This window comes from Streptomyces sp. NPDC101178, assembly GCF_044767965.1.
Classification (GTDB): Bacteria; Actinomycetota; Actinomycetes; order Streptomycetales; family Streptomycetaceae; genus Streptomyces.
In genome coordinates this window covers 325,219-380,090 of sequence record NZ_JBIWOZ010000004.1, presented here as the reverse complement: position 1 = coordinate 380,090, position 54,872 = coordinate 325,219, and the positions used below count along the sequence as shown (strand labels likewise).

General features: G+C 71.3%; 55 protein-coding genes (2 of these 55 only partly in view). 32 read left to right on the top strand and 23 right to left on the bottom strand.

Features of this window, described 5'->3' with window-relative positions:
* A protein-coding gene (locus tag ACIRR8_RS14115; protein ID WP_404063445.1) for a CapA family protein crosses the window boundary here: on the top strand, nt 1-400 show its final stretch. Its footprint begins 812 nt before the window's first position; the window shows 400 of its 1,212 coding nt (coding positions 813-1,212); its start codon lies beyond the left edge, outside the window; its stop codon occupies nt 398-400.
* A gap of 20 nt (nt 401-420) precedes the next feature.
* Here ACIRR8_RS14115 and ACIRR8_RS14110 read toward each other — a convergent pair whose 3' ends face one another.
* Nucleotides 421-882, bottom strand: a complete 462-nt coding sequence (locus ACIRR8_RS14110) for a universal stress protein (protein ID WP_404063442.1) — start codon at nt 880-882, stop codon at nt 421-423.
* A 141-nt stretch (nt 883-1,023) separates the two neighbouring features.
* On the opposite strand from ACIRR8_RS14110, the gene ACIRR8_RS14105 reads away from it, so the two are divergent.
* On the top strand, nt 1,024-1,875 hold the full coding sequence (locus ACIRR8_RS14105) for a polysaccharide deacetylase family protein (RefSeq protein WP_404063439.1): 852 nt from the start codon (nt 1,024-1,026) through the stop codon (nt 1,873-1,875).
* Nucleotides 1,876-2,142: 267 nt separating this feature from the next.
* On the opposite strand, the gene ACIRR8_RS14100 is transcribed toward ACIRR8_RS14105, so the two are convergent.
* Complete coding sequence (locus ACIRR8_RS14100) at nt 2,143-2,805, bottom strand: class F sortase (RefSeq protein ID WP_404063436.1); 663 nt, start codon at nt 2,803-2,805, stop codon at nt 2,143-2,145.
* A gap of 371 nt (nt 2,806-3,176) precedes the next feature.
* Between ACIRR8_RS14100 and ACIRR8_RS14095 the strand changes: the two genes are divergently transcribed.
* Complete coding sequence (locus tag ACIRR8_RS14095; protein WP_404063433.1) at nt 3,177-3,659, top strand: hypothetical protein; 483 nt, start codon at nt 3,177-3,179, stop codon at nt 3,657-3,659.
* A gap of 100 nt (nt 3,660-3,759) precedes the next feature.
* On the opposite strand, the gene ACIRR8_RS14090 is transcribed toward ACIRR8_RS14095, so the two are convergent.
* The 3 genes from ACIRR8_RS14090 to ACIRR8_RS14080 all read right to left on the bottom strand — a co-directional run bounded on the left by ACIRR8_RS14090 (nt 3,760) and on the right by ACIRR8_RS14080 (nt 5,420).
* On the bottom strand, nt 3,760-4,323 hold the full coding sequence (locus tag ACIRR8_RS14090) for a hypothetical protein (protein WP_404063429.1): 564 nt from the start codon (nt 4,321-4,323) through the stop codon (nt 3,760-3,762).
* Between the two features lie 184 nt (nt 4,324-4,507).
* Nucleotides 4,508-5,272: a hypothetical protein gene (locus ACIRR8_RS14085; protein ID WP_404063426.1), complete on the bottom strand. Its 765-nt coding sequence runs from the start codon at nt 5,270-5,272 to the stop codon at nt 4,508-4,510.
* Between the two features lie 13 nt (nt 5,273-5,285).
* Entirely contained in the window at nt 5,286-5,420 is a 135-nt protein-coding gene (locus tag ACIRR8_RS14080) for a hypothetical protein (protein ID WP_404063423.1), read from the bottom strand.
* 17 nt (nt 5,421-5,437) lie between these two features.
* Between ACIRR8_RS14080 and ACIRR8_RS14075 the strand changes: the two genes are divergently transcribed.
* The 4 genes from ACIRR8_RS14075 (at nt 5,438) to ACIRR8_RS14060 (ending at nt 10,365) form a co-directional block, all read left to right on the top strand.
* The gene (locus ACIRR8_RS14075) at nt 5,438-5,740 is read left to right on the top strand and encodes a hypothetical protein (RefSeq protein WP_404063421.1); all 303 of its coding nucleotides are present in this window, start codon (nt 5,438-5,440) and stop codon (nt 5,738-5,740) included.
* 426 nt (nt 5,741-6,166) lie between these two features.
* Nucleotides 6,167-7,138, top strand: coding sequence for an SCO0930 family lipoprotein (locus tag ACIRR8_RS14070; RefSeq protein WP_404063418.1), 972 nt, complete (start codon nt 6,167-6,169; stop codon nt 7,136-7,138).
* A gap of 237 nt (nt 7,139-7,375) precedes the next feature.
* Complete coding sequence (locus tag ACIRR8_RS14065; protein ID WP_404063415.1) at nt 7,376-8,194, top strand: SAM-dependent methyltransferase; 819 nt, start codon at nt 7,376-7,378, stop codon at nt 8,192-8,194.
* Complete coding sequence (locus ACIRR8_RS14060; protein ID WP_404063412.1) at nt 8,191-10,365, top strand: putative bifunctional diguanylate cyclase/phosphodiesterase; 2,175 nt, start codon at nt 8,191-8,193, stop codon at nt 10,363-10,365. The genes ACIRR8_RS14065 and ACIRR8_RS14060 overlap by 4 nt, the downstream gene beginning before the upstream one ends.
* A 27-nt stretch (nt 10,366-10,392) precedes the next feature.
* Here the strand turns inward: ACIRR8_RS14060 and ACIRR8_RS14055 are convergent, their stop codons facing one another.
* Complete coding sequence (locus ACIRR8_RS14055) at nt 10,393-11,286, bottom strand: LysR family transcriptional regulator (protein WP_404063410.1); 894 nt, start codon at nt 11,284-11,286, stop codon at nt 10,393-10,395.
* A gap of 95 nt (nt 11,287-11,381) precedes the next feature.
* Here ACIRR8_RS14055 and ACIRR8_RS14050 point away from each other — a divergent pair, with 95 nt between their 5' ends.
* The 3 genes from ACIRR8_RS14050 to ACIRR8_RS14040 are packed head-to-tail and all read left to right on the top strand — an operon-like array spanning nt 11,382 to nt 14,780.
* Nucleotides 11,382-12,086 (top strand): succinate dehydrogenase, encoded by a 705-nt coding sequence (locus ACIRR8_RS14050; protein ID WP_404063407.1) that lies wholly within the window; start codon nt 11,382-11,384, stop codon nt 12,084-12,086.
* A 1-nt stretch (nt 12,087) separates the two neighbouring features.
* A complete protein-coding gene (locus ACIRR8_RS14045) occupies nt 12,088-14,037 on the top strand; it encodes a fumarate reductase/succinate dehydrogenase flavoprotein subunit (RefSeq protein WP_404063404.1) in 1,950 nt (649 codons plus the stop codon).
* Nucleotides 14,034-14,780 (top strand): succinate dehydrogenase/fumarate reductase iron-sulfur subunit, encoded by a 747-nt coding sequence (locus ACIRR8_RS14040; protein ID WP_404063401.1) that lies wholly within the window; start codon nt 14,034-14,036, stop codon nt 14,778-14,780. The genes ACIRR8_RS14045 and ACIRR8_RS14040 overlap by 4 nt, the downstream gene beginning before the upstream one ends.
* 46 nt (nt 14,781-14,826) lie before the next feature.
* On the opposite strand, the gene uvrA is transcribed toward ACIRR8_RS14040, so the two are convergent.
* Entirely contained in the window at nt 14,827-17,250 is a 2,424-nt protein-coding gene (uvrA, locus tag ACIRR8_RS14035; protein ID WP_404063398.1) for an excinuclease ABC subunit UvrA, read from the bottom strand.
* 41 nt (nt 17,251-17,291) lie between these two features.
* Nucleotides 17,292-18,596, bottom strand: coding sequence for an MFS transporter (locus ACIRR8_RS14030; protein WP_404063395.1), 1,305 nt, complete (start codon nt 18,594-18,596; stop codon nt 17,292-17,294).
* 56 nt (nt 18,597-18,652) lie between these two features.
* On the opposite strand from ACIRR8_RS14030, the gene ACIRR8_RS14025 reads away from it, so the two are divergent.
* A complete protein-coding gene (locus tag ACIRR8_RS14025) occupies nt 18,653-19,219 on the top strand; it encodes a CGNR zinc finger domain-containing protein (RefSeq protein WP_404063392.1) in 567 nt (188 codons plus the stop codon).
* Between the two features lie 10 nt (nt 19,220-19,229).
* Here ACIRR8_RS14025 and ACIRR8_RS14020 read toward each other — a convergent pair whose 3' ends face one another.
* Nucleotides 19,230-20,231 carry an MsnO8 family LLM class oxidoreductase gene (locus tag ACIRR8_RS14020; RefSeq protein WP_404063389.1) on the bottom strand — a complete coding sequence of 334 codons (1,002 nt, stop codon included), beginning with the start codon at nt 20,229-20,231 and terminating at the stop codon, nt 19,230-19,232.
* An 88-nt stretch (nt 20,232-20,319) separates the two neighbouring features.
* On the opposite strand from ACIRR8_RS14020, the gene ACIRR8_RS14015 reads away from it, so the two are divergent.
* Nucleotides 20,320-20,808, top strand: a complete 489-nt coding sequence (locus ACIRR8_RS14015) for a hypothetical protein (protein ID WP_404063385.1) — start codon at nt 20,320-20,322, stop codon at nt 20,806-20,808.
* Here ACIRR8_RS14015 and ACIRR8_RS14010 read toward each other — a convergent pair whose 3' ends face one another.
* Nucleotides 20,809-21,024: a dodecin gene (locus tag ACIRR8_RS14010; RefSeq protein ID WP_356753668.1), complete on the bottom strand. Its 216-nt coding sequence runs from the start codon at nt 21,022-21,024 to the stop codon at nt 20,809-20,811. It abuts the gene before it with no gap.
* A 203-nt stretch (nt 21,025-21,227) separates the two neighbouring features.
* On the opposite strand from ACIRR8_RS14010, the gene ACIRR8_RS14005 reads away from it, so the two are divergent.
* The 3 genes from ACIRR8_RS14005 to ACIRR8_RS13995 all read left to right on the top strand — a co-directional run bounded on the left by ACIRR8_RS14005 (nt 21,228) and on the right by ACIRR8_RS13995 (nt 24,448).
* A complete protein-coding gene (locus ACIRR8_RS14005) occupies nt 21,228-22,481 on the top strand; it encodes an extracellular solute-binding protein (protein ID WP_404063382.1) in 1,254 nt (417 codons plus the stop codon).
* Nucleotides 22,482-22,682: 201 nt separating this feature from the next.
* Nucleotides 22,683-23,504, top strand: a complete 822-nt coding sequence (locus tag ACIRR8_RS14000) for a GNAT family N-acetyltransferase (protein WP_404063380.1) — start codon at nt 22,683-22,685, stop codon at nt 23,502-23,504.
* Nucleotides 23,501-24,448: a lysophospholipid acyltransferase family protein gene (locus tag ACIRR8_RS13995; protein WP_404063378.1), complete on the top strand. Its 948-nt coding sequence runs from the start codon at nt 23,501-23,503 to the stop codon at nt 24,446-24,448. Before ACIRR8_RS14000 ends, ACIRR8_RS13995 begins: the two co-directional genes overlap by 4 nt.
* Here ACIRR8_RS13995 and egtD read toward each other — a convergent pair.
* From egtD to ACIRR8_RS13970, 5 genes are all read right to left on the bottom strand, one after another.
* A complete protein-coding gene (gene egtD / locus ACIRR8_RS13990) occupies nt 24,391-25,353 on the bottom strand; it encodes an L-histidine N(alpha)-methyltransferase (protein WP_404063375.1) in 963 nt (320 codons plus the stop codon). The genes ACIRR8_RS13995 and egtD overlap by 58 nt on opposite strands.
* A complete protein-coding gene (gene egtC / locus ACIRR8_RS13985; RefSeq protein ID WP_404063373.1) occupies nt 25,350-26,105 on the bottom strand; it encodes an ergothioneine biosynthesis protein EgtC in 756 nt (251 codons plus the stop codon). The genes egtD and egtC overlap by 4 nt, the downstream gene beginning before the upstream one ends.
* The gene (gene egtB / locus ACIRR8_RS13980) at nt 26,105-27,472 is read right to left on the bottom strand and encodes an ergothioneine biosynthesis protein EgtB (RefSeq protein ID WP_404063371.1); all 1,368 of its coding nucleotides are present in this window, start codon (nt 27,470-27,472) and stop codon (nt 26,105-26,107) included. Before egtB ends, egtC begins: the two co-directional genes overlap by 1 nt.
* The gene (egtA, locus tag ACIRR8_RS13975; RefSeq protein WP_404063368.1) at nt 27,469-28,815 is read right to left on the bottom strand and encodes an ergothioneine biosynthesis glutamate--cysteine ligase EgtA; all 1,347 of its coding nucleotides are present in this window, start codon (nt 28,813-28,815) and stop codon (nt 27,469-27,471) included. The genes egtB and egtA overlap by 4 nt, the downstream gene beginning before the upstream one ends.
* Before the next feature lie 178 nt (nt 28,816-28,993).
* Nucleotides 28,994-29,461 carry a type II toxin-antitoxin system PemK/MazF family toxin gene (locus ACIRR8_RS13970; RefSeq protein ID WP_404063366.1) on the bottom strand — a complete coding sequence of 156 codons (468 nt, stop codon included), beginning with the start codon at nt 29,459-29,461 and terminating at the stop codon, nt 28,994-28,996.
* A 118-nt stretch (nt 29,462-29,579) separates the two neighbouring features.
* Here ACIRR8_RS13970 and ACIRR8_RS13965 point away from each other — a divergent pair, with 118 nt between their 5' ends.
* Nucleotides 29,580-30,602: a LacI family DNA-binding transcriptional regulator gene (locus ACIRR8_RS13965; protein ID WP_404063363.1), complete on the top strand. Its 1,023-nt coding sequence runs from the start codon at nt 29,580-29,582 to the stop codon at nt 30,600-30,602.
* Nucleotides 30,603-30,696: 94 nt separating this feature from the next.
* The gene (locus ACIRR8_RS13960) at nt 30,697-30,963 is read left to right on the top strand and encodes a hypothetical protein (RefSeq protein ID WP_404063361.1); all 267 of its coding nucleotides are present in this window, start codon (nt 30,697-30,699) and stop codon (nt 30,961-30,963) included.
* Between the two features lie 91 nt (nt 30,964-31,054).
* Here the strand turns inward: ACIRR8_RS13960 and trxA are convergent, their stop codons facing one another.
* A complete protein-coding gene (trxA, locus tag ACIRR8_RS13955; protein WP_073876374.1) occupies nt 31,055-31,453 on the bottom strand; it encodes a thioredoxin in 399 nt (132 codons plus the stop codon).
* Nucleotides 31,454-31,568: 115 nt separating this feature from the next.
* Between trxA and ACIRR8_RS13950 the strand changes: the two genes are divergently transcribed.
* Nucleotides 31,569-33,017: a dihydrolipoyl dehydrogenase family protein gene (locus ACIRR8_RS13950; RefSeq protein WP_404063358.1), complete on the top strand. Its 1,449-nt coding sequence runs from the start codon at nt 31,569-31,571 to the stop codon at nt 33,015-33,017.
* Nucleotides 33,018-33,224: 207 nt separating this feature from the next.
* Here ACIRR8_RS13950 and lysA read toward each other — a convergent pair whose 3' ends face one another.
* Together lysA and ACIRR8_RS13940 are read right to left on the bottom strand one after the other, a co-directional pair.
* Nucleotides 33,225-34,559: a diaminopimelate decarboxylase gene (gene lysA, locus ACIRR8_RS13945; RefSeq protein ID WP_404063355.1), complete on the bottom strand. Its 1,335-nt coding sequence runs from the start codon at nt 34,557-34,559 to the stop codon at nt 33,225-33,227.
* A 38-nt stretch (nt 34,560-34,597) separates the two neighbouring features.
* A complete protein-coding gene (locus ACIRR8_RS13940) occupies nt 34,598-34,930 on the bottom strand; it encodes an SAV_915 family protein (RefSeq protein WP_404063353.1) in 333 nt (110 codons plus the stop codon).
* Between the two features lie 199 nt (nt 34,931-35,129).
* Between ACIRR8_RS13940 and ACIRR8_RS13935 the strand changes: the two genes are divergently transcribed.
* From ACIRR8_RS13935 to glgC, 10 genes are all read left to right on the top strand, one after another.
* On the top strand, nt 35,130-35,630 hold the full coding sequence (locus ACIRR8_RS13935) for a universal stress protein (protein ID WP_404063350.1): 501 nt from the start codon (nt 35,130-35,132) through the stop codon (nt 35,628-35,630).
* Between the two features lie 175 nt (nt 35,631-35,805).
* On the top strand, nt 35,806-36,054 hold the full coding sequence (locus ACIRR8_RS13930) for a hypothetical protein (RefSeq protein WP_404063347.1): 249 nt from the start codon (nt 35,806-35,808) through the stop codon (nt 36,052-36,054).
* Complete coding sequence (gene kdpF / locus ACIRR8_RS13925; protein ID WP_380948735.1) at nt 36,051-36,140, top strand: K(+)-transporting ATPase subunit F; 90 nt, start codon at nt 36,051-36,053, stop codon at nt 36,138-36,140. The genes ACIRR8_RS13930 and kdpF overlap by 4 nt, the downstream gene beginning before the upstream one ends.
* An 8-nt stretch (nt 36,141-36,148) precedes the next feature.
* The gene (gene kdpA, locus ACIRR8_RS13920; RefSeq protein ID WP_404063344.1) at nt 36,149-37,813 is read left to right on the top strand and encodes a potassium-transporting ATPase subunit KdpA; all 1,665 of its coding nucleotides are present in this window, start codon (nt 36,149-36,151) and stop codon (nt 37,811-37,813) included.
* Nucleotides 37,810-39,918, top strand: a complete 2,109-nt coding sequence (gene kdpB / locus ACIRR8_RS13915) for a potassium-transporting ATPase subunit KdpB (RefSeq protein ID WP_404063341.1) — start codon at nt 37,810-37,812, stop codon at nt 39,916-39,918. Before kdpA ends, kdpB begins: the two co-directional genes overlap by 4 nt.
* A gap of 6 nt (nt 39,919-39,924) precedes the next feature.
* Nucleotides 39,925-40,596: a potassium-transporting ATPase subunit C gene (locus tag ACIRR8_RS13910; protein ID WP_404063337.1), complete on the top strand. Its 672-nt coding sequence runs from the start codon at nt 39,925-39,927 to the stop codon at nt 40,594-40,596.
* Between the two features lie 98 nt (nt 40,597-40,694).
* Nucleotides 40,695-41,378: a response regulator gene (locus tag ACIRR8_RS13905; RefSeq protein WP_404063334.1), complete on the top strand. Its 684-nt coding sequence runs from the start codon at nt 40,695-40,697 to the stop codon at nt 41,376-41,378.
* Nucleotides 41,379-41,413: 35 nt separating this feature from the next.
* Nucleotides 41,414-43,945 carry a DUF4118 domain-containing protein gene (locus ACIRR8_RS13900; protein WP_404063331.1) on the top strand — a complete coding sequence of 844 codons (2,532 nt, stop codon included), beginning with the start codon at nt 41,414-41,416 and terminating at the stop codon, nt 43,943-43,945.
* A 334-nt stretch (nt 43,946-44,279) separates the two neighbouring features.
* Nucleotides 44,280-45,443: a glycogen synthase gene (gene glgA, locus ACIRR8_RS13895; protein ID WP_404063328.1), complete on the top strand. Its 1,164-nt coding sequence runs from the start codon at nt 44,280-44,282 to the stop codon at nt 45,441-45,443.
* A gap of 36 nt (nt 45,444-45,479) precedes the next feature.
* Entirely contained in the window at nt 45,480-46,697 is a 1,218-nt protein-coding gene (gene glgC, locus ACIRR8_RS13890; protein WP_404063325.1) for a glucose-1-phosphate adenylyltransferase, read from the top strand.
* On the opposite strand, the gene ACIRR8_RS13885 is transcribed toward glgC, so the two are convergent.
* The gene (locus tag ACIRR8_RS13885) at nt 46,694-48,169 is read right to left on the bottom strand and encodes an MFS transporter (RefSeq protein WP_404063322.1); all 1,476 of its coding nucleotides are present in this window, start codon (nt 48,167-48,169) and stop codon (nt 46,694-46,696) included. The genes glgC and ACIRR8_RS13885 overlap by 4 nt on opposite strands.
* A gap of 159 nt (nt 48,170-48,328) precedes the next feature.
* Between ACIRR8_RS13885 and ACIRR8_RS13880 the strand changes: the two genes are divergently transcribed.
* Entirely contained in the window at nt 48,329-48,976 is a 648-nt protein-coding gene (locus ACIRR8_RS13880; RefSeq protein WP_404064310.1) for a TetR/AcrR family transcriptional regulator, read from the top strand.
* A gap of 33 nt (nt 48,977-49,009) precedes the next feature.
* Here the strand turns inward: ACIRR8_RS13880 and ACIRR8_RS13875 are convergent, their stop codons facing one another.
* Nucleotides 49,010-50,254 (bottom strand): DUF6357 family protein, encoded by a 1,245-nt coding sequence (locus tag ACIRR8_RS13875; RefSeq protein WP_404063319.1) that lies wholly within the window; start codon nt 50,252-50,254, stop codon nt 49,010-49,012.
* 334 nt (nt 50,255-50,588) lie between these two features.
* Here ACIRR8_RS13875 and ACIRR8_RS13870 point away from each other — a divergent pair, with 334 nt between their 5' ends.
* Both ACIRR8_RS13870 and ACIRR8_RS13865 read left to right on the top strand, forming a co-directional pair.
* A complete protein-coding gene (locus ACIRR8_RS13870; RefSeq protein ID WP_404063317.1) occupies nt 50,589-51,161 on the top strand; it encodes a TetR/AcrR family transcriptional regulator in 573 nt (190 codons plus the stop codon).
* Between the two features lie 155 nt (nt 51,162-51,316).
* Nucleotides 51,317-52,204 carry an SDR family NAD(P)-dependent oxidoreductase gene (locus ACIRR8_RS13865; RefSeq protein ID WP_404063313.1) on the top strand — a complete coding sequence of 296 codons (888 nt, stop codon included), beginning with the start codon at nt 51,317-51,319 and terminating at the stop codon, nt 52,202-52,204.
* A 25-nt stretch (nt 52,205-52,229) separates the two neighbouring features.
* Here ACIRR8_RS13865 and ACIRR8_RS13860 read toward each other — a convergent pair whose 3' ends face one another.
* Entirely contained in the window at nt 52,230-53,204 is a 975-nt protein-coding gene (locus ACIRR8_RS13860; protein ID WP_404063311.1) for a helix-turn-helix transcriptional regulator, read from the bottom strand.
* 138 nt (nt 53,205-53,342) lie between these two features.
* Here ACIRR8_RS13860 and ACIRR8_RS13855 point away from each other — a divergent pair, with 138 nt between their 5' ends.
* Nucleotides 53,343-53,741 carry a VOC family protein gene (locus tag ACIRR8_RS13855; protein ID WP_404063308.1) on the top strand — a complete coding sequence of 133 codons (399 nt, stop codon included), beginning with the start codon at nt 53,343-53,345 and terminating at the stop codon, nt 53,739-53,741.
* Nucleotides 53,742-53,807: 66 nt separating this feature from the next.
* Here ACIRR8_RS13855 and ddaH read toward each other — a convergent pair whose 3' ends face one another.
* Together ddaH and ACIRR8_RS13845 are read right to left on the bottom strand one after the other, a co-directional pair.
* Nucleotides 53,808-54,620 (bottom strand): dimethylargininase, encoded by an 813-nt coding sequence (gene ddaH, locus ACIRR8_RS13850; protein WP_404063305.1) that lies wholly within the window; start codon nt 54,618-54,620, stop codon nt 53,808-53,810.
* 18 nt (nt 54,621-54,638) lie between these two features.
* Nucleotides 54,639-54,872 carry the end of a methionyl-tRNA formyltransferase gene (locus ACIRR8_RS13845; protein ID WP_404063302.1) on the bottom strand. Its footprint extends 711 nt past the window's final position, so 234 of the gene's 945 nt are visible here — the last part of the coding sequence; its start codon lies off the right edge, out of view — the gene reads right to left on this strand; it ends in the stop codon at nt 54,639-54,641.

Genomic DNA, 54,872 nt, shown 5'->3' with positions numbered 1-54,872 from the left:
ATCCCAGGACCGCGGCCGCCCCGACCTCGACCTGATCATCGGCACCCACGCCCACGTCCCGCAGGCGTACGAGAAGGTCAACGGCACCTGGGTCGTCTACGGCATGGGTGACCAGATCGCCGGCGCGATGATCAACTACCAGGGCGTCCAGGACCCGCGCGGCAACCAGAGCTCGATGGGCCGCTTCACCTTCGCACCGCCCGCCGGGCCGGGCGGCCGCTGGACGGTGGAGAAGGCCGAGTTCGTTCCGCAGTGGTACGACACGGACACCGGCCGCGTCGTCGACCTCAACGCCTCCGTCAAGGCCGGCGCCGATCGCCACCGCGAGGTCCGCGACCGGATCCGCGACGTGGTGCTCGGCCGGGGCGCGGCGAAGGACGGCCTGGTGATGGGGGAGTAGCCCTCAGGCTGTACGGAGGTCTACGGCACCACGGTGACCGGCCAGCGGCCCGCCTTCACCAGCCGCACCGCCACCGAGCCGACGAACCGGTGCCCCGCCGACTCCGAAGCGCCCACCACCACGGCGTCGGCGGTGAGTTCACCGGCCGCCGTCACCAGTCCGTTGTACGGGTCGCCGCGGAAGGTGTGGAACTCCCAGCGCACGTCCCAGGTGTCCTTCAGCCGCTCCGCCGACTCCCGGATCTCGTCCACCAGTTCCTGGGCGACCTCGCCCGTGGTGTCGCCGACCGGCACGCCGAGCGCGGCGCCCGACGGGATCACGGGCTGGACGTAGACGAGGGCCAGCGTGGCGTTCTGCCGCCGGGCGAGACCGGCGGCGTAGGCGGCCGCGCGCATGGACGAGTCGGAGCCGTCGACGCCCGCGACGATCACCTTGGGCCCGTCCGTACCGCGTTCGAACTGATGAGGCTGCTGCTCTGTCACGGCTCCGAGGCTATCGGCTCGCCCGGAAGCCGCGGAGGAGGGCCTGCGGGCCGGACCGGCCACTGCGGCGAATGGGTACAAAACGGTCGAGCCTCGGTGTCGTCGGCCGGAGCGGGTGCCCGGCCGTGCGAGCAGTTGGCCATGAGAAGTGATCACCTCCGGCCCGACCGCCGCACCCTGCTGAAGGTCGCCCTCGGCCTCGGGACCGCCACCACCCTGCATCTGATCGCCGCCGATCCGGCCTCGACCCCCACCCGCCCCGCACGGGCCGCCGGCACCCCGCCCGCGGCGGCCGCCGGGCCGCCCGCCGGACTGCCGGCCAGGCCGCCCGCGTACCGACTGCAACCCATGACGGCCGGCACCCCGCCCCGGTTCCGGCCGGCCAGACCTCCGGTGCGCACCCGCCCGTTCGAGGAGCTTCCCGACCTCGGCCACTCGATGGTCCTCAGCTTCGACGACGGCCCCGACCCCCGCTACACGCCCGACATCCTGGCCACCTTGCGCAGACACCGGGTCCGCGCGATGTTCTTCGTCTGCGGCGAGATGGCCGACACCAATCGCGACCTGCTCCGCGAGATGGCCGACGACGGCCATGTCGTCGGCAACCACTCCTGGTCGCACCCGCTCGTCCCGGGCCTCTCCCGCGCCAGGATCCGCGACGAGCTGGGCCGCACCAGCGATGTGGTCGAGGCGACGCTCGGCACCGCGCCGCTCTGGTACCGGGCCCCGTACGGCGCGTGGAACCGCAACTCCTTCGAGATCGGCGCCGATCTGGGCATGGAGCCGATGGCCTGGACCGTCGACACGCTCGACTGGACCACCCCGGGGACCGGCACCATCGTCCGCCGGGTCATGGACGGTGCGGCGCCCGGCGTCGTCGTCCTCTCGCACGACGCGGGCGGCAACCGCTCCCAGAGCGTGGCCGCTCTGCGCCGCTACCTCCCCCGACTGCTCGACGAGGGCTACCGCGTCACGGTGCCGCAGCGGATCTGAGCGGCCGGTCTGTCCGGGGCGGGCCCGCTGAAGATACGGTTCCTCCGGTACGCGCCCGGGGTGGAGCCCCGGGCGCGCCGGACCGGCGGAAGGCTGCCTACGATCCGCGGGTCCGGGTGCCGAGGTTGCTGGAACTGCCGGCGGACCTCACCACGGAGATGGCCGCGGCCGCCGACCCCGCGCTGCCGCCCGCGGAGATGTACGCGCTCCTGGACCGGGAGGGCTTCCCCCGCTGAACCGTGCGGCGCGGCGTTCGGTGACGTACCGTCAGCGGGTCTCGACGAGCCGGGCGAAGACCACCACGTTGCCGTCGTAGCCGCCCGCCTTCGAGTACGCGCCGCCGCAGGTGATCACTCGGAGTTCCGCGTGGCCCGTGTCGCCGTAGACCCGGGCGCCGGGGAAGTCGTTCTTGGAGAAGACCTCCACGCCGTACACCTCGAAGACCCCGACCCGGCCGTCGTAGCGCTCCACCTCGACCTGGTGGCCCTTCTGGAGCGAGCCGAGGCCGTAGAAGACGGCGGGCCCCGAGTTGTTGTCGACATGGCCGACGACCACGGAGGTGCCGCGCTGACCGGGCGCGATGCCGTTCTGGTACCAGCCGGCGAGGTTGGGGTCCTCGGCGGGCGGGGCGTCGATCCAGCCGTCGGCGTCCAGGTTCACATCGATGATCGGGGCGTCCACGTTGATGGACGAGATCTTCACCCGGGAGGCCGGGGCGTACGGGAGCGGCTGCACCGGTTCGCCTTCCACCGGCGGGCCCGCGGTGTCGCTGCTCAGGTCCAGCGAGGCGGCGGCCGCGGGCTGCGGCGGCCCCTCCTCCCCGAACTCCGCCCCGTTGCGCAGGAGGGCGAGGCCCGTGAGCATGACCAGGGCGACAGCACCCCACGGCACGCGTCTGGTCCGCTCGGCGCCGGCGTAGTGCTGGCCCATGGTGCTCCCTTCGTCGCGACGCTTGGAACGTTAGGGGCGGTACGGCCGGGCGGCGATCAGGGAGAGGCGAACGGGTGGCGGGCCGATCCCGGGCCTTCGCGGTGACCGCGTCCAGGGCCTCGGCGCGACCGCGTCCGGGCCCACGGGTGACTGCCCTTCGGAGTAATGAGCAGATAAAAATTCTGATGGCCTGTGACCTGCGGATCCGTCAGAAGCAGGAGTTTCTGTACGGCGTGTCGTGTCACCGGGGTGGAGCAGCGCCGAAGTGCGAGCCGATGACCGACTGGTGAGTGTTCGTCATGGGAGGCGTTCACGTCGATCCATGCCCGGAGGACAGGACTCCGGGGCGTTTCCCGCTGGAGGTCCACACGATGCGTGCTTCACGCGTTCTCGCGGTCACCGTGACCGCTTTCGCGGCCGTCGGGCTCGCTGCCCCCATGGCCGCCGCCACCAACGGCCCGGTCAACGTCGCCGTCAACCCGCAGTCGGTCCACCAGGGCGGCACGCTGAAGATCACCGCACAGGGCTGCGGTCACGGCGGCAAGGTCTGGTCGAACGCGTTCCCGACGACCAGCCTCTCGGCGGGTGACGGCACCAACTACGCTCACGCCCGGGTCCGCGACAACACCACGCCGGGGCACTACCACCTCTCCGTGAAGTGCAGTGACAACGACCGGATCGCGACGCAGAAGTTCACCGTGCTCGCCGGCAACGGCGCGCAGGGCGGGCTCGGCGGCTCGATGGGTCCGAACTCCACGGAGATGCAGGTCGGCGGCGGACTGGTGGCCGCGGCGGCCGTCGGTGGCGCGGTCTTCCTCGTCCGGCGCCGGCGGACGAGTCATGCGGCCTTCTAGGACGCCGGATCTCCCGCCCGGCCCGATACGCCCGTCGCCCCGAGTCCTGTGGTCAGGACCCGGGGCGACTGTCGTGCGCTCCACCTCGGGCCGTACGCCGTCAGTGCCGGCGGCCGGCGCCGCGGCGGCGGGCGAAGTAGAGGGTGCCGGTGGCGGCCGCGAGCACGAGGGCCGACCCCGCCGCCACCTGCACCGTGTCCATGGAGCCGGAGCTGCCGCCGAGGCCGCCGCGCACACCGCTCGGCGCGATGCCCGTGGAGCTGACGGTCGGAGCCGTGGTCGGTGCGGTCGTGGGCGTCGGGGTGCTGGTGGCCCCGCCGGTGATGGTGAGGTTGACGTTGCGGGTGGTGCCGGTGGAGCCGCAGGCGAACGTCACCGCGTAGACCGCGCCCCGCCGGGCGTCGGTGTCGACGGTGGCGGTGGCGGTGCTGGAGCCGCTCGGGATGACGGTCGTGTCGAAGATGCCCGAGGAGACGGTCGTCTCGCCGGTGCACCCGCCACCGCCGAGCGTCACCCGGCCGCCCGGAGCGATCACCGAGGGGCTGATCGTCGGGTTGAACGTGTTGATGGCCCCGTCCGGCGCGGCATGGGCGGCGGGCGGGGCCAGCAGGGCGAGGGCGCCGGCGCCCAGAAGTGCGAGGGGTGCGACACGTATCGCGCGCATGGTGGATCCTCCGGGTTCCCCGAGGGGCAGCTGCGGAATGAATTTCCACATAGCAGGAAAAATGCACCTCGATGCGCGACACGCTAGGAGCGCGGCGGACCGACCGCTATCGGGGTCGGGCGAATGGGTCATTCCATCCCCCGGCCGGCGCACTCGGCGGTTCACCGGTCGGGGAGGGCGCGTATCAGCGGGTGGCCTCCGGGAACAGGTCGAGGAAGGGCTCGGCGGTGGCCGAGACGCCCCGGCCGAAGGGCGCGTCGAAATTCCAGATCAGGAAGAGCAGGAACGCGATCAGCGCGCTGAAGAGCCCGGCCAGCAGGAGTTCCCGGAACGTTCTGCGGATCTGCAGCGTGAAGATCAGCCCGACCGTCACCAGCGCCCCGATGATCAGGCCGAACCACACCACCCCGGGCATCGTCGCCCCCGCGTTCTGCGCCCGTGAGGTGCGGGCGTCGTCCGCCGCAGCCACCTGGTCCACCAGCGGCTGGTAGGCCTGCCCCTCGTGGTCGGTCCGCGGTTCGTAGTCGGTGACGTCGGCCCGCACCCGGTTGAGCAGCTCGGTGCCGCGTTCGGAGAGGGTGCCGCGCTCCGACATCACCCGCCACTCGTCGTCGATGACATGGGCGACGTACGCGTCGACGTCCGCGCGGATCCGGTCGCGTACCTCCACCGGGTAGACGGAGGACCGCGCCTTCACCTCGTGCAGCGCCTGAGCCTCCAGTCGTACGGACTCCTGGGCGGCGCTGCGGCCCTCCCAGACGCCGGCGATGGCCAGGCCCAGCACGATCGCGTAGACCACGCCGATCATCATCGTCATGTACTCGATGACGTCGGGCGTCTCGGACGGATCGTCGTCATCGGCGATCCGTCGGTTGTTGAGGACCGCGATGGTGAGCACGACCGCACAGGCCGAGGCCATGGCAATGCTCAGCACGAGCCATTCGGACATGGACATCTCCTCGTCAGCGGGACGATCGGGGCCGCAGCACGGCGACGGCGAACACCGCCGGGGCGGTGATCAGCAGGGTCGTGGACACCAGGGACGGGCCGCTCCGAGGCTCCTTGCGGGTCGTCTTGCGGTACGCCGGCAGCGCCACGGCCCTGGGCTCCGGCGGTGCCGGGCGAACCGAAGGCGTCGGTGACGGCTTCGGTGCGGGCCTGGGCGCGGGCGGGGCCTTCGGTACGGGTGCGGGCTTCGGTGCGGGTGCGGCTTTCCGCACGGGCGGAGGTGGAGGTGGCGGATCCGGTGGCGGAGGTGGCGCGGGCGGTGGTGCCGGTGCCGGTGCCGGGGGCGGCGGGGGAGGAGGAGGCGGTGGCGGAGGTGGCGGCTCCGGGGCCGGTGGGGGTGGGGGCGGAGGAGGTGGAGGGGGCGGTGGCTTCGGAGGGGGCGGGGGTGGCGGTGGCTCCGGCGTGGTGATCGCCACGCAGTCTCCGCCGCCCGCCACGGCGACCGCCGTGCTGCCGCCGTCCGGCCCGATGACGGCCACCGCGCAGGCGTCGGCGGTCGCGGGCTGCGGTACGGCTATCAGCCAGACGAGTGCGGCGGCTGTCGAGAGCCGCCCGATGCGGGATCCGTACACGACCGGGAGCATGATCCACGTCGTCCGGCGACACACGGGACTCCGCGGCGATTCGCCTGATGGTGGGACAAGAAGCCGTTCATGTTTGCGCACGGTTGACGGTCCGGCAGCTGCCCGGGGCCACGGCTCCCACGGGCGTTCCGCCGAATTCTTCTCGGCCCGCGTTGAACACCAGCCCCGTGACGCCCCGTACCTAGGGCCATGGACGGCGCGGCCTCGCGTCGCCATCGCAGCGAATACGACGACGTACTACGGGAGTCGACATGAACACCTGGCGCAACGCCTCGCTCGCGGTGACCGCCGCGGCCCTTTTGACGCTGACGACGGCGTGCGGTCAGGAACAGGGCACGGCCTCGCCCAACGGCCAGGCGGTGGGCAACGCGGCCCCGGCGCAGCAGCCGGCCGGGAGCGGCTACGGCTCGTCCGGCGGCGGCTACGGCTCCGGCGCGGACGTGGCCGCACCGAAGGCGGCCGGTCAACTCGCCGTACAGGACAGCAAGAAGCTCGGGAAGGTGCTCACCGACAGCGAGGGGTTCACGCTCTACCGGTTCGACAAGGACACCGCGAAGCCGCCGAAGTCCAACTGCGACGGCGACTGCGCGACGGCGTGGCCCGTGGTCCCCGCGGGCGATGTCACCGCCGCCGCCGGAACCGACGCCTCGCTGCTCGGCGAGGTCGTCCGGACCGACGGCTCCAAGCAGCTGACCGTCGACGGCTGGCCGATGTACCGGTACGCGAAGGACACCGCGCCGGGCCAGACAGGCGGCCAGGGCGTCGGCGGCACCTGGTTCGCCTCCGCGCCGGACGGCAAGAAGGCCGCGGCCAACGCCGACGATCCGGCCGCCGTCGGTGAGGGCGCCGAACCGGCCGACGCGGCGGGCCTTTCCGTCCGCAAGGACCCGGAACTCGGCGACATCGTGGTGGACAAGCGCGGTATGACGGTTTACCGGTTCACCAAGGACTCCGCGTGGCCGATGAAGACGGCCTGCACCGGCGAGTGCATCAAGAAGTGGCCGGTAGTCGCTCCCGTGTCCAAAAACTCCGTGGAAGGCGTGACGAAGAAGGGATTTGTCACGTTCGACCGCCCCGACGGGATCAAGCAGCAGACCATCGACTGCTGGCCCATCTATACGTTCGCCGGTGACGAGAAGCCGGGCGACGTCAACGGACAGGGCGTCGGCGGCACGTGGTTCGCGGTCTCGCCCGACTCCAAGCTCGTCAAGACCGCGAAGTAATCGCCCAGTAGATCCCAAGTGGCCCCGAACCACCGGGAATCGGCGTTCCAAGCTCCGGTCCGTCGCTGCATGTGTACGCGCAGCGACGGACCGGCCGTTGTTGCCACCGGAGTGTGACCAATAACGGATCCCTAATTTCCGTTTCCACTCGCTCTCCTGGCGGCCGATCAGTAGCCTCTGGTCAACACTGACCATGAACATGGCCGGATCGCCGTGGCGAACTTGTTGGAGACATTGATGGAGCGTCCCGCCTGGGCACCGCAAGGCATAGATATCTCGGTGCCGAGCGTGTCCCGCATGTACGACTTCTATCTGGGCGGATCGCACAATTTCGAGGTGGACCGGGAAGCCGCGCGGAAGGCCATGGAGTTCCTCCCGGGCCTTCCCAAGATCATGCAGGCCAATCGGGCCTTTATGCGCAGGGCCGTGCGGTACGCGGTCGACGCGGGGATCGACCAGTTCCTGGACATCGGCTCCGGCATCCCGACCTTCGGCAACGTCCACGAGGTCGCCCAGGCCGCCGACCCGCACGCCAAGGTGGCCTACGTCGACCACGACCCGGTCGCCGTCGCGCACAGCCGGGCCGTGCTGGCGGGCAACGACCTCGCCGTCATCGCCGCCGCCGACCTGCGCCGGCCCAAAGAGATCCTCGCCGACCCCGAGGTCACCGGGCTGCTCGACCTGAACCGCCCGGTGGCGCTCCTGCTCGTCGCGGTCCTCCACTTCATCGAGGACGCCGACGACCCGCGCGGAGCGGTCGCCGAACTGCGCGAGGCACTGGCCCCCGGCAGCCTCGTCATCCTGACCCACGCCTCGTACGAGGGCATCCCGCTCTCCAGGGAGGAGGCGGCCGGCACCGTCGGCGTCTACCGGAACATCCGCAACCCGCTGATCATGCGGACGCGCGAGGAGATCGGCGCGTTCTTCGCGGGATACGAGATGGTGGAGCCCGGTCTCGTGTCGATGCCCGAGTGGCGGCCGGACACCCCCCAGTCCCCGGAGCAGGAAGACCCGTACGCCTTCTCGGGCTTCGGCGGGGTCGGGCGTAAGGCGTGAGCATTCCCGCCCAGGCGTCCGGTGAGCAGGACGCGGAACCGGACGGACCGGAAGGCCGGCTCCGGAGATTCGCCACGATCTGGAGCCGGGCCATCTTCCCGCTGACGGCCACCTCCCTGACCCGGCCCGAGTTCGAGCGGCACCTGCTGCCGCTGGCCCGCGAGCTGAGCCTGACCCTCCACGCCCACCCGTTCGACCCCTCGCCCGCCGGCCGGATCGGTGCGGCGCTGGTCGACGCGCACTGCACCGACCCGGACGCCCTCAGCTCCACGCTCGGCGTCGTCGACTCCTACCTCGTGCTGTACTGCGGTGGCAACGGACCCGGCGAGCTGTCCACCGAGGACGCCCGCGCCCGCTGCGCCCGCATCCAGCACACGCTCGCCTCCGGCTTCTCCCAGGCCCTGCGCGAGCGGACCCTCGCCGAGCAGGAGGCCATCGCCCGCTCGGCGCTCACCGCCCGCTCGGACGCCGAACAGGCCCTCCACGCCACCGAGGCCCGCTTCCGCGCGGTCTTCAAGGACGCCGCCGTCGGCATCGGCATCGCCGACCTCGACGGCAACATCCTGGAGATCAACGACACCCTCACCAGGATGTTCGGCGGCCTGGAGCACCACGTCCGCAGCCACAAGGTGAACGAGTGGGTCCACCCGGAGGACTCGCCGCAGGTGTGGAAGTACTACAACGAGCTGGTACGGGGGGAGCGCGACCACTACCGGGTCGAGAAGGCGTACTACCGCAACGACGGCACCGTCCTGTGGACCAACCTCACCGTCTCGCTGCTGCGCGACCCCGAAGGCCGCCCGCAGTACCAGCTGGCGCTCATGGAGGACACCACAGAGCGCCGGCTGCTCAACCTGCGGCTGCGCTACGAGGCCACGCACGACGCGCTCACCGGACTGCCCAACCGGACGCTGTTCTTCGAGCGTCTGGAGAAGGTGCTCGCCGCCAAGGACGGCGCCCGCTTCGGCCTCTGCTACCTGGACCTCGACGGGTTCAAGGCCATCAACGACAGCCTCGGCCACGCGGCCGGCGACCGGCTCCTGGTGGAGGTCGCCGACCGGCTGCAGAGCTGCGCCACCGCACCCGGCGAGATGGTGGCCCGGCTCGGCGGCGACGAGTTCGTGGCGCTGACCACCGGCCCGGACACCGCCGACGCGGTGGACGAGCTGGCCGCCCGCATCCTCAACGTGCTCGCCACGCCGATCCGGCTGGACGGCCGCGAGCTGACCGTCCGCGGCTCCATCGGCGTCGTCGAGGGCCCGGCCGGCGAGCGCAACGCCGCCGAGGTGCTCCGCAGCGCCGACATCACCATGTACCGGGCCAAGGCGGCCGGCGGCAACCGCTTCGAGCTGGCCGACGCCGAGGCCGACGCCCGCGCCATCACCCGCCACGGGCTGACCACCGCACTGCCCGCCGCGCTGGACCGGGGCGAGTTCTTCATCGAGTACCAGCCGCTCGTCCACCTGGGTGACGGCTCGGTGCACGGCGCCGAGGCGCTCGTACGGTGGTGCCATCCGCAGCACGGCGTGCTCGGGCCCGACCGGTTCATCCCGCTGGCCGAACACACCGGACTGATCGTGCCGCTCGGCCGCTGGGTGCTGGAGGAGTCCGTCCGGCAGGCCAACTTCTGGCAGGAGCGGCACAGCGACGGCGGCCCGCTGCGGATCAACGTCAACCTCTCACCGACCCAGCTGCACCACCCGAGGCTGGTCGCCGAGACGGTCGACGTACTGGAACGGTCCGGTCTGGAGCCGAGCGCGCTCTGCCTGGAGGTGACCGAGTCCGCGCTGATCGGGGCCGACGACGATCTCCTCAAGCCGCTGCGGCAGCTCGCCGAGATGGGCGTCGACATCGCCCTCGACGACTTCGGCACCGGCTACTCGAACCTGGCCAACCTGCGGCGGCTGCCGGTGAGCATCCTGAAGCTGGACCGTTCCTTCACCCGGGGCATGCAGCAGCATCCGGCCGACCCGGTCGACCTGAAGATCGTCGAGGGGATCGTCTCGCTGGCCCACAGCCTGGAACTGGCCGTCACCGTGGAGGGCGTGGAGACCGGCGCGCAGGCCGAGCAGTTGCGGCGGATCGGCTGCGACACCGCGCAGGGCTGGTACTACGCCCGTCCCGGCGCCCCGGACCGCATCCACTCGCTGCTGCTGGCCGACGCGGTCTGAGCCGTACGGGCACCGGGTGCGGGGACGTCACCCGCCCTCCGGCCCGTGCTCCAGCAGCATCCGCTGGAGCTCCCGGGCCGCCCGGGGCGGGGCCACGTCGCTGCGGTGCGCGAGAGCGATCGTGCGCCGCAGCCCCGGCTCGGCCAGCGGGGTCCTCCGCAGGTCGGGGCCCGCCCGGTTGGCGGCCATGCCCGGCACGACGGCGATGCCGAGCCCCGCCCGTACGAAACCGAGCACCGCGTCCATCTCGCCGCCCTCCACCGTGAACGAGGGCTCGAACCCCTCCGCCCGGCAGGCGGCGAGCGTCAGCTCCCGCAGGTTGTAGCCGTGCCGGAACATCACCAGCGGCGCCCCTTCGAGATCCGCGATCCGCACGTGGCCACCGTGCCCCGGCGCGGGTCCGGCGGCCGACACCACCACCAGGTCCTCCCGCAGCAGCTCCACCGTGGTCAGCGCGGGCGAGGCGGCGGGCAGCGGCAGCACCACCAGCGCCAGGTCGAGAGCGCCGCGCGCCAGCTGCCGTACGAGGTCGTGCGAGCCGCCCTCCTCCAGCAGCAGCCGCACCCCCGGATGGCGGTCGTGGAAGGCGCGCAGCACATCGGGCAGCAGCCCCGTGCAGAGGCTCGGCGTCGCCCCGAGCCGCACCCGGCCGCTCCGCAGCTGCACCAGCTCCTGCACCTCGTGGCGGGCGGTCTCCGCGTCCGCGAGGATCCGCCGGGCCAGCGGCAGCAGCGCCTCGCCCGCGTCGGTGAGCGCGATGTTGCCGCGGGCCCGGCTGAACAGTTCGGCGCCCAGCTCGCTCTCCAGCGCCCGGATCTGCTGGGAGAGCGAGGGCTGCGAGACATGCACGGCCTCGGCGGCCCGGGTGAAGTGCAGGGTTTCGGCCACGGCCACGAAATAGGTCAGCTGCTGGAACTGCATACACCGAGGCTACGGTCATTTCATAGGTCATGCCTATGAAGATCAGCCACTCCATGTCTTGGACTGATCAGCCCCGGACCCCTACGGTCGGGTTCATGGCATTGGCAACGCGGACGGACCGACGGCCGTCGATGACGCGTACGCTCTGGGACTCGACCGTCGGCAAGAAGACCATCATGGCCGTGAGCGGCCTGATCATGCTCGGGTACCTCGTCGCCCATATGGTCGGCAACCTGAAGATCTTCTTCGGACCCGGCGAATTCGACGGCTACGCCCACTGGCTGCGCACCATGGGCGAACCGATCCTGCACTACGAGTGGGCGCTGTGGATCGTCCGCGTGGTGCTGGTCGCCGCCGTCGTGCTGCACGGCATCTCCGCGTACCAACTGAGCCGGCGCGACATCAGAGCGCGCCCGGCGAAGTACGTCCACAAGCGGCCGCGCGCCAGCTACGCCACCCGGACCATGCGGTGGGGCGGGATCATCCTCGCGCTCTTCATCGTCTGGCACATCCTCGACCTGACGACCGGCACCGTCCACACCAGCTTCCAGGCCGGGCACCCGTACCAGAACGTGATCGACACCTTCTCCACCTGGTACGGCAACGTCATCTACATCGTCGCCGTGCTCGCCATGGGCCTCCACGTCCAGCACGGATTCTGGAGCGCCGCGCAGACGCTCGGCGTCGGCAACGCGACCCGAGACCGCGTCCTGAAGACCCTCGCCAACGTCCTCGCGGCGGTACTGACCCTGGGCTTCATCTCCGTACCCGTCGCCGTCATGACCGGAGTGGTGAGCTGACATGCCCGACTACACCAACTACGCCACCGGCGAGCCCGTCGTCGACACCAAGGCCCCCGAAGGACCCGTCGCCGAGCGCTGGGACACCCGCCGCTTCCAAGCCAAACTCGTGAACCCGGCCAACCGGCGCAAACACACGGTCATCGTCGTCGGCACCGGACTGGCCGGCGGTTCGGCCGGCGCCACCCTGGCCGAACAGGGCTACCACGTCGTCCAGTTCTGTTTCCAGGACTCGCCCCGCCGCGCCCACTCGGTCGCCGCCCAGGGCGGGATCAACGCGGCGAAGAACTACCGCAACGACGGCGACTCCATCCACCGGCTCTTCTACGACACCGTCAAGGGCGGCGACTTCCGCGCCCGGGAGTCCAACGTCCACCGGCTGGCCCAGATCTCGGTGGAGATCATCGACCAGTGCGTCGCCCAGGGCGTCCCCTTCGCCCGCGAGTACGGCGGCCTCCTCGACAACCGCTCCTTCGGCGGCGTCCAGGTCTCCCGCACGTTCTACGCGCGCGGCCAGACCGGGCAGCAGCTCCTCCTCGGCGCCTACCAGGCGCTCTCCCGGCAGATCGCCACGGGCGGCGTCGAACTCCACGCCCGTACCGAGATGCTGGACCTCATCGTGGTCGACGGAAAGGCGCGCGGCATCGTCGCCCGCGACCTCGTCACCGGGAAGATCGACACCTATTTCGCCGACGCGGTCGTCCTGGCCACCGGTGGCTACGGCAATGTCTTCTACCTGTCGACCAACGCCATGAACTCCAACGCCACCGCCATCTGGCGGGCCCACCGGCGCGGCGCCTACCTGGCCAACCCCTGCTTCACCCAGATCCACCCCACCTGCATCCCGCGCACCGGCGACCACCAGTCCAAGCTCACCCTGATGAGCGAGTCGCTTCGCAACGACGGCCGCATCTGGGTCCCCAAGGCCAAGGGCGACGACCGCCCGGCCGACCAGATCCCCGAGGACGAGCGCGACTACTACCTGGAGCGCATCTACCCCGCCTTCGGCAACCTGGTGCCCCGCGACATCGCCTCCCGCGCCGCCAAGAACGTCTGCGACGAGGGACGCGGCGTCGGCCCCGGCGGGCAAGGGGTCTACCTGGACTTCGCCGAGGCCATCGGGCGCATGGGCCGCAAGGCGGTCGAGGCCAAGTACGGCAACCTCTTCGACATGTACCAGCGGATCACCGACGAGGACCCCTACACGGTCCCGATGCGGATCTACCCGGCCGTGCACTACACGATGGGCGGCCTCTGGGTCGACTACGACCTCTCGACCACCATCCCCGGCCTCTTCGCGATCGGCGAGGCGAACTTCTCCGACCACGGGGCCAACCGGCTCGGCGCCTCCGCGCTGATGCAGGGCCTCGCGGACGGCTACTTCGTCCTGCCCTCCACCATCAACGACTACCTCGCCCGCAACCCGCACACCGAGAAGGTCGACGCGGAACACCCGGCCGTGGCCGAGGTGGTGGCGGAGACCGAGGACCGCATCAACCTGCTGCTCTCCGTCGACGGCGACCGCACCCCCGACTCCTTCCACCGCGAGATCGGTGAACTCATGTGGGAGTACTGCGGGATGGCCCGCACCGAGGACGGGCTGCGCAAGGCGCTCGCCAAGATCCCGGAGATCCGCGAGGAGTTCTGGCGCCGCATCAAGGTGCCCGGCACCGGCGAGCAGTTCAACCAGTCGCTGGAGAAGGCGAATCGCATCGTCGACTACCTGGAGCTCGCCGAGCTGATGTGCCTCGACGCCCTGCACCGCGCCGAGTCCTGCGGCGGCCACTTCCGTGCCGAGTCCCAGACCGCGGACGGCGAGGCCGAGCGGCGCGACGAGGAGTTCTCGTACGCCGCCGCCTGGGAGTTCACCACCACCGGCGGCGCACCCGTCCTGCACAAGGAAGACCTCGTCTTCGAGTACGTCCACCCCACTCAGCGGAGCTACGCATGAAGCTCACCCTGCGCGTCTGGCGCCAGCGGAATGCCCAGACGCCCGGCGCCATGGCCACCTACGAAGTCGACGGGATCTCCCAGGACATGTCGTTCCTGGAGATGCTCGACACCCTCAACGAGGAGCTCATCCTCGCCGGGGACGAGCCCGTCGCCTTCGACCACGACTGCCGTGAAGGCATCTGCGGCGCGTGCAGCCTCGTCATCAACGGCGACGCCCACGGCCCGGAGCGCACCACCACCTGCCAGCTCCACATGCGGTCCTTCGCCGACGGCGACACGATCGACATCGAGCCGTGGCGGGCCTCGGCCTTCCCGGTCGTCAAGGACCTGGTCGTGGACCGCTCCTCCTTCGACCGGATCATCCAGTCCGGCGGCTACATCTCCGCCCCCACCGGCACCGCGCCCGACGCACACGCCACCCCGGTGCCCAAGCCGGACGCCGAACTCGCCTTCGAGAACGCCGAATGCATCGGCTGCGGCGCCTGCGTCGCGGCCTGCCCGAACGGCTCGGCGATGCTGTTCACGGCCGCCAAGGTCAACCACCTCAACGTCCTGCCGCAGGGCGCCCCGGAGCGCGAGACCCGCGTGCTGGACATGGTGGCCCAGATGGACGAGGAGGGGTTCGGCGGCTGCACGCTGACCGGCGAGTGCGCGACCGCCTGCCCGAAGGGCATCCCGCTGCCGTCGATCGCGGCGATGAACAAGGAGTGGCTGCGCGCGACGCGCAAAGTCCGCCGCTGACGGGCGAGTTGATCCCGTACGGTGCCGAGTTCCGGCCCGTACGGGATCATTTGCCCAGCGCCTTGGCCAGATACGGCGCCGTACGGCTCTCCGTCGACCGCGCCACCTCCTCGGGCGTACCGGTCGCCACGATCCGCCCGCCCCGGTCGCCGCCGCCCGGCCCCAGGTCGATCACCTGGTCCGCGCCCGCCACGACGGCCATGTCGTGCTCCACGACCACCACCGTGTTCCGCGCGTCCACCAGCCCGTGCAACTGCCGCATCAGCACCTCGACATCGGCAGGATGCAGACCGGTCGTCGGCTCGTCCAGCAGATACAGGGTGTGTCCGCGCCGGGTGCGCTGGAGCTCGGAGGCGAGCTTGATCCGCTGCGCCTCACCGCCGGACAGCTCGGTGGCGGGCTGGCCGAGCCGCAGATAGCCGAGCCCGACGTCCAGCAGCGTGCTCAGCGCGCGCTCGGCGGCCGGGGTGCCGGCAAAGAAGGATGCGGCCGACTCCACCGTCAGGTCGAGGACTTGAGCGACCGTCAGGTCGCGCAGCGTGACCTCCAGCGTCTCCGGGTTGTAGCGGGCGCCATGGCAGTCCGGGCACGGCGCGTACGTGCTCGGCAGGAAGAGCAGCTCCACCGAGACGAACCCCTCACCCTGGCACGTCTCGCACCGCCCGCCGCTCACGTTGAACGAGAACCGTCCGGCCGTGTAGCCGCGCTCCCGCGCCGTCTCCGTCCGCGCGAACAGCTTCCGTACGGTGTCGAAGAGTCCGGTGTACGTGGCCAGGTTGGACCGGGGCGTCCGCCCGATCGGCTTCTGGTCCACCTGGACGAGCCGGTCAACGGCCTCCAGGCCGGTCACGGAGGCGCAGTACCGCTCACCCGCCCCGACCTCCTCGCTTGCCTGCCGGTCCGCCAGTACCCCGGCGAGCACCTGGCCGACGAGGGTCGACTTGCCGGACCCGGACACGCCGGTCACCGCCGTGAACACGCCGAGCGGGAAGGCCGCGTCGACGCCGCGAACGTTGTGCCGCTCCACGCCGGAGAGCCGGATCCACCCGCTCGGCGTACGCGGCTCCCGTACCCGCGCGGGCCCCCGGCCGTCCTCGGGGAAGAGGAACCGCCGCGTCGCCGACTCCGGCACCTCCGCCAGCCCCTTCGGCGGCCCGCTGTGCAGCACCCGCCCACCGTGCTCCCCGGCCAGCGGCCCCACGTCCACCAGCCAGTCCGCCCGCCGCACCACATCCATCTGGTGCTCCACCACGAAGACCGAGTTCCCGGCCTCCTTGAGCCGGCCGAGCACCCCCAGCAGGGACTCCGTATCGGCGGGGTGCAGTCCGGCCGACGGCTCGTCCAGGACGTAGACCACCCCGAAGAGCCCCGAACGCAGCTGGGTCGCCAGCCGCAGCCGCTGCAACTCGCCCGAGGAGAGGGTCGGGGCCGTCCGGTCCAGGCTCAGATAGCCGAGCCCCAGCTCCGTCACCGTCCCGATCCGGGCCAGCAGGTCACCCGTCAGCACCCGGGCCGTCTCCTCGCCGCCGGCCCCGGCCCCCACGAGCACCTCGGCCAGCGCGGAGAGCGGCAGCCCGGCCAGCTCCGCGATGGTCCGCCCGGCGAAGGTCACCGCCATCGCCTCCGGCCGCAGCCTGCTCCCGCCGCACACCGGACACGGCACACTCGTCAGGAAGCGCTCCGCCTTCGCCCGCAGCGTGCGGCTCCTGGTGTCGGCGAAGGTGTGCAGCACATAGCGCCGGGCGCTCATGTACGTTCCCTGGTAAGGGCGTTGGATGCGGCCCGCGTCCCGTACCGGATGGACCGTCACCACCGGCTGCTCGTCCGTGAACAGGATCCACTCCCGGTCCTTCGCCTCCAGCTCACGCCACGGCCGGTCGACGTCGTAGCCGAGGGTGTCCAGCACATCCCGCAGGTTCTTCCCCTGCCAGGCACCCGGCCACGCGGCGATCGCACCGTTCCGGATCGACAGCGAGGGATCGGGGACCAGCAGCTCCTCGTCCGTCCGGTGGATCCGCCCGAGCCCGTGGCACTCGGGACAGGCTCCGGCCGCGGTGTTGGGGGAGAAGGCGTCGGAGTCGAGGCGCTCGGCGCCCGCCGGATAGTCACCGGCCCGGGAGAACAGCATCCGCAGCGAGTTGGAGAGCGTGGTCACCGTCCCCACGGACGAGCGCGCACCCGGCGCCGAGCGGCGCTGCTCCAGCGAGACGGCGGGCGGCAGCCCGGTGATCTCCCCGACGGCGGGTGCGCCCACCTGGTGGATGAGGCGGCGCGCGTACGGGGCGACGGACTCGAAGTAGCGGCGCTGGGCCTCGGCGTAGATCGTGCCGAACGCCAGCGAGGACTTGCCGGATCCGGAGACGCCGGTGAAGACCGTGAGCGTGTCGCGCGGGATGTCGACGTGCACGTCCTGGAGGTTGTGCTCGCGCGCGCCGCTCACCCGGACGTACGGATCGTGGGGGGAGTGCATGGGGCTCGGCTCCGTACGTGAGGGGGGCAAACGGTTCGATTCTAGGCGCGGGTGGCGGTGTGGGCCGGTCGGGCGGGGGCGCGGACCGCGAAGGAGGCCGGTACTGCGAGGGCCGCCGTACCCGCCGCCACCAGGAGTGCGCCCGGCAGTGACCAGCCGATCAGCGGTCCGGCCGCCGCTGCCCCCACGGCGAACCCGGTGATCTTCAGGCTGGCTCCCGTGGTGAAGACCTGGCTGCGCAGCCGGTCGGGTGCCTCCCGGTGGCGTACGGCGAACAGGGCGGTGAGCTGAGGCCCCTCGGCGACGCCGACGGCGATCACCGCGACGACCAGCGCGGCAGGCCGGCCCGTGGCGGCCAAGGCCAGTGCCGCGGCCTGGAGCAGCGGGGCGGCCCTAAGGACGGTGTCGGGGGCGACGGCGTGCGGGTGGCGGGCGAACACGGCGTTGGCCGCCAGCGCGGACAGTGCCGCACCGGAGAGCAGCGCCGTGCCGAAACCGGCTGCCCCGAGGGCGTGTTCGCCCAGCAGCGGGAGGCAGGCGATCATCATGCCCTGGGCCGTGCAGGAGAGCACCGAGGTGAGGGTCGCCCGGGCCAGGTGCGGGCTGCCGATGATGGCCCGGACCCCTGAGGCGACGAGGCCGGTCAACGGCGTGGGCCGCGATGCCGTGGCCGGTCCGGCAGGCGTTGCCGCAGATCCGGCGGGCGTCGCGGCCGGTCGGGTAGGAGCCGCTGCCGGACCGGGAGGCGTCTCCGGAGATCCGGCAGGCGTCGTCACCGGCCCGGGGGGCGCCGGGAGGCGCCAGGCGGCGGGCGCGGCCGCGCCGATGAGTACCGCCGCGACCACCACGGCCGTCGGCGCGCCCAAGGCCTCGGCCACCCCGCCCGCGAGGACCGGCCCTGCCAGGCCCGCCACGCCGAAGGTCATCGCGTCCAAGGCGTTGGCCCGGGGCAGCCGTCCGTCCGGCGCGACGCGGGGAAGCTGAGCCGTCCAGCCACCCGACAGCGCCGGTCCCAGCAGCCCCGCCACCACCGCGATCAGGAGGGTGACGGCGAACGGGACGCGGCCGAGCCCGCCCACGATCACCGCCAGGCCCGCCGCGTACAGGAGGAGCGCTCCGGCCAGCAGACGGCCCGGCCGGGCCGCCCGGTCCAGCAGCGCCCCGAGCACCGGCCCGCCGACCGCCGCGGCGACGGTGACGGCCGCGAGCAGCGAGGAGGCGCCGGTGGCCGAGCCGGTGAGGGCGAGCGCGGCCAGCAGGAGCGCGGGGCCCGCCATGTCGTCGCCGGTACGGGCCGCGAGCGCGCCGACCAGGTAGGTGCGGAGGGAGGGGTGACGGTCTGCCATGGGCGGGACGGTACGCAGGTAACGAAAAACTCCGCAATATGCGTTACCTTCGCTCCATGCTCTCCACCGCTGACGACTGGTCCACCCGGCACGCGGTGCTGAGCAACGCCCGCCGCGCCGCGGCCCTCGTGAACGCCCTCACCGACGACCACCCCGACCCCGCAGAGGTCGCCAAGGTTCTGGAGGCGTACGGCGAGGTCGGCACCGTCGCCGTGACCCCGCGGGACGTCACGGAGATGCGTACGGCCGCCGTCCGGCTGCGAGAGGTCTTCGCCGCCACCGACGCCGACGGGGCGGCCACCGCGCTCAACCGGCTGCTGCGGGAGCACACCGGGCCGCTCCGGCTCACCTCCCACGGCGGCGACAGCCCCTGGCACCCCCACATCGACCGTGACGACGACGCTCCCTGGGGCGAGTGGCTGCTGGCCTCGTCGTGCGTGGCGCTGGCCGTCCTGGTCTGGGATCGGCAACGACCGCCCGGCCGCATCTGCGCCTCGCCCAGTTGCTCCGACGTCTTCATCAGCCAGGGCAGCGGCCCGGACCGCCGCTACTGCTCCCGCCGGTGCGCGACCCGCGAACGGGTGGCGGCCCACCGGCGGCAGCAGGGGAGCGGGGCCCGCTGAGCAGCGGTACTCAGCGGCCCGGTCGCATGATCCCGGCCAGCCGCCCCAGCGAGTCCACCAGCGCCTCACGGTCGTACGTGCTCGTCGTCACGAGCACCTCGTCTGCGCCGGTCTCCTCGATCGCCGCCTCCAGCTGCTCCGTCACCTGCTCCTCGGTGCCGTGGATGTGGCCCTCAAGACCACGCTCGTACAGCGCAAGTTCCTTGGCCGTCATCGTGCGGCTCTCGACCTCCTCCGCGGGCGTCAGCGGGGGGAAGCTGCCGTGGGTGCGCGCGTACGCCATGGCCCAGGCCTCCGGGACCAGCAGGCGCCGGGCCGCCTCCTCGGTGGCGGCGACGGCCACCATGCCGGAGACGATGACCTCGGGGCGCCCGGCGCGGGCGGAGGGCCGGAAGTCCCTGCGGTACACCTCGACGGCGCGGAGCACCTTCTCCCGGCCGCGCAGGTCGCCGATGACGAGCGGAAGGCCGGCCGCGGCCGCGACCGCGGCGCCCTCGCCGATCGCCAGGACGTAGGCGGGGATGTCCAGGCCCTCCGCCGGGCGGGCGTGGACCTGGGGGTGGGTCTGCTGGGTGCCGTCGATCCAGCCGAGCAGTTCGGCGAGGCGTCCGGGGAAGTCCTCCGCGTCCTCCTTGCCGTGGCCGAGCGCCCGGCGGACGCCGTCGGTGAACCCGACGGAGCGGCCGAGGCCCATGTCGATCCGGCCGGGGAAGAGCGAGGCGAGGACGCCGAACTGCTCGGCCACGACGAGCGGCTGGTGGTTGGGGAGCATCACCCCGCCGGTGCCGACCCGGATGGCGGAGGTCGCTGCGGCGACGGCGGCGGCGAGGACCGTCGGCGCCGATCCCGCGACGCCCGGCACGCTGTGGTGCTCGGAGACCCAGAAGCGGTGGTAGCCCAGCGCCTCCACCTCCCGCGCCAGCGTCACGGTGTCGCGCAGCGCTCCGGGGCCGTCGTGCCCCTGACGGGTGCGGGAGCGGTCGAGGAACGAGAAGCGGGTCGCGGCGATCACAGAGCTCACCTTCTGTTCAACGCCCTCGCCCGGTGAGGATTCCCGTTCCTGGATCGCGCGCGGAGCCGGTCCTTCCTAAGCTGGCCGGGTGAACGACGACGACCGGCCGCTGGCCGTATTCGATCTCGACGGAACCCTCGCCGACACGGCCCACCGGCAGCACTTCCTGGAAGGGCGCAAGCGCGACTGGGACGGCTTCTTCGCCGCCGCACCGGACGATCCGCCGCTCGCCGAAGGCGTGGCGCTGGTGCTCGCGAGCGCCGAGGAGTGCGAGGTGGTCTATCTGACCGGGCGGCCCGAGCGCTGCCGCCGGGCGACCGTGGAGTGGCTGAGCCGTCAGGGGCTGCCCGAGGGGCAGCTGTTCATGCGGCGCAACGACGACCGGCGCCCGGCCCGGCGGACGAAGCTGGACGTCCTCCGGAAGCTGGGCCGGTCGCGTGAGGTGCGGTTGCTCGTCGATGACGACGAGCTGGTCTGCGATGCGGCAGAGATGGCCGGATTCCATGTGGTGAGGGCCCGCTGGTTCGACCCGTCACCGGAGCTGAAGGATGCGCAGGAGCGCGACGGGCGTACCTGATCAGGCATTCTCGTCGAGCCGGAAGCCCACCTTCAGGCCGACTTGATAGTGCGCGATTCGGCCATCCTCGATATGGCCGCGAACTTGCACAATCTCGAACCAGTCGAGATTGTGCAACGTTTCCGCCGCTCTTGCGACGCCGTTCCGGATCGCCGCGTCGATGCCCTCCTCGGAGGTTCCTACGATTTCGGTTACCCGATAGGTGTGGTTGGACATGATTTGTCTCCTCTCTGGTGACCACGGTGCCTCAATCCCGGGTCTCGCGCGAGGGGGCGAGCGGGTCGAATCGGGACGAGCGCGCGCCTTGACCTACTGATTGGTCCATACCAAAATTCAGCCAAACGCCCGTGCGAGCGCCGCCCGCAATCCCCCCACACCGGGTCCCGATTTCGTCGTGCCGTTTCGCAGAAGGTGACTACGTGAAGAACCGCATACTCGTCGGAGCCGTCGTGCTCGTTTCGTCACTCACGCTCAGCGGATGTGGCTACTTCTCCGGTTCGGGTGGTGGGGACCGCACGGTGACGGTCTGGCTGATGAAGGACAGCGTCTCGCAGGGATTCCTGGAGAAGTTCACCAGCGCGTACGAGGAGGAGAATCCCTCCGTCAAGCTGGACTTCAAGATCCAGGAGTGGAGCGGCATCGGCCCCAAGGTCCTCGACGCCCTGGAGAGCGACGACGCCCCCGATGTCATCGAGGTCGGCAACACCCAGGTCGCGCAGTACGCGCAGAGCGGCGGCCTCCGTGACCTCACCCTCGAATCGATGCGTGACCTGGGCAGCGAGGACTGGCTGCCCGGCCTGGCCCAGCCCGGCCAGATCAGCGGCGTGCAGTACGGCATCCCCTGGTACGCGGCCAACCGCGTGGTGATCTACAACAAGGAGATCTTCCAGGCCGCCGGGGTGGAGGACCTCCCCAAGACCCGCGCCGAGTGGATCGCGGACACGGAGAAGCTCAACACCCAGGGCAACCAGGGAATTTACCTGGCCGGCCAGAACTGGTACGTACTGGCCGGATTCATCTGGGACGAAGGTGGCGAACTCGCCGAAGGCGGCGGCGGTGACTGGCGGGGCACGCTGGACACGCCCCAGGCGCTCGCCGGAATGAACTTCTACAAGGAACTCCAGGCGCTCGGCGAGGGACCCGCGGACTCCGACGAGGAGAAGCCGCCGCAGAACGACGTATTCGCCCAGGGCGACGTCGCGCAGATCATCTCGCTCCCCGGCAGCGCCGCGCTCATCGAGCAGAAGAATCCCGAACTCAAGGGAAAGCTCGGCTACTTCCCCATTCCCGGCAAGACCGCCAAGGCCCCCGGCTCCGTCTTCACCGGCGGCTCGGACCTCATCGTCCCGAAGAACGCCGACCAGCGCAGCGCCGGCATCGCCGTCGTCAAGGCACTGGCGAGCCAGAAGTGGCAGACCGAACTGGCCCGCACCATGAGCTACGTTCCCAACAAACCCAAGCTCGCCCATGTCGTCGAGGGCGAGGAGGGCACCGCCGCGATGGCCGAAGGCGCGAGCCAGGGCCGCGCCACGCCCAACTCCTCGCAGTGGGCCAAGGTCGAGGCGGAGAACCCGATCAAGCCGTACATGACGGCGGTGCTCACGGGCGCCGACCCGGCCCGGGAGGCGAAGAAGGCGTCGGAGCGCATCACGGCCATGCTCGCCGGCAGCTGAGCCGGCCGCCGGTCCACGGGTCCGCCGGCAGCCCGGCCGCGGCTGATCCGCGGCCGGTCTCTGGGGATTCAGCCGTCGCACATCCCCGCGCTCCACGACGGTCACGTCGAATCCAGCCGGTGACGGAAGAAGTAGAGGGCCGGGCCTTTGCGCCGCGAGGGCCCGGCAGCCGTCCCTGCTGATCCGTCCCCGGAGACCGCCATGACCGTGCTGCCCTCCGCCCCGCCCGCGCCCGCCCGGATCGCCCCTCCGGCGCCGGCCCCCGCCGCTCCCCGCTCCCCGGAACCGGCCGCCTACCGCGTCTCCCTCGCCACCGGCCAGGAGGACGTACGAGCCGCCCAGCGCCTGCGCCACCAGGTGTTCGCCGGTGAGCTGGGAGCCATGCTGGAGGGCCCCGAACCGGGCATCGACAGCGACGCGTTCGACGCGTACTGCGACCACCTGCTGGTCCGCGAGACCGCCACGGACGAGGTCGTCGCCACCTACCGCCTCCTCCCGCCCGACCGCGCCCGGGCAGCCGGACGGCTCTACGCCGAGAGCGAGTTCGACCTCACCCGCCTCGCGCCCATCCGCGACGACCTCGTCGAGGTCGGCCGCTCCTGCGTCCACCCCGCCCACCGCGACGGCGCCGTCATCGCCCTCGTCTGGGCCGGGCTCGCCCGCTACATGGAGCGCACGGGCCATACCTGGCTCGCCGGCTGCTGCTCCCTGCCGCTGGCCGACGGCGGCACGCTCGCCGCCCGCAGCTGGAACACCGTACGCACCGCGCACCTGGCGCCCCAGGAGTACTGGGTCACCCCGCACCGCCTCTGGGACTCCGCCGCGCACCCCGACGCCGGACCGGGCTCCCGGGCCGACCTGCCGCCGCTGCTCCGCGGCTATCTGCGGCTCGGCGCCTGGGTCTGCGGAGCTCCGGCGTACGACCCCGAGTTCAACGTGGCCGACCTGTACGTCCTGCTCTCGCTGCGCCGGACCGACCCGCGCTACCTGCGCCACTTCCTCTCACTCGCCCCGCAGGCATGAGCGCCTCGCGTACCACCGTCACGAGCGCCTCGCGTGCCGCAGGTCCGAGCGCCTGGCTGCCCGTCGCTCCCTGCACCCCCCAGCTCTGTGCCCGCCACACGGGAGCGGTCCGGGCCCCGCTCCCCGCCGTCCTGCGGCTCCTCGCCGGCTGTGCGTGGACGCTGCTGGGCGTGGCCTGCGCGCTGCCGGTCCGGCTGCTCGCGGCGGGCCCGCGCGGTCGGCTGGTGCGGTGGTGGGCGCGGTGTGTGCCGCGTGCCTTCGGCGTACGGGTGACGGTCCGCGCGCATCCGTACGCCGAAGGCACCGGCGGTGAGCTCGTCGTCGCCAACCATGTCTCCTGGCTGGACATTCCGCTCGTCGCCGCCGTACTGCCCGGCCGGATGCTCGCCAAGAGCGAGGTCGGGCGCTGGCCGGTGCTGGGGCGGCTCGCCGGGCTCGGCTCCACGCTCTTCATCGACCGGGACCGGCTGCGCGCGCTGCCCGGGGCCGTGGACACCGTGGCCGGGGCGCTGCGTTCCGGCTCGCGGGTGGTGGCGTTCCCCGAGGGCAGCACCTGGTGCGGGCGGGGGAGCGGCGGGGTGTTCCGGCCGGCGGTGTTCCAGGCGGCGATCGACGCGGAGGTCTGCGTACGGCCGGTCCGGATCGCCTACCGTCCCACGGGCGCGGTCGCGTTCGTCGGGAACGATCCGCTCGCCGCCTCGCTGTGGCGGGTGGTGCGGGCGGCCGGGCTCGCCGCAGAGGTCGAGGTCCTCGCCCCCATCCCGGCCGGCGATTTCGCGTCCACCCCGCCGGGCGGTGAGCCGGGCCGCCGTGGTCTGGCCCGTACGGCGGGAGCCGCCGTCGCCGGTACGTACCGGACGACGACGGCTCCTGTGGCGGTCGTGGCTCAGACCGCCGTGGCCAGCGACAGCGCGAACCGGCCAGCCGCGTCCGTCCACCACTGAGCCAGCTGGAGTCCGGCCGCTTCCAGCTCCTCGCGCACGTCCTCCTGGCGGAACTTCGCCGACACCTCCGTGCGCAGCTCCTCACCGGCCTCGAACGGCACCACCAGATCCAGCTCACGGATCTTCACGCTCAGCGCCCGGCGGGCGCGCAGCCGCATCTCGATCCAGCGCTGCTCCGGGTTCCAGCGGGCGACATGCTCGAAGTCCTCCAGCGGGAAGTCCGCGCCCAGCTCGCGGTTGACGACGTTGAGCACGTTCTTGTTGAAGGCCGCGGTCACGCCCGACGCGTCGTCGTACGCGGCGACCAGCGTCTCCTCGTCCTTCACCAGGTCCGTGCCGAGCAGCAGCGTGTCGCCGGGGGAGAGGAGCGAGCGGACCGAGTGCAGGAAGCCGGCCCGCTCTTCCGGGAGCAGATTGCCGATCGTGCCGCCGAGGAAGGCGACCAGCCGCGGCCCCGGAGTGCCGGGCAGCGCGAGACCACCGGTGAAGTCGGCGATCAGCGCGTGGACCGAGAGCCCCGGATGCTCGGCGATCAGCGATTCGGCCGCCCCGGTCAGCGCGCTCTCGCTCACGTCCACCGGGACGTAACTCTCCAGCCCCTCCAGAGCGTTCAGCAGATGGCGGGTCTTCTCCGAGGAGCCCGAGCCCAGCTCGATCACGGTCCGGGCCCCCGAGGCGGCGGCGATCTCCTCGGCGCGCTCCTCCAGGATCTCCCGCTCCGCGCGGGTCGGGTAGTACTCGGGCAGCCGGGTGATGTCCTCGAACAGCTCGCTGCCGCGCGCGTCGTAGAACCACTTGGGCGGCAGCGTCTTCGGATGCCGGGTCAGCCCGCTCAGGACGTCGGCGCGCAGCGCCGCGTCCGTCGCGTCCTCCGGCAGGGTGCGGGTCAGCAGGAAAGGACTCACGCGGCGGGCTCCTTGAGCGGTGTGGGGGTGACGGCTGCGGAGGTGGCGACCAGCAGGGTGCGGTCGGGTATCTCGCGCCAGCGTGGATCGTCGTCGTACGGCTCCGAGGCCACGGCGGTCGAGCGGCCCGGGTCGTGGAGATACCAGAGGGTGTCGCCCCATGCGGAGGCCACGACGGTGGTGCCGTCCGTGACCAGCAGGTTGAGCCGGGAGGCGGGTGCCGCCTCTGCGACCTCCCGTACGGTCTCCGCGACCGCCGTCGCCACGTCGTCCCCGGCCGCCACCCGGTGCAGGACCAGCGCCCAGAGCAGCGCGGAGTCGTTGCGGGCGGCCAGCGACAGCAGCTCCTCGGCGGGCAGTGCGGCGGCCGGGGCCGCGAGGGAGGCCGGCCAGCCCAGTACCGCGCCGTTGTGGCTGAAGAGCAGCCCCCCGGCGGCGTACGGAGCGGCCGCGGCCTCCCCGTCCGCGCCCGCCTCTGTGGCGTCCCGTACGGCGGCGAGCAGCGCGGTCGTCCGCACCACCCGGGCCAGGTCCACGAAGGTCTGGTCGTGCCAGATCGGCCCCTGGCGCCGGTAGCGTCCGGGGACCGGGTCGCCGTCCGCGTACCAGCCGACGCCGAAGCCGTCCGCGTTGACCGTTCCGTACCGCTGGCGGCGCGGCGCCCAGGACTGGCGCACCAGCGAGTGCGGCGGCTCGGACAACACGGCCCCGAGCGCCACCGGATCGCCCACATAGGCGATATGACGGCACATCAGGCGTCCCTCGCGGTGCGGAACCCGGAGAAGATCTGCCGCCGCACCGGCAGGTCCCAGTTGCGGAACGTGCCCCGGCAGGCCACCTGGTCCACGGCGAACGAGCCGCCGCGCAGCACCTTGTGGCCGGGCCCGAAGAACACGTCCGAATACTCCCGGTACGGAAACGCCACGAAGCCCGGATAGGGCAGGAAGTCGCTCGACGTCCACTCCCACACATCGCCGATCAGCTGACCCGCGCCGGACGGCGCCCGGCCCGCCGGATACGCACCGGCCCGCGCCGGACGCAGATGGCGCTGGCCCAGATTGGCCTGCTCGGGTGTCGGATCCGCATCGCCCCAGGGGTAGCGGAGCGAACGGCCGGTGGCGGGATCGTGCCGTGCGGCCTTCTCCCACTCGGCCTCGGTCGGCAGCCGCCGCCCCGCCCAGCGGGCGTACGCGTCGGCCTCGTACCAGCTGACGTGGAGCACCGGCTCGTCCTCCGGCACCGGCTCGGTCACGCCGAACCGGCGGCGCAGCCACTGCCCGGCGTCCCGGTGCCAGAACAGCGGTGCGGACAGGTCGTGTTCGCGGACCATGTCCCAGCCCTCGGGCGCCCACCAGCGCGGGTCGGTGTACCCGCCGTCCGCGATGAACCGCTGGTACGCGCCACAGGTGACGGGTGCGGTGTCCAGGTGGAAGGCCGCCACCTCCCGTCGGTGCGCGGGCCGTTCGTTGTCCAGGGCCCATGGCTCGGCGGAGGTGCCCATGGTGAACGGGCCCTCCGGGACGAGGACTTCGGCGGGCAGTGTGCCGGCGTCAGTGGGCTCGGGTGGGGCGGGCGCGGTCAGCGCGACCGGGCCCGTGCGGAGCTGATGGGTAATCAGCATCGTTTCGTCGTGCTGCTGTTCGTGCTGCGCGATCATCCCGAAGGCGAACCCGGCCCGCTCCAGCGGACGGCCGCCGCCGTGCAGCGGTGCGGCCTCCAGGATGTCCAGGGCCCGGCCCCGTACGTCGGAGGCGTACGTCCTGGCCTCGGCGGGCGCCAGCAGCGGCAGCGAGGGCCTCGCGGAGCGGGGGTGCTCGAAGGCGTCGTACAGCCCGTCTATCTCGGGGCGCAGCGCCTCACGTCCGCCGACGGCGCGGAGCAGCCACTGCTCCTCCTGGTTGCCGATGTGGGCCAGGTCCCAGACGAGCGGGGACATCAACGGGGAGTGCTGAGCGGTGAGTTCGCCGTCATCCACGCTGTCGGTGAGCGTGGCGGTGCGCGCGCGGGCGGTCAGCAGCGCGTCGAGCGCGCGCTGCCGGAGCGCCTCGGGGTCGTGGCCGCCGGAGCCGGCCGGGAAGCCGTCCGCGGCGGTGGCGGAGGGGTCACGGTCGTCGGTCATGCTGAGGCCGCCCTTCCGGTGTGCGGTCCGTCCGTGGGGCCGGTTGAGCCCGCCGGCCGGCTCAGTTCGGCGAGTGCGCCCGGTTCGAGCAGATCGTCGGCCGGACATCGGCCCCGGGCCACATACCGGTCGTTGAAGGCCGCCACGGTCTCCCGTACCGCCTTGCTCGCGCCCATCCGGTCGAGCGCGGTGAGCGCCGTGTCGAAGCAGGCGGTGGCCGCCGCGCGCAGCTCCGGATCGGCCAGGCCCTCGCGGGCGGCGGTCGTCCAGAGCGGGTTGCGCGGCGCGGGAGCGGATCCCGCAGTCTCGGCCAGGGGCTTCACGGTGCGGTACACGGTCTCGGCGGCCTCCGGGTCGTCGAACAGGGCGGTGGCGACGGCGAGCGGCACCAGCCACCCGTCCGCGCCGCTCTGCGCGTCGATCATGCGCAGCTCCAGGTGCCCGCGCGGCCGGACCGGCGGGAACAGGGTGGTGACGTGGTAGTCGAGATCGGCGCGGACCGGTGGCCGGGGCGCGCCGGTGCGGATCCACTCCCGGAAGGTGAGGCCCTCCGGCACGTCCCAGGGACCCTCCTCGCGCCGGACGCACATGACCGTCGTGTCCAGCGCATGGGCGGCCCAGGCGTCGCGCGGCGGCAGTCCGCCGACCGGCGCCAGCGTCCGTACGGGATCGAGATCGGCCCACAGGGCCTGCCGGGTGGACTTCCATCCGGTGGGGCGGCCCTGCCGGAACGGCGAGTTGGCGAACGCCGCCACCAGGACGGCGCCGAGGAGATGGGTCAGCTGCCAGCGCCGGCCGTAGCCGAGCGGCCCCGGCTCCTCGATGCCCGCGTCCAGGCAGACCTGGACGGAGGCGGAGGTGCACATCATCGCCCGCCCGGAGGGGCCCGCCCGGTCGAGCGCCGCCTCCATCGCGGCGTACCGCGGCTCGCGGAGCCTGCGGTGCGGGGTCTGCCACGGGTCGACGCCGAGCCCGACCGGTGCGAGCCCGGCCCGGCCGAGCGAACCGCGTACGGCGGCCAGATCGGCCGCGGTCGTCTCGACGCATTCCATCAGCGAGCCGGCGGGCTGGGAGCTGAGCTCCAGCTGCCCGCCCGGCTCGAACGTCAGTGCGGCGGACAGGGGCAGTTCGCGGAGGTCCGCGACCGCGCTGTCCAGCCGGTCCTGGGCCACCGGGACGGCGGGATGTTCCTGGTCATGGATGAGCCATTCGAGTTCCACCCCCACGGTGCGAGGGGGGCCCGTCTTGAAACATATGCCGCGCAGTAAATCCCGTGCCGTGCCCTCGTCGAGGGTGGCGGAGTCCGGGCGCGAGCCGGGGCCTCCAGGAGCGTCCGAGGACATGAGGTGCCTCCTTCTCCGTTGCGTACCTACCACCCAAACCCGTACCCCGGGATCGCACAAGAGTGCCCCTCAGCCACCGCGAACCGGTGGTTTCACACTCCTGTCACGACCAGCATGCGCCGCCCGTTCCGCACCGGCGAGCGCCGGCCGTACCGCAACCGCGGCCTCGGCCGTGCGGTCACTTCCAGCCGTACCGCTCCCGCAGCCGCACCACGACGGAATCGAACCGGTCCCGGTCCAGCGCGCACGCCTCGCGCCGCATCCCGTCGTCGTGGACCCGCAGCACCCGGTCCAGATCTACCCAGGACGGCCGGCCGGAGCTGTCCCACGGACCGGCTCCCAGCGCCACCCACTCGTGGTCCATGTCGTGCTGCCTGCTGGAGAGCTGGACGGCCAGCAGCGTCCCCGCGGCCTCCCGGGCGACGACGAGAACCGGCCGGTCCTTGCCGCGCCCGTCGTTCTCCTCGAACGGCACCCAGGTCCAGACGATCTCGCCCGGATCGGGGTCGCCGTCGCGGTCGGGGGCATACGAGGTGCGGACCGGGCCCACCTCGTGCGGATCGGCCTGGACGGTGGCGGTGGGGCCCGTGCTGCCGGGGAGGACGGGCGGGGCGTCGGAGCGCTGTGCGCTGTGGTGGAACGTCATCGCAACACCGTAGGACCCGCACGGCCCGGTTCCGGGAGCGGGTCCGCCGAACGGGGGCGCGGCGAGGCGCACCCGGCGCGCGGCGCGGCCCGGCGGATCTGGAAGACTGCCGCACGCCATGGACCAGTTACCCAAGCAGCCCGCCGAAGTCTCCGTACCGACCAGCGCCGATGTCGCGCGCCTCGCCGGAGTCTCCCGGGCCACCGTGTCGTACGTACTCAACAACAACGCCGCCGTCCGGATCAGCGAACCCACCCGGCACCGGGTCAGAGAGGCCGCCACCCAACTCGGTTACGTCCCGCACGCCGCCGCCCGCAGCCTGCGCGCCGGACACAGCCGCCTGGTCCTGCTGCCTTCCGGCCATATACCGGCGGGCCCGCTCCACCAGCACTTCTTCCAGGAGCTCCAGGCCGGACTGCGCCGCCTGGACTACACCGTGGTCCAGTACGGCAGCGCCGGGCTCGCGGACGACGAGGCGGTCCGGGCCTGGGCCGAACTGCGGCCCGTCGCCGTCGTCGTACCGCCCGGCATCACCCTCACCCCGCACGGCACGGAGATCCTCACCCGCTCCGGCGCCAAAGCGGTGATCACTCTCGGCCCGGAACCGGTGGCGGGCGCCCACGGCCTGGTCATGGACCAACGGCGGGTCGGCGCCAGCGCGGTCGGCCACCTGCTGGCCCGGGGCCGCCGCCGCATCGGCGTGGTGATGCCCCGCGAGGAAGGCCTCACGCCGTTCTCCGAACCCCGTCTCGCCGGAGCCCGGCAGACGGCGGAACCGGCCGGGGCGCACATCCGGCCGCTCCCGCTCCACTACGAGGAGGAGTCCGCGGCCGAGCTGGCGCACCGCTGGCCGGAACTGGGTCTCGACGCGGTGTTCGCGTACAACGACGAGTACGCCATGCTGCTGATGCGGGCCCTCCAGGACGCGGGCGTCGCGATACCCGGGGACACGGCCGTCGTCGGAGCGGACGACCTGCTCCTCGGCAGACTGCTCCGCCCGCGCCTCTCCACCGTCCGGATGCAGCTCGCCATGGCGGACCCGCTGGCCGAGACGATCGACCGCCTCGTCCACCACCCCGGCATCGAGCCCGTCCACCACGACCTGCTCCGCACCACTGCCGTCCACCGCGAGTCCAGCTGACCGCTCCGGAGCGACGACATGCGCGAAGTGGCGGCGACACGCGCAGGGCGGCGACGACATGCGCGGAGTACGGCGGGTGTCTAGCGTCGGGGCCATGAGCCACCCGCAGAGTTACGAGCTCCTCCTGATCCCCGACCACAGCAGAACGCGGACCGGAGGCCCCGGCCGGCCGATCCGCTCGGCGGTCGTGGCCGCCACCGGCGAGACGGGCGCCTCGGGCTACCCCCGGTACACGGGCGAGGGCATGGAGGCGGACATCGACCCGGCGACCCGCACGGTGGAGGCGGTGCTGATCGACGGCGAGGAACTGGATCCGGGCATGTCGGTGCAGGTCGCCGAGGGAGACCGCGGGAAGAGGTGACCGGAACGGGCGGGCCGCGTCCGGGCATGGCTGAAGGGCCCCGACCGTGTGATCAGGGCCCCTCGGCCCGCGCCGTGCGCCGGTACGGCGGTTACTGGGGCTCCGGCTGTCCCTGTCCGGCCTCCGCCGCGCGCTTCTGCTCCTCGACGGACTTGCGGACCTCGTCCATGTCCAGGTTCCGGGCCTGGCCGATGACGTCCTCCAGGGCCGCCTCGGGCAGCGCGCCGGGCTGCGAGAAGACCGCGACGTTGTCCCGGACGATCATCAGCGTCGGGATGGACCGGATCTCGAAGGCGGCCGCCAGCTCCTGCTGCGCCTCCGTGTCGACCTTCGCGAAGACCAGATCGGGGTGGCGCTCGGACGCCGAGTCGTAGACCGGCGCGAACTGTCGGCAGGGGCCGCACCAGGAAGCCCAGAAGTCGATGAGGACGAAGCCGTTGTCGCTGACGACCTGATCGAAGTTTTCCTTGGTGAGCTCTACGGTGCTCATACGAGATACCTCTTCCTGTGCCCGTTCGGACCTGTCCGGCACAACGGTGACTGCACTTGCGCTATTCCGCCTGCCCCTGTGGCCGGTGGGCACACTCCCGAGGACACTGTTTCGCATGACTGATGCAGTGGATGTTTCATCGAGTTCCCCGTACGACGTTGTGGTCATCGGTGCCGGTCCGGTGGGGGAGAACGTGGCCGACCGGGCCCGCGCGGCCGGGCTGACCACGGCCGTGGTGGAGTCCGAGCTGATCGGCGGCGAATGCTCGTACTGGGCCTGCATGCCGAGCAAGGCCCTGCTGCGCCCGGTGGTCGCCCGCGCCGACGCCCGCCGCGTCCCGGGCCTGAGCGGAGCCGTACAGGGCCCTCTCGACGTTGCGGCCGTCCTCGCCCACCGCGACGGGATGACCAGCGGCTGGAAGGACGACGGCCAGGTCGCCTGGCTGGAGGGCGTCGGAGCGGACATCCACCGCGGTACGGGACGCCTCACCGGCCCCCGCGAGGTCACCGTCACGGCTCCCGACGGCACCGAACACCGGCTCACCGCCCGCCACGCCGTCGCCGTGTGCACCGGCACGAGGGCGGTCGTCCCCGACCTCCCCGGCATCGCCGAGGCCCGCCCGTGGACCAGCCGCGAGGCCACCAGCGCCAAGGAGGTGCCCGGCCGGCTCGTGGTCGTCGGCGGGGGAGTGGTCGGCGTGGAGATGGCGACCGTCTGGCAGGCGCTGGGCTCCGAGGTGACGCTCCTGATCCGCGGTGAGGGCCTGCTCCCGAAGATGGAGCCCTTCGCGGGCGAGCTGGTGGCCGAGGCGCTGGAGGAGGCCGGAGCCGCGATCCGTACCGGCGTCTCCGTCACCGCCGTCGAGCGTCCCGCACCGGACGGACCCGTCACGGTCGTCCTGGACGACGGCGGCCGGATCGAGGCCGACGAGATCCTCTTCGCCACGGGCCGGGCGCCGCGTACGGACGACCTGGGCTTGGAGACGGTCGGCCTGAAGCCCGGATCCTGGCTCACGGTGGACGACAGCTGCCGCGTCGAGGGCACGGACTGGCTGTACGCGGTCGGAGACGTCAACCACCGCGCCCTCCTCACCCACCAGGGCAAGTACCAGGCCCGCATCGCGGGCGCCGCGATCGCCGCCCGCGCCCAGCAGGACACGCCCCTGGACACGACCCCCTGGGGCCCTCACGCGGCCACCGCCGACCACGCGGCCGTCCCGCAGGTCGTCTTCACCGACCCGGAGGCCGCGTCCGTCGGCCTCACCCTCGCGGAGGCCGAACGGGCGGGCCACCGCGTCCGCGCCGTCGACCACGACCTCGCCGCCGTCGCGGGCTCCGGCCTGTACGCCGACGGCTACCGGGGCCGCGCCCGGATGATCGTGGACCTGGACCGCGAGATCCTGCTCGGCGTGACCTTCGTCGGTCCCGGCATCGGCGAACTCCTCCACTCCGCGACGGTCGCGGTGGCGGGCGAGGTCCCGATCGGCCGGCTGTGGCACGCGGTTCCGGCGTACCCGACGATCAGCGAGGTGTGGCTGCGGCTGCTGGAGACGTACCGGGGGTAGGCGCCGCCGCCGGGTAGACAGACCGGACGGCCTCACGATCCGCCGGACGTCGGGCCGGGGGTGTCTGAACAGTTCCGCGCGGGCGGGTGACGACAGGTCCTGGCGACCGAAAAGCCCTGGTAGCTCCGCTACGAGGACTCTCCGGCGCCTTGTGGCGCACCGCACCTGACGCCACCCGCCGATCCGCGCCGAATGGCCAGACACCTCCTACGCGCCGACGTCACGGCCGCGCAGGTCCTGCGGTGTCTCGCGCCGCACCAGCAGGCGTGCTGTGCCCTCGCGCACCGCGACGACCGGCGGGCGTCCGACGAGGTTGTAACCCGAGGCCATGGACAGCTGATAGGCGCCTGCCACAGGTACGGCGAGGAGATCGCCGGGGCGTACGTCGCCGGGCAGTGGCACATCGGCCGCGAGGACGTCGCCGGCTTCGCAGTGCCGGCCCACGACCGTGGCAGGCAGGGGCTCTGCGGCCGGCCGAGCGCTGATCAGGCGTGGTGCGTAGCGGGCTCCGTACAGGGCCGGCCGGGGGTTGTCGCTCATGCCGCCGTCGACGGCCACGAACAGAGTCTCCCCGGTGTGCTTGACGGCGAGGACGCGGTACAGCGCCACGCCGGCCGGACCCGCGATCGCCCGTCCCGGTTCGATGAGGAGTCCGGGCACGGGCAGTCTCGCCGCCGCGCAGCTCGCGGTGAGTTCGGCGCGCAGTCGGCGGGCCAGGGAGGTCAGGTCCAGCGCGGGGTCTCCGGGCCGGTAGGCAATGCCGTGGCCGCCGCCCATGTCGAGTTCGGCGAACGTGGTGCCGTGGCTGTTCCTGATCCGGGCCATCAGCCCCACCATCCGCCGCACGGCCACCAGGTACGGCTTGACGTCCGATATCTGGGAGCCGATGTGGCAGTGCAGGCCGGTCAGTTCGAGCTGCGACTGGCCGAGCACGCGGGCGACGGCGTGCTGAGCGGACCCGTCGGTCAGGGACAGGCCGAACTTCTGGTTGTCCGTGCCGGTCCGGATCTTCTCGTGACCGCCTGCGGAGACGCCCGGAACCACCCGGACCATGACCTTCTGCCGCCCCCTGGGCCCGACCAGCGCGGCGATCCGCGCGATCTCCGAAGGGCTGTCGACGACGATCCGGCCGACCCTGAGCCGCAGCGCGGTCTCGAGGTCGCGCGGGGACTTCGCGTTGCCGTGCAGAACCATGCGCTCGGGCGGGAATCCGGCGGCGTGGGCGAGTTCGAGTTCGCCGGCCGAGCAGACGTCCAGCCCCAGCCCTTCTTCCTCGATCCACCGGACCATGGCCCGGGAGAGGAACGCCTTGGCCGCGTACAGCACTTCGGTGTCGGGGAACGCCGCACGGTAGGTCCGGCAGCGCGTCCGCACCTCGTCCTCGTCCAGGACGTACGCGGGAGTGTCGAACCTGTCGGCGATGTCGGTGAGTCGAACCCCGCCCACGGCCAGTTGCCCGTGCGGAAGGCGGGTGGTGGAGGCGGGCCAGACGGAGAGGTCGTCCAGGCCGGCGGTGAGCTCGGTGAGAGGGGGAGCGGACATGGGGGCATCTCCTCGGGGGCTGGGAGGCAGCGGGCGGGTCACGGTGTGGCGACGGTCGCGTCGGCAGGCACCGGCTCCGCGGTGACGGCAGGCGCGGAGAGGGGCGGGTCGAGCACGAGCCGGCTGATGCCCAGAGGTGATGCGAGGGAACGCAGGGCGGACTCGGCGAGCTTGATGGAGGGCTGACCGGCGCCGAGTGTCCGGGACAGCAGGTCGCGGTCGGTGAAGGCGACTGCGGTGCGCTCGCCCAGAGGGGTGCGGAAGGCGCGCAGTACGAAGCCTGCCGCTACCCGGTGGACGGGCACGTGGAGGAGCCCGGCCGGGTCCTGTTCGTCGGGGTCGGGGTCGTCGTCGTACAGGAAGAGGCACATGGGTTTCCTCCGGGGAAGTCGCGGCCGGCGCTCTCGCCGACGCATGACGTCGAAGCTATGCCCGTCCTCTCCGCGAAAGCTCTAACACCTGACGGAACCTTGATGGCTTACGCCCAGTTCATATGGATCGCTGACGCTGGAAGCCCTCTGGCCGCTCTTCAATGGAGGTCCGAGACAGGACGAGCCAGGAGGGCACCCGGTGCGCCGGAGGATCGTGGTGGGCGTGAGCGGATCGCTGGGGAGCTTGACGGCTCTGCACCAGGCGGCGTCGGAGGCGAGGGAGCGCCGTGCGGAGCTGCACGCCGTACTGGCCTGGCAGCTGCCTGGAGGAGGGCTCGGCAGCCGCACCACCCTCGGCGCCGATACGTTCAGGGAATGCCGTGCGGCGGCGCGGGAGGAGTTGTGCGCAGCCCTGGATCTGGCATTCGCCGTCAGGAGACCGGGAGTCACCCTGTCCGGATACACGGTGCGCGGCGAGCCGGGAGCCGTGCTCGTCGACGCGGTCCGGTCGGCCGACGATCTCCTGGTCGTCGGCACGGGACCACGAGGCCGATGGTTTCCCGGGCTACGGGCAACGGTGGCCCGGTACTGCCTGACCCACGCGCCGTGCCCGGTGCTCGCTGTCCCTCCCCACCCCCTCGAAATCGAACTCGCCGCGGCACGCCGCACGGCCTGGCACCTGCCGCTCACGGCGCGGTAGCGGGGACCGGAACGGTGAGCGCTGCACACTCGCCCCGTCCCGCCCTGGTCGACAGAGGCAGTGCAGATGGCCATGGAGAGCGCCGCCGGGCTGTGATCGTCGCCCGGTGCCGCTCTCACCTCGACTCGTGCACACGAATCAGCAGCGAGCATCATCACCGTGTGTGAGATGTCGGATGCCCTTCGTGGTGCGGAGTGGCCGCCCGCGTCAGGTTGACGTCAAGGAATTCACGCTCCTCGTATGGACCTCGTCAAAGTGGCTTACCGCCCGGGTGAAGTCGAGGTTTGCTCGTATCGGCCAGACGGCCGATTCCTTTCCTCACGTCAATCAGGAGTTCGCGATGGCCGACATGGCCTTCGTCGTCACCACGGTCGCGGTATTCGCGCTGGTGGCTCTCATCGCCCGGGGGGTGACCAAGCTGTGACCGTCGAGAACGTCGTCGGCCTCATCGTGGCCGTTTCCCTTCTGGGATATCTCGTTCTGGCTCTCCTTTACCCGGAGAGGTTCTGATTACGGATATGAGTCCCCAGATCGCTGGTCTGCTCCAGCTCACAGCCCTGATCGCCGCCCTTGCTCTGGCCTACCGTCCGCTGGGCGATCACATGGCCAAGGTCTATTCCTCCGAGAAGCACTACACACCGGAGAAATGGATATACAAGGTCATCGGCGCCAATCCGGCCGCCGAAATGCGCTGGCCCGCCTATCTGCGCGGAGTGCTCGCGTTCTCGGCGGTGAGTGTCCTCTTCCTGTACCTGATGCAACGGGCGCAGGGCTCGCTGCCCGGTTCGCTCGGCTTCTCCTCGATCGACCCGGACCAGGCGTTCAACACCGCCGCTTCCTTCGTCGCCAACACCAACTGGCAGTCCTACTACGGCGAACAGGCCATGGGCCACGTCGTCCAGACCGGCGGCCTGGCGGTGCAGAACTTCCTGTCCGCCGCCGTCGGCATGGCGGTGGCCGTCGCGCTCGTACGGGGGTTCTCCCGGTCCCGTACCGGTGACCTCGGCAACTTCTGGGCCGACCTGGTGCGCGGCACCGTCCGTATCCTGCTCCCGATCTCGGTGATCGGTGCGATCGTCCTGGTCGCCTGCGGGGCGATCCAGAACTTCTCGGGCATCCACCAGGTCGGCCAGTTCATGGGCGGAACGCAGGAATGGAACGGCGGGGCGGTCGCCTCGCAGGAGGCCATCAAGGAGCTGGGCACCAACGGCGGCGGTTACTTCAACGCCAACTCCGCCCACCCCTTCGAGAACCCCACCCCGCTCTCCAACCTCTTCGAGATCTTCCTCATCCTGCTGATCCCGTTCGCGCTGACCCGGACCTTCGGCCGGATGGTCGGTTCGCTGAAGCAGGGGTACGCGATCCTCGGCGCGATGGCCGTCATCTGGATCGGCTTCACGGCCCTGATGATGTGGACCGAATTCGCCCACCGAGGGCCCGCGTTCGAGATCGCGGGAGGCGCCATGGAGGGCAAGGAGACCCGCTTCGGCATCGCCGGCTCGTCGATCTTCGCGGTCGCCACGACGCTGACCTCGACCGGAGCGGTGAACTCCTTCCACTCCTCGTACACCGGGTTCGGCGGCGGCATCACCATGCTGGGCATGCAACTCGGCGAGATCGCTCCCGGCGGGGTCGGCTCCGGCCTCTACGGCATGCTGATCATGGCGATCATCGCGGTGTTCATCGCCGGTCTCATGGTCGGCCGCACCCCCGAATACCTCGGCAAGAAGATCGGCACCCGGCAGATCAAGTACGCCGCCTGCTACATCCTCATCACCCCGGCGCTCGTGCTCGGCTTCACCGCCGTCGCCATGGCCCTGCCCACACCCGGCGACTCGATGACCAACTCCGGCGCGCACGGCTTCTCCGAGATCCTGTACGCCTACACATCCGGTGCCAACAACAACGGCTCCGCCTTCGCCGGGCTCAACGCCGACACCCAGTGGTTCAACAGCACCATCGGCATCGCGATGCTGCTCGGCCGCTTCCTGCCCATGGTCTTCGTCCTGGCCCTGGCCGGCTCGCTCGCCGAGCAGAAGCCGGTGCCCGAGACCGCGGGCACCCTGCGCACCGACAAGCCGCTCTACGCGGGACTGCTCGTCGGCGCGATCCTCATCATCACCGGACTCACCTACTTCCCGGCCCTGGCGCTGGGCCCGCTTGCCGAAGGGCTCGCCTCATGAGCACCGCCACTCCCACCCGCGCTCCCCACGGGGACATCCCGCCGGCCGACGGCCACGGGGCCGCCAACCGTGTCGGCAGCGGTCTGTTCGACCCGAAGCAGCTGCTGAAGTCGTTCCCGGACGCGCTGCGCAAGCTCGACCCCCGCGTGATGATCAAGTCGCCTGTGATGTTCGTCGTCCTGGCCGGTTCGGTAGTCACCACCGTGCTCGCGATCACGGACCCGACCGACTGGTTCGGCTGGGCCATCACCGCCTGGCTCTGGCTCACCACGGTCTTCGCCAACCTGGCGGAGGCCGTGGCGGAAGGCCGGGGCAAGGCCCAGGCCGACACCCTGCGGCAGGCCAGGACCGGCACCGTCGCCCGTCGCGTCATCGGTCCGGACGAGGAGCGGGTCGCGGGGACCGAGCTGCGCATCGGGGACCTGGTGGTCTGCGAGGCCGGCGACGTCATCCCGGGCGATGGAGATGTGGTCGAGGGCGTCGCCTCCGTGGACGAGTCCGCGATCACTGGCGAATCGGCTCCGGTCATCAGGGAATCCGGCGGCGACCGCAGTGCGGTGACCGGCGGTACGAAGGTGCTCTCCGACCGCGTCGTCATCAAGATCACCACCAAGCCGGGGGAGACCTTCATCGACCGGATGATCAACCTGGTCGAGGGCGCCGCCCGGCAGAAGACGCCCAACGAGATCGCCCTGAACATCCTGCTGGCGTCCCTCACCATCGTCTTCCTGCTCGCGGTGGTCACCCTGAAGCCCTTCGCGATCTACGCGGGCGCCGACGACCAGACCTCACTCATCGTCCTCGCGGCGCTGCTCGTCTGCCTGATCCCCACCACGATCGGCGCCCTGCTGTCCGCGATCGGTATCGCCGGCATGGACCGCCTCGTCCAGCGCAACGTCCTGGCCATGTCCGGGCGCGCTGTCGAAGCCGCCGGCGACGTCTCCACGCTGCTCCTCGACAAGACCGGCACCATCACCCTCGGCAACCGGCAGGCAGCCGAGTTCCTGTCGCTCAAAAGCGTGAAGGAAACCGAACTCGCCGACGCCGCCCAGCTCTCCTCGATCGCCGACGAGACCCCCGAAGGCCGGTCGATCGTCGTGCTGGCCAAGGAGAGGTACGGGCTGCGGGAGCGGGACCAGGGCGAGCTGACCGGCGCCGCATGGGTCGCGTTCACCGCGCAGACCCGGATGTCGGGCGTCGACCTGGACGGGCGCAAGGTCCGCAAGGGCGCGACCGGTTCCGTCGTGGCGTGGGTGAAGGAGCGGGGCGGGAGTGTCCCCGAGGACGCGCATGCGCTCACGGACCGGATCGCCCAGGCTGGTGGTACGCCGCTGCTGGTGGCCGCGGAGGATGCTCGCGGCGCGCGCGTCCTCGGCGTCATCCACCTCAAGGACGTGGTGAAGGAGGGCATGCGGGAGCGGTTCGACGAGCTGCGCCGCATGGGCATCCGTACGGTCATGATCACGGGTGACAACCCGCTGACCGCGAAGGCGATCGCCGAGGAGGCCGGGGTCGACGACTTCCTGGCCGAGGCGACACCCGAGGACAAGATGGCGCTCATCAAACGGGAACAGGCCGGCGGAAAGCTCGTCGCGATGACCGGCGACGGCACCAACGACGCCCCCGCCCTCGCGCAGGCCGACGTCGGCGTCGCGATGAACACCGGCACCTCCGCCGCCAAGGAGGCCGGGAACATGGTCGACCTCGACTCCAACCCCACCAAACTCATCGAGATCGTCGAGATCGGCAAACAACTCCTCATCACCCGAGGCGCGTTGACCACCTTCTCCATCGCCAACGACGTCGCGAAGTACTTCGCGATCATCCCCGCCATGTTCGCCGTGGCGTACCCGTCGCTGGACAGGCTCAACATCATGGGGCTCGCCTCGCCCGAGTCCGCGATCCTCTCGGCGGTCATCTTCAACGCGCTGATCATCGTGGCCCTGGTGCCCCTCGCCCTCAAGGGCGTCAGCTACCGGCCCGCCAGTGCCGACACGATGCTGCGCCGCAACCTCGCCGTCTACGGACTCGGCGGCATCGTCGCCCCGTTCATCGGCATCAAGCTCATCGACCTGCTCCTCTCCCTCATCCCCGGAATCGGCTGATCCGCCATGACCGACAACACCGTCAGCAGCACCGCGCGCCTACTCGGGGCCGGGCTCCGCGCCCTGCTCGTCCTGACTCTGGTCTGCGGAGTGATCTACCCGCTCGCCGTCACCGGAGTCGCCCAGGCCCTGTTCGACGACAAGGCCGACGGCTCCGAGATCAAGGACAAGGGAGGTCAGGTCGTCGGCTCTTCCCTCATCGGCCAGCGTTACGACCTTCCGCTCAAGGAGGGCGAGCGATCTCCCGCCCCGGACCTGAAGTGGTTCCAGCCCCGCCCCTCCAACGGCCTCGGCAGCAACAGCGTCAACACCCAGTACTCCCTCATCCTCTCCGGCGCCACCAACCGCTCCGGTGACAACGAGGAACTGGTCCGGTGGGTGAAGGACGCCAGGGTGGCCGTGGTCAGGGACAACTCGACCGCGACCTACAAGGTGAAGCCCGCGGACGTACCGGCCGACGCCGTCACCTCCTCCGGCTCCGGCCTGGACCCGGACATCTCGCCCGCCTACGCGAGGCTTCAGGTCCACCGGGTCGCCGAGAGGAACGGCCTTGACGTCGACAGGGTCGAGGACCTCGTCCGGGACCACACCACCGGTCGGCTTCTCGGTTTCATGGGGGAGCCCCGCGTGAACGTCCTCGAACTGAACACCGCGCTCAGGAACCTGACCCAGGACTGATGGATCTCAGCCCAGGGACCGGAAGCCGGTGGGACACGGAAGCGCCGTGTCCCACCGGCTCCTCAGCCGCCCGCTACCAAGGAGAGAGTGCACAGTCCATGCCCCGGGTGCTCGTGGTGGAAGATGATTCACAGCTGGTCCGCGCCCTCACGATCAATCTGCAGGCGCGTAGGTACGTCGTCGAGTCCGCCGCCGACGGTGATACGGCGCTACGGCTCGCCGCCGCCCACAAGCCCGATGCCGTCCTGCTCGACCTCGGGCTACCGGACATGGACGGTGTCGAGGTCGTCAAGGCGATCCGTGTGTGGAGCCGGATGCCGATCCTGGTGCTGTCCGCCCGTCACCTGTCCGAGGACAAAGTCCGCGCCCTGGACGCGGGCGCGGACGATTACGTCACGAAGCCGTTCAGCATGGACGAGTTGCTGGCCCGGCTGCGCGCAGCGACCCGGCGACGCCGGGAGATCACTGAGGAGGAAGGGCGGACCGTCGTCATCACGGACCAGTTCACCATCGACCTGGTGGCGAAGAAGGTGCAGCGCGGAGACGACACCGTCCGGCTGACACCGACCGAGTGGCATCTGCTCGAAATGCTGGTCAGCAGCCCCGGCCGCCTGGTGTCACAGCGGTTGCTCCTACGGGAGGTGTGGGGCCCCACATATACGGAGAACACCAACTACCTGCGGGTCTACATGGCTCAGCTGCGGCGCAAACTCGAAGCCGACCCCGCCCACCCTCGGTACCTGATCACCGAGGCGGGCATGGGCTACCGCTTCGAACCCTGAGACCCGCATCCACCACGGAAGAACGAGAAGTCATCATGGGACGCGGAAAGCTGCGGATCTACCTGGGAGCGGCGCCAGGTGTCGGAAAGACGTACGCGATGCTCTCCGAGGCGCATCGCAGGGTCGAGCGCGGCACCGACGCGGTCGTCGGGTTCGTGGAGCACCACGACCGGCCGCGCACCGAGGTGATGCTGCACGGCCTGGAGCTCGTTGCGCGCCGTGAGCTGGAGTACCGGGGCGCCACGTTCACCGAGATGGATGTCGACGCCGTCCTGGAGCGCGCCCCGGCCGTCGTCCTGGTGGACGAGCTGGCTCACACCAACGTGCCCGGCTCCCGCAACAGCAAGCGCTGGCAGGATGTCGAGGAGCTCCTCAAAGCCGGGATCGACGTCATATCGACGGTCAACATCCAGCACCTGGAGTCGCTGGGTGATGTGGTGGAGTCGATCACCGGGGTGCGTCAGCGGGAGACCGTCCCGGACGAGGTGGTGCGCCGGGCCGACCAGATCGAGCTGGTCGACATGTCGCCCCAGGCGCTGCGCCGCCGGATGGCGCACGGCAACATCTACCGTCCGGACAAGATGGACGCGGCGCTCGCGAACTACTTCCGGCCCGGCAATCTGACCGCGCTGCGCGAGCTGGCCCTGCTGTGGACGGCGGACCGGGTGGACGAGTACCTCCAGCAGTACCGGGGCGAGCACGACATCCGCACCACCTGGCAGGCCCGCGAACGCATCGTCGTCGGCCTCACCGGCGGGCCCGAGGGACGCACCCTCATCCGGCGTGCCGCCCGCCTCGCGGAGAAGGGCGCCGGCGGCGAGGTGCTGGCGGTCTACATCGCCGCGAGCGACGGGCTGAAAGCGGTGTCGCCCAAGGAACTGGCGGTCCAGCGGACCCTGGTCGAGGACCTCGGCGGCACCTTTCATCACGTGATAGGGGACGATGTCCCCTCGGCTCTGCTGGAGTTCGCCCGAGGGGTCAACGCCACCCAGATCGTGCTGGGCGTCAGCCGCCGCCGCACCTGGCAGTACATGCTCGGCCCCGGCGTCAGCGCCACCGTCGCCCGTGAGTCCGGCCCCGACCTCGATGTCCACATGGTCACCCACGACAACGTCGCCAAGGGCCGCGGGCTCCCGGTCGCCCGCGGCGCACGGCTGGGCAGGGCGCGGATCATCTGGGGCTGGCTCGCCGGCATCGCCGGACCTGCCCTCCTCACCCTGCTGCTCAGCACCGTCGTTCCCGACATCGGGCTCGCCAACGACATGCTGCTCTTCCTCACCGCCACCGTCGCGGCAGCTCTCCTCGGCGGCATGCTCCCGGCCCTCGCGTCAGCGGCCTTCGGGTCCCTGTTGCTGAACTACTTCTTCACCACACCGCTTCACCGGTTCACTGTCTCCGACCCCAAGAACATCGTCGCTATCGTGATCTTCGTCGGTGTGGCGGTGTCCGTCGCCTCCGTCGTCGACCTGGCGGCCCGCCGCACCCACCAGGCGGCCCGACTGCGCGCCGAGTCGGAGATCCTCTCCTTCCTGGCCGGCAGCATCCTGCGCGGTGAGCACTCCCTCGACGCTCTGCTGGAGCGGCTCCGGGAAACCTTCACCATGGACTCCGTCGCCCTCCTGGAGCGAACCAGCGAGGTCGAGCCCTGGAGCTGCACGGCTGCCGTCGGCGCCCGCCCCGTCGGACGTCCCGAGGACGCCGACGTCGACATCCCCGTGGGGGAGAACCTGGCCCTTGTCCTGAGCGGCCGGGCCCTGCCCGCGGAGGACCGCCGGGTCCTCGGTGCCTTCGCCGCCCAGGCGGCCGTGGCACTGGACCGTCAGCGTTTGGTCGATCAGGCGGAGGAGGCACGGAAGCTTGCCGAGAGCGATCGCTTCCGCACCGCTCTCCTCGCCGCGGTCAGTCATGACCTCCGCACGCCCCTGGCGGGGATCAAGGCATCGGTCACCTCGCTGCGCTCCCAGGACGTCCACTGGTCAAAGACCGATCGCGAGGCTCTCCTCGAAGGCATCGAGGACGGGGCCGACCGGCTTTCCGCGTTGATCGGCAACCTCCTGGACATGTCCCGCCTCAACACGGGCACCGTCGTCCCGATGATCCGGGAGACGGACCTGGACGAAGTCGTCCCCATGGCACTGGGCGGCGTCCCGGACGGCAGCGTGGAGCTGGACATCCCGGAAACCCTGCCCATGGTGGCCGTCGACCGCGGCCTCCTGGAGCGGGTGGTCGCCAACATCGTCGAGAACGCCGTCAAGTACAGCCCTGAAGGCCGTCCGGTGCTCGTCTCGGCCAGCAGTCTGCGCGACCGGGTCGAACTCCGCGTCGTCGACCGCGGTCCCGGCGTCCCCGACGCGGCGAAAGAGCACATCTTCGAGCCGTTCCAACGTCTCGGTGACGCCCCGCGAGGTGCTGGAGTCGGCCTCGGCCTTGCGGTCGCCCGCGGCTTCACCGAGGCGATCCGCGCCACCCTCACCGCCGAGGACACGCCCGGCGGCGGCCTGACCATGGTGCTCACCCTGCCCCGGACCACGGACTCGGACCCATCGGCCGGGTGGGGGAGCGCATAGACGCACGCCCGCATCCACGGCTCTCGCCGCCCTTCACAGCTTGCTCGATCCTTGGCCGCTCCGCAGTGTCAGTTCCCGTGACCGAAGGAACCCATGGCAGACGGCCGGCCCCGCGAAGACGATCTCCGCGAACACCGCGCCTCTTCCTCCTGGCGAACCACAGCCGTCACCGCGCCGACCACGGCCGATGCTGCCTGTCGCTCGGAGACTCAGCTGCGGGGTGTTCTTCGCGGCGGCTGCTCGTGTCCGGTGTGCCGCCGCGTTCTTCCCCCGTCGAGGCATGCGAGTGACCATCAAGGGCAGAAGTTCATCGTCGACATGAGGGGGAACCGGCGTGAAGGTGGGACTGCTGAGCCGCGAGTACCCGCCGGACGTCTACGGCGGTGCCGGTGTGCATGTCGAGTTCCTGGCAAGGGAGTTGCAGGCACTCACCGATCTCCAGGTCCACTCCTGGGGCGAAGGGGGATCGGACGGGCTGATCCGGCACCGGCCCGGCCGGGAGCTGGACGGTGCCAACGACGCGCTGCGCGCCTTCTCCGTGGACCTGTCCATCGCCGCCGCGCTCGAAGGCCGCGACCTCGTCCACTCGCACACCTGGTACGCCAACCTCGCGGGCCACCTCGCCGGGCTGCTCTACGGCATCCCCCATGTGATGACCGCCCACTCGCTGGAGCCCCTGCGGCCCTGGAAGGCCGAACAGCTGGGCGGCGGCTACGCGTTGTCCAGCTGGGCCGAGCGCACCGCCGTGGAGTCCGCCGACGCGGTGATCGCCGTCTCGCACGGCATGCGCGCCGACATCCTCGGCTGCTACCCGCAGCTGGATCCCGAGCGGGTCAGGGTCGTCCACAACGGCATCGACACCCGCCTGTACCGGCCCGTTCCCGGAGTCGACGTACTGCGCCGCCTGGGTGTCGACCCGGACCGCCCCTTCGTCCTGTTCGTCGGCCGCATCACGCGCCAGAAGGGTGTTCCGCACCTGCTGCGCGCCGCCCACCGCCTCGATCCCTCCGCACAACTGGTGCTCTGCGCGGGCGCGCCCGACACCCCGGAGATCGAGGCCGAGTTCCGCGAACTCGTCGGCGAACTGAAGCGCTCGCGCGACGGGGTCCACTGGATCCCGGACATGCTTCCGCGCCCCGACGTCATCCAACTCCTCAGCAGGGCAGCCGTATTCGTCTGCCCTTCGGTGTACGAGCCTTTGGGCATCGTCAATCTCGAAGCGATGGCCTGCGGCACGCCCGTGGTCGCCTCCGCGGTCGGCGGCATCCCCGAGGTCGTCGCCGACGGCGACACGGGACTCCTCGTACCGTACGAGGCCGACGAGCCGGCCCGGTTCGAGGCGGATCTCGCCGAAGCGGTCGGCCAGGTGCTCGCGGACCGTCCGGCGGCCCGGCGGATGGGCGAGGCGGGCCGTGAACGTGCGGTGCGGGAGTTCGGCTGGGACATGGTCGCCCGGCGGACTCTCGACGTGTACGAGGAGATCGTCAAAAACGTGTAGCCGGGAACGATCGGTGTTTCAGGAGGGGGAGTAGCCATGCGCGCTGGACCTTCGGTGCTCGGGATCGTCCTTGCGGGAGGAGAGGGAAAACGGCTGATGCCGCTGACGGCCGACCGGGCGAAGCCCGCGGTGACGTTCGGCGGAACCTACCGGCTGGTCGACTTCGTGCTGTCGAACCTCGTCAACGCCGACATCACGAGGATCTGCGTCCTCACGCAGTACAAGTCACACTCGCTGGACCGCCATGTGACCACCACGTGGCGGATGTCGAGCCTGCTCGGCAACTACGTCACGCCGGTCCCGGCCCAGCAGCGCCTCGGCCCGCGCTGGTATCTCGGCAGCGCCGACGCCATCCTGCAGTCGCTCAACCTCGTCCACGACGAACAGCCGGACTACATAGCGGTGTTCGGAGCCGACCACGTCTACCGCATGGACGCACGCCAGATGCTGGAGCGGCACATCGAGAGCGGCGCGGGCGTCACCGTCGCCGGCATCAAGGTGCCCCGTGCGGACGCCTCCGCCTTCGGCGTCATCACCCCGGCCTCCGACGGCTCACGCGTGGAACGCTTCCTGGAGAAGCCCTCCGACCCACCGGGCCTGCCGGACGACCCGACCAAGGTATTCGCCTCGATGGGCAACTACCTCTTCTCCACGAAGGTCCTCGTCGACGCCCTCCACCAGGACGCCGAGGACGATGACTCCGTCCACGACATGGGCGGATCCATCCTGCCCATGCTCACGGAGCGCGGGGTCGCGCACGTCTACGACTTCGACGACAACCACGTGCCGGGCGAGACCCAGCGCGAGCGCGGGTACTGGCGGGACGTGGGTTCTCTGGACAGTTACTACGAGGCCCACATGGACCTCATCTCCGAGCAGCCACTGTTCAGCCTCTACAACGATCGCTGGCCCATGTACACGCATGCGGGCCACCAGGCCCCGGCCCGGTTCGTCTCGGGAGGCATCGCCGGCGAGTCGATCGTCAGCCCCGGCTGCGTGATCCGCGGCCAGGTCACCGGGTCGGTGCTCTCGCCCGGTGTGATCGTCGAGCAGGGCGCGGTGGTCCAGGGCTCCGTGCTGCACCACGGCGTGCGCGTCGGCAGGGGAGCGGTCGTGCGCAACGCGATCCTCGACAAGAACGTCGACGTCCCGCCCGGGGCGACGATAGGCGTCAACCCCGAACGGGACCGTGAGCTCTACACCGTTTCGCGCAACGGCGTCATCGCGCTCGGCAAGGGCCGGGTGGTGTCCTAGGGGGTGGCTTCGGAGGGTGCTGCCTCCTCCACGCTGCGGGAGTCCGTGAGGCTCAGCGCACCGACCGTCGCGATCACGCCCACGGCGACGGCGAGCACGGCGTAGGCGATCCGCTCGCCGTGGAAGAAGGAGGCGACGAGGCCGCTGCTCCACACGCCGGCCGGGAGCTGGGTGGTGACCAGCGCGGCGATCAGCGTACCGACCGCGGCGGTGCCGACGCTGGTGCCGACCTCCTGCGCGGTGTCGTTGAGCGCGGTGCCCATCGAGGTGCGGTTGGCCGGCATCGCGTCGACGAGTGCGACGGCGCAGATCGTCATGACGGTCCGCAGCCCGATCGTCATGAGCACCATGCAGAGCGCGATGACGAGATAGCCGTGCTCGACACCCCAGGACAGTCCCGCCAGTGCGACGGCCAGGCAGGCCGCGCCCACCAGGCAGGCGACGCGGTGGCCGTAGCGGCGGGCCAGTCCCTCGGACACGGGCGTCGCGAGCAGCATGGTCACGATCAGCGGCAGGTTGGCGAGGCCGGCCCGGACGGGGCTCCAGCCGTACGCGTACTGGAAGTGGAGGATCAGCCCGAACATCACGCCGGCCATCGCGATGGACGTACCGATCTGCGCGACGGCGGCACCGCGGACCGTGCCGTTGGAGAACAGGCCGAGGTCCAGCATGGGGGCCGGGCTGCGGCGCTCGTGCAGGATGAAGGCGATCGCGGCGACGATCGCGCCCGTGATCGAGCCGACGGTGGGGAGGGAGGCCCAGCCGTTCTCGACGCCGCTGGTCAGCGCGTAGCAGGCGAGCCCGATGGTGGCGACGCTCAGCACGGCGCCCGGCACGTCGAGCCGGTCCCGGGTCAGGTCCTCGGGCCGGTCGGCCGAGACGCCCAGGCGGACGCCGATCCAGGCGATCACCGCGATCGGGGCGTTGACCACGAGCAGCCACTCCCAGCGCACATGGGCGAGGGCCGTGCCGCCGATCAGCGGTCCGAGGATGAAGCCGGACATGCCGACGACGATCATCACCGTCATGGCGCGCATCCGCAGCGCCTTGTCGTCGAAGAGGCGGAACACCAGCGAGTTCGTGATCGGAGCCATCGCCGCGGCGGCGATGCCGAGCAGGGCGCGCAGGGCGATGAGCTCGCCCGCGGTGGTGACCCAGATGGCGCACAGGCTCAGCGCGCCGAACACGGCAAGACCGACGAGCAGGACGCGGCGGCGGCCGAGCCGGTCGGCCATGGAACCGGCGGTGAGCAGCAGACCGCCGAAGGTCAGTGAGTACGCGCCGGTGACCCACTGCAGTGCGGTGGTCCCGCCGCCGAGGTCGCGCCCGATGGTGGGCAGCGCGATCGACAACAGGGTGTTGTCGACCATCTCGACGAAGAAGGCCAGGCAGAGAGCGGCCAGCGGGATCCACGCGGCGCGCAGGGAGGGATAGGTGCGGGAAGCGGGGGGTTTCAGTATCGCGGTCGTCATGGCGGCGCTCCTTTCCATCGAACGCCGCTCGACTATCGAACGGTGTTCCATAAGGTACGATAGAACAGCGTTCGATAGAGATGCAAACGAAGGGCAGAGGCCATGCCGCGCCACCAGAACCGTGGAGCCGCGGGCGGTCGCCGCCGGGCTTCGCACTCGATGGAGTCCGTGCTCACCGAGGCGGTGGCGCTCCTGGATGAGGCGGGTCCTCCGGCGCTGACGTTCCGGGCGCTCGCGCAGCGCCTCGGAGGCGGTGTGGCCAGCATCTACTGGTACGTCGCGAGCAAGGACGAGCTGCTCGACCGCGCCACCGACCACGTCATCGGCGGCGTCCTCGCCGAGATCGAGGCGCTGGAGCCCGGCGAGGACCCGATCGACGACCTGCGCGCGATGTCACTGACGCTGTTCGACGCGATCCTGGTGCGGCCCTGGCTCGGGAACTACTTCATGCGCAACACCGACGTCCAGGGCAACGCCCTGCGCCTGTACGAGAAGCTGGGGCAACCGACGCTCCGGCTGAACCTCACGGCGCGCCAGCGGTTCCACGCCGTCTCGGCCATCACGACGGTCGTCGTCGGCTCCGCGGTCGACCTGGGACAGGAACCGCCCGAGGAGGTTCTCGACGGCGCCGTCGGCCGCGACGAATTCCTCGGCCGCTTCGCCGCGACGTGGCGGGAGCTCGACGCCGACGACCACCCCTTCGTGCACGAGATCGTCGACGAGTTCGACGGGCACGACGACATCGAGCAGTTCCGCGCCGCGCTGGACCTGACGCTGGCGGGGCTGCGCCTCCAGGCCGGCGCCTGAACGCGCCGAACGGCGGCGCGCCGTCGGCCGGGACTATCCGGCGCGGCGCCGTTTGCGCGCGCGCTCGAACTCGGCGACATCCGACATCCAGGGGCCGTGCTGTCCGAGTGCGGCGCAGCCGCCGAGGACGAAGGCGCTCACCAGCTTCCGGTACCCGCCCATCCCCTCGACGAGGCCGTACTCGACCCGATACTCCGGATCCGACCCGCCGCGCCCCTCGCGCACCGTGGTGACCCGGGCGATGGAGTCCGCGTAGAAGTGGAGCTGGATCCCCTCGCCCATCTCCTCGTCCTCGATGGTGAACACCTCGTTGTCGGCGGCGGAGCGCTCGCCGACGAACTCCCAGAACTCCGCGGAGGCGGTACGGGGGCCGCCCCGGGCCCACTTCTTCTCGACGCCCTTGTCGTCGGTGAAGGAGAGGGCCGTCTTCCTCGCGGTCCCGACGGCATCCGCCTCGTCATCCTCCATGGGCGCGTTCCTGGAACGGTCCGCGGCCTCCGAGCACATCAGGAAGCTCACGGTGCGCACCGCGTCATCGGCGAGCCCGGCGTGTACGCGGCGCACGGCGGTCTCCACCGTCGCCGCCATCCGGTCCCAGTCGCGCTTGTCCGTGGCGCGCCTTCCCCGTCGCGGATCCCGGCCGATCCGCATTCCGGCGCACGCCTGCTCGGCGGTGGCGATCACCCGTACGACCTCAGGCAGCAGTGCGGGGTCGACGGCGTCGGGTGTCCGCCTCGGAATCGTCGAGCTGTGCAGGTACTGGCCCGTGTACCGCAGAATCGCGGTGTCGAGCGGACCGAGGACGGTTCCGCGCTCGGCACGGCGGCGGTGCGCGTGGTACTCCTGCGCTCGTTTCATGTCGGACGTCTCGGTCGCCGTGCGCATCGCCGCGCAGACCTGGCCGCGCTCCAGCTGATCGATGCCGGCCCCGTGGGCGATGAGCCGGTCCCTGTCCCACGGGATGCGCCGGAAGAGCGCGTCGACGTCCTCGGGCGCGGAGAGGAGGACCGGGTCCAGGAGCGCGACGGCGGCGTTCTCGTCGAGCCGGCCCCGGGTTCCGGCGGCGTCGCACAGCGGAAGGACCGCACTCCACAGCAGCAGGTGCCTGGCCAGATCCTCCTGGATCACCGTGAGATGGGCCTCCCCGACCGGGAACGTGAAGGTGCGGGGCTCGTGGTTGGCGTCGGCCCCGGCACCCAGCATCAGCTTCAGCTCACCGTCCTCGCGGATCACCTTCGGGATCCAGCCGCCCTGGCGCGTGAAAACGACGTCTCTCATGGGCCCAGTCTTCCCCGGCGGCTGCCGGAGGCGTACCGGGGGGTGGCCCCCTGGGCCTCCGTTCGCGGACTCGTGCTGTGCTCCCGGACGAGCCGCGGGGCCTCGTCGCGGTCCCTGAGGTCCAGCGCGTCGACGAGGTCGCGGTGGAGTGTGCGCCGCTGCGCGACGTACTCGTCCGGGGGCTGGTCGCCGGTGGGCAGGGCGGAGGGCGTGCGGCTCTCGATCAGGTCCAGCAGGTGCGTGCGGGGCGAGCTGAGCAGTGTGTTGAGCCGATCGCGGCGATGGTGACGGGTGCATCGGCGGCCGGGTCGCCGGCTCTGCCTATGCTGTCCCGGTGACACCGAGAGCGGGGCAGGAGAAGGAGCTGAGGGCCGACGCGGCCCGTAATCGCGCCCGCATCCTCCAGGCCGCCCGCGAGCAGGTGGCCGCCGGTGACAACTCCCTTCAGCTCAACGCCGTCGCCCGGCTCGCCGGTGTGGGCGTCGGCACGGTCTACCGGCACTTCCCCAACCGCCACGCGCTGGTCGAGGCGCTGTCGACGGAACGCTTCCGCGAGCTGGTCGACGAGGCGCGGGCCGCTGCCGCTGTCCAGGACCCGCACGCCGGCCTGCGCCGGCTCCTGTGCTTCACGCTCGACCGGATGCTGGACGATCCCGACTTCGCGGCCGTGCTTGAGTCGGCGGGCGAGGCCGACGCGCCGACCTCGGAGATGAAGGCCGAGCTCGACCGGGCGGTCACCGGCCTGCTGGAGGGTGTCCGGCTGACCGGTGCGGTCCGCGGCTCCATCCAGGCGGACGATGTACGCCGCCTGCTCTGCGGGGTCGGACACGCGGTGCGCTCCGGAAGCAGCGAGGCCAGAGACCTCTACCTCGACGTTCTGCTCGAAGGCCTGCGCCCGCCGCGCTGACGGCGGCACACCCGACGAAACCCGCATCCGAGACGGCGAGCAGTCCCTCGGCACCCCGGTCACCCCTCATGCTAAACGGATAGATATCCGTTCGTGGTAGCGTGCGCTCATGAAAACGGATAGTAATCCGTTTGTGCGTGGACGGAGGAGTGCCGATGAACCGGCGGGCAGTGGTGACAGCGGGTACCGGAGGGATCGGCCTGGAGACCGCGAAGGGGCTCGCGCAGCGGGGCTTCGCCGTCACGGTGGTCGGCCGCAACTCCGAGCGCGGCGCTGCGGCGGTCCAGGAGATAGCGGCGGTCGCGACCGGAGGCGCACCGCGCTTCGTGGCGGCCGACCTGGCGTCGCTCGGTCAGGTCCGCGAGCTGGCCGAGCGGTTGGCGGACGAAGGGCCGCTGGGGGTGCTGGTCAACAACGTCGGCGCGATGTTCGCCGACCGGCAGCGGACCGTCGACGGGATCGAGGCGTCGTTCGCCGTGAACCACCTCTCGCCGTACCTGCTGACCGAGCTGCTGCTCGACCGGCTGCGGGCGGACGCGCCGAGCCGGATCGTCAACGTCTCCTCCGCCGCGATCAAGAGCGCCAAGCGCACCTTCGACACCGTGGAACCCCCGGGCGGCTACTACGGTTTCCACTGGTACGGCCGGGCCAAGCTCGCCAACCTCGCCTACACCGTGCACCTGGCCGAGCGCCTCCAGGGCTCCGGGGTGGCGGTCTTCGCGGCCGACCCCGGCGGCGCCGCCACCGACATGACGGACGGCACGATGACCTCACCGAAGATCGTCTCCCCGCCGCTGCGCCTGCTGTGGCCGCTGGTCCGCCGCGCCTTCGCACGCGGCACCTCCGGACCCGCTTCCATGGCCGCCCGGTCGTCCCTCTTCGCCGCCACGGACGCCTCGCTCGACGGGAGAACCGGCCTGCTCATCGGCTCCGAGGCCAAGCCCGTACGGCTCTTCCGCGGCGCCGACGACCCCCGGTCCATCGAGAACGTTCTCCGGTTCAGCCGTGAGCTGGCGCCCCTGCACGGCCCGCACCACCCGTGAGTACGCCGGTGGACGGCCCGGTCGTTCAGGAGGGCGCTCCGTAGCGCGAGGCGACCGCGGTGGCGCGTTCACACAGCGCGGTACGCAGCCACCGCGGTTCCAGGGCCTCCGCGTCGGTGGCGAGCTCCCACAGCGCCCACTCGGCGTGCCGCGCGTCCTGGAAGGTCACCTCCAGCCGCAGCCGGCCGTCCGCTTCGGCCTCCTCTGCGAGGACGGCCACCGCCGTACCCGCCAACTCCTCCCGCCGCGCCGCCTCCACCCGTACCAGCGCGGTGACCTGGTCGCCGCCGGCCCGGAACCGTACGCCGCGCTCCTGCCAGGCCCGGTCCAGATCGACCCGGTCCGGCCGTTGCGCGGGCTCGGTCAGCTCCTCGGCCGCCAGGATCCGGGAGAGCCGGTACGTACGGTCCTCGCCGGACCGCGTCGCCAGCAGGTACCCGTGGTCCCGGACGGTGACCAGGCCGATCGGGTCCACGGTGCGCCACCGCGCGGCCCGGTCCACCGCCGCGTACCGGATGCGCAGCTTGTGCCCGGTGAGCACCGCGCGCCGGACCTCGGCCGCCACCGGGGCCGGTACCTCATCGGTGACGAGCCGGCGCGAGAGCAGGTCGGTCTCGGGGTCGATGAGGAGCCGTTCGGCCACATCGGCCGCGGTGTCCCGGTGGCCCGCGGGCAGCGCGTCGACCACCTTGAGCATCGCCGAGGCGAGCGCCGAGCCGAGACCGAACGCCTGCGCGCCGCGCCGCGATCCGGCGACCAGCAGAGCGAGCGCCTCGTCGTGGTTGAGCCCGGTGAGCTCGGTCCGGAACCCGGGCAGCAGCGCGAAACCGCCGTGCCGCCCGCGCTCGGCATGGACCGGAACGCCGGCCGCGGACAGCGCCTCGATGTCGCGCAGCACCGTGCGCGGCGACACCTCCAGCTCGCGGGCGAGCGCGGTCGCGGAGAGCCGGCCGCGCTGGCGCAGCAGCAGGACCAGGGAGACCAGCCGATCGGCACGCATCCGAAAACCCTAGAGGAATACATGACATGAGGTGTCATGAATCGCTGCGAGGCTCAAGGCGTTCCGACCGACGACAGGTCACGCACGCAGGGGCCGCCGGGGTGTCCGGCAGGTCCCGCACACTTGAAGGAGCAGCGGATGGGGTCCCGACTCAACCCGTACATCGGATTCAACGGGAACGCGCGTCAGGCGATGACGTTCTACAAGGAAGTCTTCGGCGGCGAGCTGGAGTTGGGCACAGTGGCCGATTTCGGTTCACCGGACTCGCCCCGCGCCGACAAGGTCATGCACGCCCGGCTCGACACGCCGGACGGCTACACGCTGATGGCCTGGGACGTGCCGGACGGGATGCCGCACCACGCGGGCGGCGATGTGGCGCTCTACCTCGGTGGTGACGGCGCCGAACTCCGCGGACACTTCGACAGCCTGTCCGTCGGCGGCACGGTGACCATGCCGCTGGAGAAGCAGACGTGGGGTGACGAGGCGGGCGCGCTCGTGGACCGGTTCGGCATCACCTGGATGGTCAACATCCGTTAGGCGAGGGCCGCCCCGACGCCGGCGTCCCGGTCGACGACCGGGACGCCGGCGTCCGGAAGCGGTGGATCAGCGCGCCGGCCGGAGCTCCAGTGTGCAGCACTTCACGCTGCCGCCCGCCTTGAGGAGTTCGGAGAGGTCCACGCCGACCGGGCGGAAGCCGCGGTCACGGAGCTGGTCGGCGAGAGCGGTGGCGTTCTGCGGCAGGACCACGTTCAGCCCGTCCGATGTGGCGTTGAGCCCGAACACCGCCGCGTCCTCCGCCGACGCGATCACGGCGTCCGGGAAGAGCCGCCGCAGCACCGCGAGGCTGCCGGGCGAGAAGGCGCCCGGATAGTAGGCGACCGTCTTCTCGTCGAGCACCGCGAGAGCGGTGTCCAGGTGGTAGTAGTCGGGGTCCACCAGCGTCAGCCCGATCACCGGGCGGCCGAAGAACTCCTGGGCCTCGTCGTGGGAACGGGGATCGCTGCGGAACCCCGTACCGGCGAGCAGCAGATCCCCCACGAGGAGATAGTCGCCCTCGCCCTCGTTCACGACGCTCGCGGTGCGCGGCTCCGGGAAGCCGTTGTCGCGCAGCCAGTCGCGGTACGCCGGACCCTCGGCGATCCGTTCGGCGTCGCGGAAGCGGGCCACCAGGGCGCGCCCGTCGACGACGGTGGCGCCGTTGGCGGCGAAGACCATGTCGGGGAGGCCGCGGACGGGTTCGATGGTGTCGACGGTGTGCCCGAGGCTCTGGTAGACCTCGCGTAGTCGCTCCCACTGGGCGATGGCCAGCGGAGTGTCGACAGGCTTCTTCGGGTCCATCCACGGGTTGATGGAGTAGACCACGTCGAAGTAGGTGGGCCGGCACATGAGGTAGTGCCGGGCACGTGCGGTACGCATGGGTGTGGGTCCCGATCGTCAGGGGCGGCCGGTGAGATAGCCGCCCATCGAGGTGAAGTACTCGGTCGCGGGAAGTTCCCGGCCGTCCTCGGTCCGTACGCGGGTGATGGCCAGACCGTGGTTGCGGCCGGTTCGGGCATCGGCTCCGGCGACGATCACGACGCCGTCGCCCTCGCGGTAGAAGATCCGGCCCGGGGTTCCGCCGTAGCGGCTCTCGGACACGACAGCGGAGACGACTTCGAGCCGCTGCCC

Coding starts and splice junctions, on each gene's coding strand:
- ACIRR8_RS13930 (WP_404063347.1), top strand. CDS start 35,806: ATGCCCTTCGTGGTGCGGAGTGGCCGCCCGCGTCAGGTTGACGTCAAG.
- ACIRR8_RS14100 (WP_404063436.1), bottom strand. CDS start 2,805: ATGGGCCAGCACTACGCCGGCGCCGAGCGGACCAGACGCGTGCCGTGG.
- ACIRR8_RS14090 (WP_404063429.1), bottom strand. CDS start 4,323: ATGCGCGCGATACGTGTCGCACCCCTCGCACTTCTGGGCGCCGGCGCC.
- ACIRR8_RS14055 (WP_404063410.1), bottom strand. CDS start 11,286: ATGCAGTTCCAGCAGCTGACCTATTTCGTGGCCGTGGCCGAAACCCTG.
- egtC (WP_404063373.1), bottom strand. CDS start 26,105: ATGTGCCGTCATATCGCCTATGTGGGCGATCCGGTGGCGCTCGGGGCC.
- ACIRR8_RS13900 (WP_404063331.1), top strand. CDS start 41,414: ATGGGACGCGGAAAGCTGCGGATCTACCTGGGAGCGGCGCCAGGTGTC.
- ACIRR8_RS14025 (WP_404063392.1), top strand. CDS start 18,653: ATGCTCTCCACCGCTGACGACTGGTCCACCCGGCACGCGGTGCTGAGC.
- ACIRR8_RS13910 (WP_404063337.1), top strand. CDS start 39,925: ATGACCGACAACACCGTCAGCAGCACCGCGCGCCTACTCGGGGCCGGG.
- ACIRR8_RS14040 (WP_404063401.1), top strand. CDS start 14,034: ATGAAGCTCACCCTGCGCGTCTGGCGCCAGCGGAATGCCCAGACGCCC.
- ACIRR8_RS14105 (WP_404063439.1), top strand. CDS start 1,024: ATGAGAAGTGATCACCTCCGGCCCGACCGCCGCACCCTGCTGAAGGTC.
- ACIRR8_RS14070 (WP_404063418.1), top strand. CDS start 6,167: ATGAACACCTGGCGCAACGCCTCGCTCGCGGTGACCGCCGCGGCCCTT.
- glgC (WP_404063325.1), top strand. CDS start 45,480: ATGCGCGCTGGACCTTCGGTGCTCGGGATCGTCCTTGCGGGAGGAGAG.
- ddaH (WP_404063305.1), bottom strand. CDS start 54,620: ATGCGTACCGCACGTGCCCGGCACTACCTCATGTGCCGGCCCACCTAC.
- ACIRR8_RS14085 (WP_404063426.1), bottom strand. CDS start 5,272: ATGTCCGAATGGCTCGTGCTGAGCATTGCCATGGCCTCGGCCTGTGCG.
- lysA (WP_404063355.1), bottom strand. CDS start 34,559: ATGTCCGCTCCCCCTCTCACCGAGCTCACCGCCGGCCTGGACGACCTC.
- ACIRR8_RS13960 (WP_404063361.1), top strand. CDS start 30,697: ATGAGCCACCCGCAGAGTTACGAGCTCCTCCTGATCCCCGACCACAGC.
- ACIRR8_RS13950 (WP_404063358.1), top strand. CDS start 31,569: ATGACTGATGCAGTGGATGTTTCATCGAGTTCCCCGTACGACGTTGTG.
- ACIRR8_RS13940 (WP_404063353.1), bottom strand. CDS start 34,930: ATGTGCCTCTTCCTGTACGACGACGACCCCGACCCCGACGAACAGGAC.
- egtA (WP_404063368.1), bottom strand. CDS start 28,815: ATGTCCTCGGACGCTCCTGGAGGCCCCGGCTCGCGCCCGGACTCCGCC.
- ACIRR8_RS13995 (WP_404063378.1), top strand. CDS start 23,501: ATGAGCGCCTCGCGTACCACCGTCACGAGCGCCTCGCGTGCCGCAGGT.
- trxA (WP_073876374.1), bottom strand. CDS start 31,453: ATGAGCACCGTAGAGCTCACCAAGGAAAACTTCGATCAGGTCGTCAGC.
- kdpA (WP_404063344.1), top strand. CDS start 36,149: ATGAGTCCCCAGATCGCTGGTCTGCTCCAGCTCACAGCCCTGATCGCC.
- ACIRR8_RS14065 (WP_404063415.1), top strand. CDS start 7,376: ATGGAGCGTCCCGCCTGGGCACCGCAAGGCATAGATATCTCGGTGCCG.
- ACIRR8_RS13885 (WP_404063322.1), bottom strand. CDS start 48,169: ATGACGACCGCGATACTGAAACCCCCCGCTTCCCGCACCTATCCCTCC.
- ACIRR8_RS13875 (WP_404063319.1), bottom strand. CDS start 50,254: ATGAGAGACGTCGTTTTCACGCGCCAGGGCGGCTGGATCCCGAAGGTG.
- ACIRR8_RS14050 (WP_404063407.1), top strand. CDS start 11,382: ATGGCATTGGCAACGCGGACGGACCGACGGCCGTCGATGACGCGTACG.
- ACIRR8_RS14045 (WP_404063404.1), top strand. CDS start 12,088: ATGCCCGACTACACCAACTACGCCACCGGCGAGCCCGTCGTCGACACC.
- ACIRR8_RS13965 (WP_404063363.1), top strand. CDS start 29,580: ATGGACCAGTTACCCAAGCAGCCCGCCGAAGTCTCCGTACCGACCAGC.
- uvrA (WP_404063398.1), bottom strand. CDS start 17,250: ATGCACTCCCCCCACGATCCGTACGTCCGGGTGAGCGGCGCGCGCGAG.
- ACIRR8_RS14010 (WP_356753668.1), bottom strand. CDS start 21,024: ATGTCCAACCACACCTATCGGGTAACCGAAATCGTAGGAACCTCCGAG.
- ACIRR8_RS13860 (WP_404063311.1), bottom strand. CDS start 53,204: ATGCGTGCCGATCGGCTGGTCTCCCTGGTCCTGCTGCTGCGCCAGCGC.
- ACIRR8_RS14000 (WP_404063380.1), top strand. CDS start 22,683: ATGACCGTGCTGCCCTCCGCCCCGCCCGCGCCCGCCCGGATCGCCCCT.
- egtB (WP_404063371.1), bottom strand. CDS start 27,472: ATGACCGACGACCGTGACCCCTCCGCCACCGCCGCGGACGGCTTCCCG.
- ACIRR8_RS13855 (WP_404063308.1), top strand. CDS start 53,343: ATGGGGTCCCGACTCAACCCGTACATCGGATTCAACGGGAACGCGCGT.
- ACIRR8_RS14095 (WP_404063433.1), top strand. CDS start 3,177: ATGCGTGCTTCACGCGTTCTCGCGGTCACCGTGACCGCTTTCGCGGCC.
- ACIRR8_RS13880 (WP_404064310.1), top strand. CDS start 48,329: ATGGAGTCCGTGCTCACCGAGGCGGTGGCGCTCCTGGATGAGGCGGGT.
- kdpB (WP_404063341.1), top strand. CDS start 37,810: ATGAGCACCGCCACTCCCACCCGCGCTCCCCACGGGGACATCCCGCCG.
- ACIRR8_RS13970 (WP_404063366.1), bottom strand. CDS start 29,461: ATGACGTTCCACCACAGCGCACAGCGCTCCGACGCCCCGCCCGTCCTC.
- ACIRR8_RS14030 (WP_404063395.1), bottom strand. CDS start 18,596: ATGGCAGACCGTCACCCCTCCCTCCGCACCTACCTGGTCGGCGCGCTC.
- ACIRR8_RS13905 (WP_404063334.1), top strand. CDS start 40,695: ATGCCCCGGGTGCTCGTGGTGGAAGATGATTCACAGCTGGTCCGCGCC.
- ACIRR8_RS13865 (WP_404063313.1), top strand. CDS start 51,317: ATGAACCGGCGGGCAGTGGTGACAGCGGGTACCGGAGGGATCGGCCTG.